The sequence below is a fragment of the Pseudomonas sp. TNT3 genome (genome assembly GCF_010095445.2).
GTDB lineage: Bacteria > Pseudomonadota > Gammaproteobacteria > Pseudomonadales > Pseudomonadaceae > Aquipseudomonas.
The window spans coordinates 1-57,366 of the sequence record NZ_WFGV02000026.1 but is presented as its reverse complement, the minus strand read 5'-3'; the positions used below and the strand labels follow the sequence as shown (position 1 = coordinate 57,366).

At 58.3% G+C, this 57,366-nt stretch carries 49 protein-coding genes, 1 tRNA gene and 3 pseudogenes (1 of these 53 only partly in view); 27 read left to right on the top strand and 26 right to left on the bottom strand.

The features are described 5' to 3' along the window. On the bottom strand, positions 1-1,196 hold the 5' portion of the coding sequence (locus GBC55_RS16575) for a glutamine synthetase family protein (protein ID WP_162438477.1). Its footprint begins 181 nt before the window's first position; only the first 1,196 of its 1,377 coding nucleotides appear in the window; the start codon lies at positions 1,194-1,196; its stop codon lies beyond the left edge, outside the window. Positions 1,197-1,476: 280 nt separating this feature from the next. On the opposite strand from GBC55_RS16575, the gene GBC55_RS16570 reads away from it, so the two are divergent. From GBC55_RS16570 to GBC55_RS16550, 5 genes are all read left to right on the top strand, one after another. After that, positions 1,477-2,238, top strand: coding sequence for a gamma-glutamyl-gamma-aminobutyrate hydrolase family protein (locus GBC55_RS16570; RefSeq protein ID WP_162438476.1), 762 nt, complete (start codon positions 1,477-1,479; stop codon positions 2,236-2,238). Positions 2,239-2,635: 397 nt separating this feature from the next. Beyond that, entirely contained in the window at positions 2,636-3,778 is a 1,143-nt protein-coding gene (potA, locus tag GBC55_RS16565) for a polyamine ABC transporter ATP-binding protein (RefSeq protein WP_162438475.1), read from the top strand. Continuing rightward, positions 3,775-4,689, top strand: a complete 915-nt coding sequence (locus GBC55_RS16560; protein ID WP_162438474.1) for an ABC transporter permease subunit — start codon at positions 3,775-3,777, stop codon at positions 4,687-4,689. The genes potA and GBC55_RS16560 overlap by 4 nt, the downstream gene beginning before the upstream one ends. Continuing rightward, on the top strand, positions 4,686-5,567 hold the full coding sequence (locus GBC55_RS16555) for an ABC transporter permease subunit (RefSeq protein WP_162438473.1): 882 nt from the start codon (positions 4,686-4,688) through the stop codon (positions 5,565-5,567). The genes GBC55_RS16560 and GBC55_RS16555 overlap by 4 nt, the downstream gene beginning before the upstream one ends. A gap of 242 nt (positions 5,568-5,809) precedes the next feature. After that, the gene (locus GBC55_RS16550; RefSeq protein WP_162438472.1) at positions 5,810-6,907 is read left to right on the top strand and encodes a polyamine ABC transporter substrate-binding protein; all 1,098 of its coding nucleotides are present in this window, start codon (positions 5,810-5,812) and stop codon (positions 6,905-6,907) included. A gap of 277 nt (positions 6,908-7,184) precedes the next feature. Here GBC55_RS16550 and thpR read toward each other — a convergent pair whose 3' ends face one another. After that, the gene (thpR, locus tag GBC55_RS16545; RefSeq protein ID WP_162438471.1) at positions 7,185-7,721 is read right to left on the bottom strand and encodes an RNA 2',3'-cyclic phosphodiesterase; all 537 of its coding nucleotides are present in this window, start codon (positions 7,719-7,721) and stop codon (positions 7,185-7,187) included. Positions 7,722-7,781: 60 nt separating this feature from the next. On the opposite strand from thpR, the gene GBC55_RS16540 reads away from it, so the two are divergent. Continuing rightward, positions 7,782-7,976: a hypothetical protein gene (locus tag GBC55_RS16540; protein ID WP_162438470.1), complete on the top strand. Its 195-nt coding sequence runs from the start codon at positions 7,782-7,784 to the stop codon at positions 7,974-7,976. 14 nt (positions 7,977-7,990) lie between these two features. On the opposite strand, the gene GBC55_RS16535 is transcribed toward GBC55_RS16540, so the two are convergent. Together GBC55_RS16535 and GBC55_RS16530 are read right to left on the bottom strand one after the other, a co-directional pair. After that, the gene (locus GBC55_RS16535; RefSeq protein WP_162438469.1) at positions 7,991-8,344 is read right to left on the bottom strand and encodes a DUF1428 domain-containing protein; all 354 of its coding nucleotides are present in this window, start codon (positions 8,342-8,344) and stop codon (positions 7,991-7,993) included. A 2-nt stretch (positions 8,345-8,346) separates the two neighbouring features. Continuing rightward, positions 8,347-9,429 carry a hypothetical protein gene (locus GBC55_RS16530; protein ID WP_162438468.1) on the bottom strand — a complete coding sequence of 361 codons (1,083 nt, stop codon included), beginning with the start codon at positions 9,427-9,429 and terminating at the stop codon, positions 8,347-8,349. 621 nt (positions 9,430-10,050) lie between these two features. Here GBC55_RS16530 and GBC55_RS16525 point away from each other — a divergent pair. Beyond that, on the top strand, positions 10,051-10,311 hold the full coding sequence (locus GBC55_RS16525) for a hypothetical protein (protein WP_162438467.1): 261 nt from the start codon (positions 10,051-10,053) through the stop codon (positions 10,309-10,311). Positions 10,312-10,325: 14 nt separating this feature from the next. On the opposite strand, the gene GBC55_RS16520 is transcribed toward GBC55_RS16525, so the two are convergent. After that, a complete protein-coding gene (locus tag GBC55_RS16520) occupies positions 10,326-10,970 on the bottom strand; it encodes a peptidoglycan-binding domain-containing protein (protein WP_162438466.1) in 645 nt (214 codons plus the stop codon). Between the two features lie 175 nt (positions 10,971-11,145). Further along, on the bottom strand, positions 11,146-12,036 hold the full coding sequence (locus GBC55_RS16515; protein WP_162438465.1) for a LysR family transcriptional regulator: 891 nt from the start codon (positions 12,034-12,036) through the stop codon (positions 11,146-11,148). Between the two features lie 137 nt (positions 12,037-12,173). Between GBC55_RS16515 and GBC55_RS16510 the strand changes: the two genes are divergently transcribed. After that, positions 12,174-13,580 carry an MFS transporter gene (locus GBC55_RS16510; protein WP_162438502.1) on the top strand — a complete coding sequence of 469 codons (1,407 nt, stop codon included), beginning with the start codon at positions 12,174-12,176 and terminating at the stop codon, positions 13,578-13,580. Between the two features lie 142 nt (positions 13,581-13,722). On the opposite strand, the gene GBC55_RS16505 is transcribed toward GBC55_RS16510, so the two are convergent. After that, the gene (locus tag GBC55_RS16505; RefSeq protein WP_247266934.1) at positions 13,723-14,760 is read right to left on the bottom strand and encodes a GGDEF domain-containing protein; all 1,038 of its coding nucleotides are present in this window, start codon (positions 14,758-14,760) and stop codon (positions 13,723-13,725) included. A gap of 121 nt (positions 14,761-14,881) precedes the next feature. After that, complete coding sequence (locus GBC55_RS16500) at positions 14,882-15,922, bottom strand: AraC family transcriptional regulator (RefSeq protein WP_162438464.1); 1,041 nt, start codon at positions 15,920-15,922, stop codon at positions 14,882-14,884. A 221-nt stretch (positions 15,923-16,143) separates the two neighbouring features. Between GBC55_RS16500 and GBC55_RS16495 the strand changes: the two genes are divergently transcribed. Beyond that, on the top strand, positions 16,144-17,094 hold the full coding sequence (locus GBC55_RS16495; protein WP_162438463.1) for a transporter: 951 nt from the start codon (positions 16,144-16,146) through the stop codon (positions 17,092-17,094). A gap of 58 nt (positions 17,095-17,152) precedes the next feature. On the opposite strand, the gene GBC55_RS16490 is transcribed toward GBC55_RS16495, so the two are convergent. From GBC55_RS16490 to GBC55_RS16480, 3 genes are all read right to left on the bottom strand, one after another. After that, positions 17,153-18,361 (bottom strand): DSD1 family PLP-dependent enzyme, encoded by a 1,209-nt coding sequence (locus GBC55_RS16490; protein ID WP_162438500.1) that lies wholly within the window; start codon positions 18,359-18,361, stop codon positions 17,153-17,155. A gap of 65 nt (positions 18,362-18,426) precedes the next feature. Next, complete coding sequence (locus GBC55_RS16485; RefSeq protein WP_162438499.1) at positions 18,427-19,758, bottom strand: D-arabinono-1,4-lactone oxidase; 1,332 nt, start codon at positions 19,756-19,758, stop codon at positions 18,427-18,429. A gap of 84 nt (positions 19,759-19,842) precedes the next feature. Beyond that, on the bottom strand, positions 19,843-20,232 hold the full coding sequence (locus GBC55_RS16480) for a c-type cytochrome (RefSeq protein WP_162438462.1): 390 nt from the start codon (positions 20,230-20,232) through the stop codon (positions 19,843-19,845). A 255-nt stretch (positions 20,233-20,487) separates the two neighbouring features. On the opposite strand from GBC55_RS16480, the gene GBC55_RS16475 reads away from it, so the two are divergent. Then, complete coding sequence (locus GBC55_RS16475; RefSeq protein ID WP_162438461.1) at positions 20,488-22,113, top strand: NADP-dependent glyceraldehyde-3-phosphate dehydrogenase; 1,626 nt, start codon at positions 20,488-20,490, stop codon at positions 22,111-22,113. Positions 22,114-22,130: 17 nt separating this feature from the next. Further along, positions 22,131-23,201 carry an FUSC family protein gene (locus GBC55_RS16470; RefSeq protein ID WP_247266933.1) on the top strand — a complete coding sequence of 357 codons (1,071 nt, stop codon included), beginning with the start codon at positions 22,131-22,133 and terminating at the stop codon, positions 23,199-23,201. Between the two features lie 41 nt (positions 23,202-23,242). Here the strand turns inward: GBC55_RS16470 and GBC55_RS16465 are convergent, their stop codons facing one another. Beyond that, the gene (locus tag GBC55_RS16465; RefSeq protein ID WP_162438460.1) at positions 23,243-24,133 is read right to left on the bottom strand and encodes a DMT family transporter; all 891 of its coding nucleotides are present in this window, start codon (positions 24,131-24,133) and stop codon (positions 23,243-23,245) included. Between the two features lie 135 nt (positions 24,134-24,268). On the opposite strand from GBC55_RS16465, the gene GBC55_RS16460 reads away from it, so the two are divergent. Next, the gene (locus GBC55_RS16460) at positions 24,269-24,706 is read left to right on the top strand and encodes an Lrp/AsnC family transcriptional regulator (protein ID WP_162438459.1); all 438 of its coding nucleotides are present in this window, start codon (positions 24,269-24,271) and stop codon (positions 24,704-24,706) included. 57 nt (positions 24,707-24,763) lie between these two features. Next, positions 24,764-25,090, top strand: coding sequence for a YceK/YidQ family lipoprotein (locus tag GBC55_RS16455; protein WP_162438458.1), 327 nt, complete (start codon positions 24,764-24,766; stop codon positions 25,088-25,090). A gap of 62 nt (positions 25,091-25,152) precedes the next feature. On the opposite strand, the gene GBC55_RS16450 is transcribed toward GBC55_RS16455, so the two are convergent. Further along, positions 25,153-25,824: a Bax inhibitor-1/YccA family protein gene (locus GBC55_RS16450; protein ID WP_008006561.1), complete on the bottom strand. Its 672-nt coding sequence runs from the start codon at positions 25,822-25,824 to the stop codon at positions 25,153-25,155. 122 nt (positions 25,825-25,946) lie between these two features. Here GBC55_RS16450 and GBC55_RS16445 point away from each other — a divergent pair. Beyond that, positions 25,947-26,034: transfer RNA gene (locus GBC55_RS16445), tRNA-Ser, on the top strand. Between the two features lie 272 nt (positions 26,035-26,306). Here the strand turns inward: GBC55_RS16445 and GBC55_RS16440 are convergent. From GBC55_RS16440 to GBC55_RS16425, 4 genes are all read right to left on the bottom strand, one after another. Next, the gene (locus GBC55_RS16440) at positions 26,307-27,314 is read right to left on the bottom strand and encodes an HAD family hydrolase (protein WP_162438457.1); all 1,008 of its coding nucleotides are present in this window, start codon (positions 27,312-27,314) and stop codon (positions 26,307-26,309) included. A 139-nt stretch (positions 27,315-27,453) separates the two neighbouring features. Further along, positions 27,454-29,112 (bottom strand): arylsulfatase, encoded by a 1,659-nt coding sequence (locus GBC55_RS16435; RefSeq protein WP_162438456.1) that lies wholly within the window; start codon positions 29,110-29,112, stop codon positions 27,454-27,456. A 325-nt stretch (positions 29,113-29,437) separates the two neighbouring features. After that, a complete protein-coding gene (locus GBC55_RS16430; RefSeq protein WP_162438455.1) occupies positions 29,438-29,887 on the bottom strand; it encodes a hypothetical protein in 450 nt (149 codons plus the stop codon). Between the two features lie 214 nt (positions 29,888-30,101). Beyond that, positions 30,102-31,061: a LysR family transcriptional regulator gene (locus GBC55_RS16425; RefSeq protein WP_162438454.1), complete on the bottom strand. Its 960-nt coding sequence runs from the start codon at positions 31,059-31,061 to the stop codon at positions 30,102-30,104. Positions 31,062-31,230: 169 nt separating this feature from the next. Between GBC55_RS16425 and GBC55_RS16420 the strand changes: the two genes are divergently transcribed. Then, positions 31,231-33,267, top strand: coding sequence for an alkyl sulfatase dimerization domain-containing protein (locus GBC55_RS16420; protein ID WP_162438453.1), 2,037 nt, complete (start codon positions 31,231-31,233; stop codon positions 33,265-33,267). Positions 33,268-33,505: 238 nt separating this feature from the next. On the opposite strand, the gene GBC55_RS16415 is transcribed toward GBC55_RS16420, so the two are convergent. Continuing rightward, positions 33,506-35,851, bottom strand: coding sequence for a tetratricopeptide repeat protein (locus GBC55_RS16415; RefSeq protein ID WP_162438452.1), 2,346 nt, complete (start codon positions 35,849-35,851; stop codon positions 33,506-33,508). Between the two features lie 297 nt (positions 35,852-36,148). Next, complete coding sequence (locus tag GBC55_RS16410) at positions 36,149-36,619, bottom strand: NUDIX domain-containing protein (protein WP_162438451.1); 471 nt, start codon at positions 36,617-36,619, stop codon at positions 36,149-36,151. 220 nt (positions 36,620-36,839) lie between these two features. On the opposite strand from GBC55_RS16410, the gene GBC55_RS16405 reads away from it, so the two are divergent. The 9 genes and pseudogenes from GBC55_RS16405 to kdgD all read left to right on the top strand — a co-directional run bounded on the left by GBC55_RS16405 (position 36,840) and on the right by kdgD (position 44,180). Then, positions 36,840-37,283, top strand: a complete 444-nt coding sequence (locus GBC55_RS16405; RefSeq protein WP_162438450.1) for a TspO/MBR family protein — start codon at positions 36,840-36,842, stop codon at positions 37,281-37,283. Continuing rightward, complete coding sequence (locus GBC55_RS16400; protein WP_162438449.1) at positions 37,280-38,263, top strand: alpha/beta hydrolase fold domain-containing protein; 984 nt, start codon at positions 37,280-37,282, stop codon at positions 38,261-38,263. The genes GBC55_RS16405 and GBC55_RS16400 overlap by 4 nt, the downstream gene beginning before the upstream one ends. An 11-nt stretch (positions 38,264-38,274) precedes the next feature. After that, positions 38,275-38,367 (top strand): annotated as a pseudogene (locus GBC55_RS16395) (SDR family NAD(P)-dependent oxidoreductase); the annotation flags it as partial. 268 nt (positions 38,368-38,635) lie between these two features. Further along, positions 38,636-39,838, top strand: coding sequence for a pyridoxal phosphate-dependent aminotransferase (locus tag GBC55_RS16390; protein ID WP_162438448.1), 1,203 nt, complete (start codon positions 38,636-38,638; stop codon positions 39,836-39,838). Between the two features lie 68 nt (positions 39,839-39,906). Then, positions 39,907-40,806: a transporter substrate-binding domain-containing protein gene (locus GBC55_RS16385; protein WP_162438447.1), complete on the top strand. Its 900-nt coding sequence runs from the start codon at positions 39,907-39,909 to the stop codon at positions 40,804-40,806. A gap of 127 nt (positions 40,807-40,933) precedes the next feature. Then, complete coding sequence (locus GBC55_RS16380) at positions 40,934-41,662, top strand: amino acid ABC transporter permease (RefSeq protein ID WP_162438446.1); 729 nt, start codon at positions 40,934-40,936, stop codon at positions 41,660-41,662. Between the two features lie 3 nt (positions 41,663-41,665). Continuing rightward, the gene (locus GBC55_RS16375) at positions 41,666-42,352 is read left to right on the top strand and encodes an ABC transporter permease subunit (protein ID WP_162438445.1); all 687 of its coding nucleotides are present in this window, start codon (positions 41,666-41,668) and stop codon (positions 42,350-42,352) included. After that, positions 42,349-43,077 (top strand): amino acid ABC transporter ATP-binding protein, encoded by a 729-nt coding sequence (locus GBC55_RS16370; protein ID WP_162438444.1) that lies wholly within the window; start codon positions 42,349-42,351, stop codon positions 43,075-43,077. The genes GBC55_RS16375 and GBC55_RS16370 overlap by 4 nt, the downstream gene beginning before the upstream one ends. Before the next feature lie 191 nt (positions 43,078-43,268). Next, a complete protein-coding gene (gene kdgD, locus GBC55_RS16365; RefSeq protein ID WP_162438443.1) occupies positions 43,269-44,180 on the top strand; it encodes a 5-dehydro-4-deoxyglucarate dehydratase in 912 nt (303 codons plus the stop codon). Between the two features lie 126 nt (positions 44,181-44,306). Here the strand turns inward: kdgD and GBC55_RS16360 are convergent, their stop codons facing one another. Then, on the bottom strand, positions 44,307-45,137 hold the full coding sequence (locus GBC55_RS16360; RefSeq protein ID WP_162438442.1) for an alpha/beta hydrolase: 831 nt from the start codon (positions 45,135-45,137) through the stop codon (positions 44,307-44,309). Positions 45,138-45,411: 274 nt separating this feature from the next. On the opposite strand from GBC55_RS16360, the pseudogene GBC55_RS16355 reads away from it, so the two are divergent. Further along, a pseudogene (locus tag GBC55_RS16355) lies at positions 45,412-45,516 on the top strand (hypothetical protein); the annotation flags it as partial. Between the two features lie 65 nt (positions 45,517-45,581). Here the strand turns inward: GBC55_RS16355 and GBC55_RS16350 are convergent. Beyond that, positions 45,582-46,049 (bottom strand): annotated as a pseudogene (locus GBC55_RS16350) (N-acetyltransferase); the annotation flags it as partial. 92 nt (positions 46,050-46,141) lie between these two features. Here GBC55_RS16350 and GBC55_RS16345 point away from each other — a divergent pair. Both GBC55_RS16345 and GBC55_RS16340 read left to right on the top strand, forming a co-directional pair. Next, complete coding sequence (locus GBC55_RS16345) at positions 46,142-47,728, top strand: RimK family protein (protein ID WP_162438441.1); 1,587 nt, start codon at positions 46,142-46,144, stop codon at positions 47,726-47,728. Between the two features lie 66 nt (positions 47,729-47,794). Further along, positions 47,795-48,745: a magnesium transporter CorA family protein gene (locus tag GBC55_RS16340; RefSeq protein ID WP_162438440.1), complete on the top strand. Its 951-nt coding sequence runs from the start codon at positions 47,795-47,797 to the stop codon at positions 48,743-48,745. Between the two features lie 57 nt (positions 48,746-48,802). Here GBC55_RS16340 and GBC55_RS16335 read toward each other — a convergent pair whose 3' ends face one another. The 5 genes from GBC55_RS16335 to GBC55_RS16315 all read right to left on the bottom strand — a co-directional run. After that, entirely contained in the window at positions 48,803-50,923 is a 2,121-nt protein-coding gene (locus GBC55_RS16335; RefSeq protein ID WP_162438439.1) for a TonB-dependent receptor, read from the bottom strand. A 227-nt stretch (positions 50,924-51,150) separates the two neighbouring features. Then, positions 51,151-52,977: an ABC transporter ATP-binding protein gene (locus tag GBC55_RS16330; RefSeq protein ID WP_162438438.1), complete on the bottom strand. Its 1,827-nt coding sequence runs from the start codon at positions 52,975-52,977 to the stop codon at positions 51,151-51,153. Positions 52,978-53,071: 94 nt separating this feature from the next. Further along, a complete protein-coding gene (locus tag GBC55_RS16325; RefSeq protein ID WP_162438497.1) occupies positions 53,072-54,436 on the bottom strand; it encodes an MFS transporter in 1,365 nt (454 codons plus the stop codon). A gap of 150 nt (positions 54,437-54,586) precedes the next feature. Beyond that, a complete protein-coding gene (locus GBC55_RS16320) occupies positions 54,587-55,795 on the bottom strand; it encodes an acyl-CoA dehydrogenase family protein (protein WP_162438437.1) in 1,209 nt (402 codons plus the stop codon). A gap of 26 nt (positions 55,796-55,821) precedes the next feature. Beyond that, positions 55,822-57,366: ABC transporter ATP-binding protein (locus tag GBC55_RS16315; RefSeq protein ID WP_247266932.1), on the bottom strand; the 1,545-nt coding region annotated here is incomplete at its 5' end.

Here is a 57,366-nt window from a genome sequence, read left to right as displayed (position 1 = left end):
TCGTTCTGCTCGTAGCTGTTGCCTTCCACCGGTGGGCCCGGCTCGATTTCGTTGGTCAAGCCGTGGTGAATACCGGCCAGGACCGACGCCATCAGCAAGTACGGGTTGGCGTCGGCACCGGCAACGCGGTGTTCGATGCGCACGGCGTCCGGCGAACCGTTTGGCACGCGCACGGCCACGGTCCGGTTATCGATGCCCCAGCTTGGCGAGTTCGGCACGTAGAACTGCGCGCCAAAGCGGCGGTACGAGTTGACGTTCGGGCACAGGAACGCCATCTGCGCCGGCAGGGTCTCGAGCACACCGCCGATCGCGTGTCGCAGCGCGGCGTTCTGCTCGGGATCCTCGCTGGCGAAGATGTTGTTGCCTTCTTTGTCGAGAATCGAAATGTGCACGTGCAGACCATTGCCCGCCTGGCCCGGATACGGCTTGGCCATGAAGGTGGTGTCCATCTCGTGGTCGTAGGCGATGTTCTTCACCAGACGCTTGAGCAACACCGCGTAGTCGCAGGCCTTTATAGGGTCGGAGACGTGGTGCAGGTTCACTTCGAATTGCGCCGGGGCGCTTTCCTTGACGATGGCGTCCGCAGGAATGCCCTGCTCTTTTGCGCCTTCGAGGATGTCTTGCAGGCAGTCGACGTATTCGTCCAGGTCGTCGATCAGGTACACCTGAGTCGACATCGGACGCTTGCCCGACACCGGCGAACGTGGCGATTGCGGACGACCGTTCACATTGTCCTGGTCGATCAGATAGAACTCGAGTTCAAACGCGGCGCAGATGGTCAGGCCCATGTCATCGAACTTGCTCACGACCTGACGCAGTACTTCGCGAGGGTCGGCGAAGAACGGTTGGCCTTCCAGTTCGTGCATGGTCATTAACAGTTGCGCGGTTGGGCGCTTCTGCCAAGGCTCGATGCTGAGGGTATTGGGGATGGGGTAGCAGATTCGATCGGAGTCGCCGATGTCCAGACCCAGGCCGGTGCTTTCCACCGTTGAACCGTTGATGTCCAGGGCGAAGAGCGACGCCGGAAGGTTGATGCCTTTTTCGTAAACCTTATGAAGACTGGTGCGTTCGATGCGCTTGCCGCGCACCACACCGTTCATATCCGCAATCAGAAGGTCGACGTACAAAACCTCAGGATATTTCTTAAGGAATGCGTTTGCTTCGTTGAGTTGAACGGTACGCAGAGGGACCGACATGATGCACCTATTAGCTGTTAATTATTATGTTCACTGCCTTGTTGCGAGCTCAGTCAATCCGAAAGGCAAAGTGAAGTCAATAGCGAACACTTGGCCTTTCAACCTTTATTTTCGGGCCTCTAATGGGCACGAGAGTGCCACATCAGTCCCGCACACCGCGTAAATCCTAATGATCGGACACACGGCGTTTAGAATTTTTTACATGAGAGTTGTTAATTAAAATCAACAAGGCTAAGCTCCGGAAAAGCTCGTTCAAGTGTGAAACTTCGAGGTGATAAAAATGGCATTCAAGCCATTGATCGGCGTTACTGCATGCGTCAAACAGATTGGCCTGCACCCCTACCACGTCAGCGGCGACAAGTACTTGCGTACTGTCAGCGTCGCGGCTTTGGGGTTGCCCGTGGTCATTCCTTCCTTAGGCGAACTGACTGAAATCGAGGATCTGCTCGCGCAGCTCGACGGTCTGTTGCTGACCGGCTCACCTTCGAATGTGGAACCTTTCCACTATCAAGGCACGGCCAGTGCGCCCGGCACGGATCACGATCCGGCCCGGGATGCCACTACCCTCCCCTTATTACGTGCAGCCATCGCGGCAGGCGTTCCGGTGCTCGGCATCTGCCGTGGCTTTCAGGAAATGAACGTCGCGTTTGGTGGCAGCCTGCATCAGAAGGTGCATGAGCTGCCGGGCATGCTCGATCACCGCGAGGCGGATCACCCGGAACTGGCCGTGCAGTACGCACCGGCCCATGCCGTGACGGTTCAGCCTGGGGGTGTATTTGAAGCGCTGAAGTTGCCTGGCGAGTTCATGGTCAATTCGATTCACAGCCAGGGCATCGACCGACTGGGGCCTGGCCTGCGCTGCGAGGCGATTGCGCCGGACGGTTTGATCGAGGCGATTTCGGTGGAGCGCAGCCCCACCTTTGCCGTCGGTGTGCAATGGCACCCGGAATGGCAGGTGCTTTCGAACCCTCCCTATTTGAGTATTTTCCAGGCGTTCGGCGATGCGTGCCGGCGACGGGCTGCGCTGCGTAACGCGCGCTGACTTAAACAGACAATCAACCCGTTTACTGCCCCCGCGAGTCTGGCGGGTGCGCCTATGCGCATCCGTGACTTGTGAAAACAACACACTGCAATAACAACAAGTACGACCCAGGCAGCCAGGACGGCGGCGCCGCCCCAGCCCAGGCCGGTCGATGCCAGTGCAGCAAACGCAAATCCCCTGTGGGACATAAATGTGGCGAAGGGATTTATCCCCGCTGGACTGCGGAGCAGGCCCAAAATTTTGGGGCGGCTGCGCCACCCAACGGGGATAAATCCCCTCGCCACAGTCGTCCTACAGGGGGGCAGCGCTCTGACTGGCACCGCACGGCTCGCGTTGGCAATTCACTATTAAGTCAGGCCGCGTTGGCCCGACGACTGAAACCTGTTGGGAGTTTCACATGGCAAACGCCTCCAGCATCTACAGGAAGGCTCTTGAAGGTCACCAGGCACCGAAAAAGGTGCTGGTGAAAGTCGATCGCGTCACCAAGAAATTCGACGAAACCGTCGCAGTGGATGATGTCTCGCTTGAGATCCATCAAGACGAAATCTTCGCCCTGCTCGGCGGTTCCGGCTCCGGTAAATCGACGCTGCTGCGCATGCTCGCAGGGTTCGAGCGCCCCACCGAAGGACGTATCCTGCTCGACGGTGTGGACATCACCGACATGCCGCCGTATGAGCGGCCGATCAACATGATGTTCCAGTCGTACGCCCTGTTCCCGCACATGACCGTGGCGCAGAACATTGCCTTCGGCCTGAAGCAGGATCGGCTGTCCGCCAGTGAAATCGACGCCCGTGTGGAAGAGATGCTGCGACTGGTGCACATGACCCAGTACGCCAAGCGCAAACCTCACCAACTGTCCGGCGGTCAGCGTCAGCGTGTGGCGTTGGCTCGCTCGTTGGCCAAGCGTCCGAAGCTGTTGCTGCTCGACGAGCCGATGGGCGCGCTGGACAAGAAACTGCGTTCGCAGATGCAGCTTGAGCTGGTGGAAATCATCGAGCGCGTCGGCGTGACGTGCGTGATGGTGACCCACGATCAGGAAGAGGCCATGACCATGGCCCAGCGCATCGCGATCATGCACCTGGGCTGGATCGCCCAGATCGGCAGCCCGGTCGACATCTACGAAGCTCCGGTCAGCCGCATGGTCTGCGAGTTCATCGGCAACGTGAACGCCTTCGAAGGCACGGTTGTTGAAGACCTTGAAGGTCACGCGATCATTCACAGCCCGGACCTTGAGCAGAAGATCTACGTCGGTCACGGCGTCAGCACGTCGGTGCAGGACAAGTCGATCACCTACGCGATCCGCCCGGAAAAAATGCTGGTCAGCACCATCAAGCCAGACACCCGCTACAACTGGTCCGTGGGCAAGGTGCATGACATCGCCTACCTCGGCGGCCACTCGGTGTTTTATGTGCAACTGCCAGGCGGCAAAGTCGTGCAGTCGTTCATGGCCAACGCCGAACGCCGCGGCGCACGTCCAACCTGGGACGACCAGGTCTACGTGTGGTGGGAAGACGACAGCGGCGTGGTACTGCGCGCATGAGAACCTTCAATCAGCAATTCCTCAGACTGGTCCCCAGCGGGCGAAAACTGGTCATTGGCATTCCGTTCCTGTGGCTGTGCCTGTTCTTCCTGTTGCCGTTTTTCCTGGTGATGAAGATCAGCTTCTCCGAAGCCGCCCTGGCGATTCCGCCGTACTCGGAGATCTACACCTTCGCCGAGCAGAAATTCAACCTGCTGCTCAACATCGGCAACTACGCGCTGCTGGCCGGGGATGAGTTGTACATCGCCGCCTACCTCGGGTCGTTGAAGGTCGCGTTTTTCAGCACCTTGATGTGCCTGGTGATCGGTTTCCCGATGGCTTACGCGATCACCAAGGCGAGCAAGGAATCGCAGAACGTCTTGCTGCTGCTGATCATGATGCCGACCTGGACCGCGATCCTGATCCGTGTGTATGCGTGGATGGGCATCCTCAGCAACAACGGCTTGCTCAACGCGTTCCTGATGTGGACCGGCCTGACGTCGCACCCGATCGAGATCCTCAACACCAACACCGCTGTCTATATCGGCGTGGTGTATGCGTACCTGCCGTTCATGGTGCTGCCGCTGTACGCCAACCTGGTCAAGCACGATGGCAGCCTGCTGGAAGCGGCGCAGGACCTGGGTTCGAGCAACTTCAACAACTTCTGGAAAATCACCGTGCCGCTGGCCAAGAACGGCATCATCGCCGGTTGCATGCTGGTGTTCATTCCGGTGGTCGGTGAGTTCGTGATTCCCGAGCTGCTCGGTGGCCCGGAGACGCTGATGATCGGTCGCGTGTTGTGGCAAGAGTTCTTCAACAATCGCGATTGGCCGGTGGCGTCTGCCCTGGCGGTGGTGATGCTGTTGATCCTGATTGTGCCGATTCTGCTGTTTAACCGCAGCCAGGCCAAAGAGATGGAGGCACGGGGATGAAACGCTTCGGATTTTCAAAGTTCATGCTGATTTTCGGCTTGTCGTTTATCTACCTGCCGATGCTGATTCTGGTGATCTACTCGTTCAACGCCTCCAAACTGGTGACGGTGTGGGGCGGCTGGTCGTTCAAGTGGTACGCCGGGCTGCTCGACAACACCCAACTGATGGGCTCGGTGGTGCGCTCGCTGGAAATCGCCTGCTACACGGCGGTGGCGGCGGTCGCATTGGGGACGTTGGCAGCGTTCGTGCTGACCCGCGTGACACGCTTCAAGGGCCGCACGTTGTTCGGCGGTTTGGTGACCGCGCCGCTGGTGATGCCGGAAGTGATCACCGGTCTGTCGCTGTTGCTGCTGTTCGTGGCCATGGCGCAGTTGATCGGTTGGCCGATGGAGCGTGGCATCGTCACGATCTGGATCGCCCACACCACGTTTTGTGCCGCCTATGTCGCAGTGGTAGTCTCCGCCCGCCTTCGCGAGCTGGACCTGTCCATCGAAGAAGCGGCCATGGACCTCGGTGCGAAGCCCTTCAAGGTGTTTTTCCTGATCACCATTCCGATGATCGCGCCGTCACTGGCGGCGGGCGGCATGATGTCGTTTGCCTTGTCGCTGGATGATCTGGTGCTGGCGAGCTTCGTGTCGGGGCCGGGGTCGACGACCCTGCCGATGGAAGTGTTCTCGGCGGTGCGTCTGGGTGTGAAGCCTGAGATCAACGCGGTTGCCAGCCTGATTTTGTTGGCGGTGTCGATTGTGACGTTCATGGTCTGGTACTTCAGCCGTCGCGCTGAAGCGAGCCGTAAACGTGCGATTCAGGAAGCGATGGATCAGACGGCCAGTGAGTCGTGGCAGCCTGGTAAGCCATTGGCGGGTGCTACCGCCTGATGTCATCGGACGTAAACATGCTCCTGTGGCGAGCGAGCTTGCTCGCGCTGGGTTGCGAAGCGACCCCGAAAACTCCGGCCACCCCGCCAATTTTTTGTGAGTGCTGCGCACTCAAGCGGGAGCAAGCTCCCTCGCCACAGGGTTGATGTGTTGGCTTCAGGGTTTGAGTTCGCTTCAAAGGTTGTGTGTTCACTGCATCTTTGCTGTGTGATTTTGAATAAAAAGAATTGGAGTTGTACTCGATGAAAATGCTTGGCAGGACTTTGCTGACACTGTCCTTATTCGGCGCGATCGCCACAGGCGCCCAGGCCAATGACAAGGTACTGCGCGTTTACAACTGGTCGGATTACATCGCCCCGGACACCGTCAAAAAGTTCGAAGACGAGACCGGCATCCGTGTGACCTACGATGTGTTCGACAGCAATGAAACGCTTGAAGCGCGGCTGCTTGCCGGCAAATCCGGCTATGACATCGTCGTGCCGTCCAACAGTTTTCTGGCCAAGCAGATCAAGGCTGGCGTCTATCAGGAACTGGACAAGTCGAAGCTGTCGAACTGGAAAAACCTGAACCCGGTGTTGCTGAAAAACGCCTCTGCCAGCGACCCCGACAACGGTCACGCCTTCCCGTACATGTGGGGCTCGATTGGTATCGGGTTCAATCCGGACAAGGTCAAGGAAGTGCTCGGCGAAAATGCCCCGACCAACTCCTGGGACCTGTTGTTCAAACCGCAAAACGCGGAAAAACTCAAAGCCTGCGGTATCAGCTTCCTTGATTCGCCAACGGAAATGCTGCCGGCTGCCCTGCACTATCTGGGTTATGCGGTGAATTCCCAGGACAAGGCTCAAATCGCTGAAGCCGAAGCGCTGTTCATGAAGATTCGCCCATCGGTGGCGTATTTCCATTCCTCGAAGTACATCTCCGACCTGGCCAACGGCAACATCTGCGTGGCGGTCGGTTACTCCGGCGACGTGCTGCAGGCCAAGGCCCGCGCCAAGGAAGCCGGCGATAAAGTGAAGATTGATTACAGCATTCCGAAAGAAGGTGCCGGCAGTTTCTACGACATGGTTGCCATCCCCCGCGATGCGGCGAACGTCGAAAACGCTTACCTGTTCATGAACTTCCTGATGCGCCCGGACATCATCGCCGAGATCACCAACAACATTGGCTACAGCAATGCCAACGCGGCGGCGACGCCTTTGGTGGATGAGGCGATTCGTGATGATCCAGGGTCGTATCCGCCGCAAGACGTGATCGCGACGTTGTATGCGATTCCGGATTTGCCGATTGGTATTCAGCGGGTGATGACTCGGGGTTGGACTCGGGTGAAGCTCGGGAAGTGACTCACTTGAGGTAGTGGTTGGGTTTGCGGCCGCCATCGCGGGCAAGCCCGCTCCCACAGGGAATCAAGACGGATCATAGAGGAGTGATCGACACCGATACCTGTGGGAGCAAGGCTTGCCCGCGATGAGGCCCTAACTGACAACGCAGGATTGAAACGATTTCCGTTCCCGCAGCGCCTTACCACCGCTGCCTTTCTCTGATGAAGAACGGCCTCACCTGGCTTCCTCGGTCAAGGTGAATTTGGGCGCCCTCGGGCGCCTTTTTTTGTGGCTGGCGTTATGTAATCAACGGCCACTGCGCGAGTGCCCGATAACGGCCTTTATGGGATTCGAACAGGGCGAAGTGATCGGCGTGCAGGAAAAACTCCGGGGGCGTCGTCGATTCGGGCACCGGTGCCCGGTAGTCGCGCATCAAGGTCAGGTGCGGCCGAAATTCCCTGGACGTCTCCTCGAATCCGAACGGCAGCATCGCCTGCTCCAGCGCATACACCAGACGTAGCAACGCGGGTGGCGCCTGCTCTGATGCCAGCACCAGCGCCCCTGCCCTGCGCCAGGCATCCAGTCGATCCAGCTCGACCCGCAATGGCTCACCGGGCACGCGAACCTTGCCAGCGGCACTGCAGACATCGGCGATCTGCGCCACATCGACCGAGCCGAGAAACAACAACGTCAGGTGGAAATTTTCCGCAGGCACCGGGCGGCCGGTCCTGAGTTGCAGCGCGCTACGCCATTGCGCTATCGCCCGGCGTTGCGCGGGTGCGCAGTCCAGCGCGAAAAACAGCCGTTTCGACGGCTCATGGGATTCGTCGCTCATGCCTGGCAGCTCCTGGTGGGCAAGTTATAGTTCAGACAACCGAATCAACGGGAGGTGACCATGCGAGAGATCATCAGCAAGGAACCGTGGTGGGCAATGCCACCGCGACCTGGTCAGGATGAGTCCGAGCTGGACTGGGGATGGCTGGTTCACTATAGCGAAGGTGAGCCGCGTTTCGAATTTATCCGGGAACGACCTACGGACAGTGAAATCCGCAATCGCAAGAGCTGCAGGATCAACCCTTCATCGGAGTGATCCTGCGACGGGCGTCAGGCTTGCATGATCACGTTGAAACCGCCGAATACCATGCGCTGCCCGTCGAATGGCATCGGGTTGACGTCCGGCTGCATGCGCGGGTCGGACATGAGCTTGTTCATTCCGGCATCGCGGGTGGCCTTGTCGGGCCAGACGATCCAGGAAAACACCACGGTTTCGTCGTCCTTGAGCTTGACCGCCATGGGGAACGAGGTGACCTTGCCGTCGGGCACGTCATCGCCCCAACATTCAACGACGCTCAAGGCACCGTTTTCTTTGAAAATGACGGCGGCCGACTCGGCGTGTTTCTTGAACTTTTCCCGATTGGCGGTGGGGACTGCTGCAATGAAGCCATCAACGTAAGACATGGTCATTCTCCTGCGGGGGGTAGAGGGTCGATCTGCTGGTTAGTCGATTCCGTCGGGCTCCAGTCGACAGACCCGCCCCCCGAACTGACCGACGGTGCTTCGACGGCCCCCGCCAGATTCCCTTCAACTTGCGCCGCCATGTACAACGTCCCGGCCATCACTCCGGTCGTCGGGTTCTGCACCAGCTTCACCCAGGCTTTGTCGAACGTATTGCCCAGGCTGCTGCGAATCAGCGCCTCGCTGTCAGGCCGGTCGCTGGCCTGGATGATCGCGCGAATCCCTGCGACGCCCACGGTAATCAATCCTCCCGCCAGCCTCCCTGCCGCCGCCGCCACCGCACTGGCCGCCCCACGCGGAGCCATTTCGGCTTCCATTCGCTGACTGGCGCGCTTGGCCACGGGCGCCATGGCGGTATCGGTCGAGCCGACGCCCTTGTCGCCGCCCGCGGTGTGGATCTTGTCGATCAGCGCGGAAAACGCCGGGAGCATGTTCAGGTCGGTATGGATGACCTGATAGAGGGAGGCGTCCCGGGCAGAGGGCGGGCCCAGCGCGATGGCGGGGATCTTGTTGACGCGGGCATTGAGCTGGTCCATCGGTACGCCGTAGCGCTGGGAGATGACCTGCAGTTGCTGGCCAATGAGCTGCACATAAAACTCGGTGGCCTGATGAAGAATCGCGTCCGGGTCGATTTCCACCGCCACCGGTGCCAGGACGCGTTCCTGGTATTCCTCCAGCAAATACGCCGCCAGACGCTTGGCCGAGGCGTCCTGCTCACCTTTGGCGCTGATGGTGTACCAGCTGACTTTCATCGACATCCATTCCTGGGCCCAATAACTGCTGAACCACGGAATGAAATTCTCTTCGGTCTGTTCGTAAACGCGTGTGCGCCAATGTTCCATGGACCCGCGCGCAAAGACCTTGGCCTGCTCAGTGGCCGATCGTGATGCCGCCACAATGTCCCGGTCCACTTGCTGCCAAGTGGCCTGGGAAACGATGACCGGTGGCGGGGAAACAGGCGCACGCGTGGGCGTGGCGCAACCCGCCACGACCAACAGCACGGCGACGATCAGCGAACGCAGGTTCAAGGTCGCGGCTTCCCGAAAGTGTTACGCCGACCGTAAGGATCGGCGGTCGAAGGGTACTGGTTTGAGTATAGGTGGAGGACCGGGTCTGTCCTTGGTCCGGTGTCGAATCTGTAGGCCGCTATCGCGAGCAAGCTCGGCTCCCACAGGGATCTTTGTCGGTCATAGCATTGGCATACACCGCCGAAAACTGTAGGAGTGAGCCTGCTCGCGATGGGGCCGTGTCAGTCGATATCGATGTTGGATGTAAGACCGCTATCGCGAGCAGGCTCACTCCTACAGGGATCTTTGTCGGCCACAGCATTGGCGTACACCGCCGAAAATTGTGGGAGTGAGCCTGCTCGCGATGGGGCCGCGTCAGTTGGCATCGATGCCGGATCATCAGGGGCCAGTCAAAACACCCTCCCTCCTGACCATCATTCCCATCGATAACCACCATCGTCCCGAATGCCTTCCGCAAAAAATCCGTCAGCGTAGGATCAACCTCATCCCGACAATAAATCCCGCATCGGAGGGGTTCATCATGCTGATTCATCTCCTGACTTGCCTGGCCCTGACCGCCGTCACCCTCACCCTTTTTTCCTGGATCGTTCTGGACGTCGGTCAGACCGAGGAGCAGCCATCATGATTCAACCCGTCACCCTCTCCGTGAGCTTTCCGGTTTTTGGCAATAACTACTATTCCCAGCAGGTTGTTCCGCGCCAGGCGCTTTCACTGGTGTTCGACAAAAATTTCGAAGCGTTGCTGATGCCGGCCGCCGCCAACCATTTCAGCAATGAAGTGGTGGGGTTGAATGATCAGTTTCGGTTTCTGAACGATGTGTTGGTTGAGCACCTATTGGACAAGGAAGTGGCTCTGGATACCACGCGGCGGTTCACGTTTTAGGAGCTGGCGTGGGTTCAGCATCCATCAGTAGACCAATGAGGTATGTCCTTGTCGCCGCCCATGAACTTGATGACGCCGTAAGTGATTGCCACCGCGTGCAAGTCCGTATTCATTCCTGTCTTGGGCGCTGTCGTGATGTGAATGGTCGAGCCCAAGGCGTCCGTTATGGAAAGCGTTCCCGTCCAGGAAATGGCCATATCAATGGCATTCCCCTCGATGTGTCGTGACCTCAGCGCCGGGGCAACTCTCAGTTTTTTCAGGCCATAGGCATCCACCATTTCGCGGGCGGCGACGATGGATCGCTCGCTACAAAATTCGCCCTTTTCGTCTACGTGGCTCCACTCGATGTTCACGCCCTCGCGAGTCGGGATGGTTTTCGGGTCTGCGTCGGCATTGACGATTTTCCAGGCCCAATGCATCAGGAATGCACGCTGGGCAGGACGCAACGTAGCGGCGATGTTCACGCTCGCACCTGCTGCCTGGAGGGCGCTGATGAAGGAATGGGCAGACGAACCAAAGGCCGGGCTGAGATCGTCAAGACGCGTACTGGTTGGAAACTCCGAAACCCAAGAGCGGCCGCTAAGTTGTTTTAGGGTGTGATCTCCTTCCAAAGCAGCCTGCGCCTGGGAAGGGGTCAATAAATTCAACGGTTTTGCCATGGTGAAGCTCCTCGATTCTGGCTGTTCATCGAGTGTCCAACGGCTTCAACAGGTTCCTGCGAAACACCTTTCCTGGACACTGGTGCACGGGAATTAAGGCGTTCTTGATAAAACTTATCTGTCAGGCATTTCCTCTTTTTCAAAGAGCAAACGGATCAATTTATCGGGCCACGACTCATGGCGCGCACACCTCTTTAAGACACCCGCGCAACCAGCGATGCACCGGGTCGGCATCCATTCGCGGATGCCAGAGCATGGCCACGGTAAACGGCTGCATCTCGAATGGAAGTGCAAAGCTGTGCATCCCGGCACGCAGGCTTTCAGTGTGGCGCTCTGGAACACAGGTGATCAGGTCGGTGTCCCTGGCGAGCGCCAGAGCGGTCGAGAAACCGGCGACCGTCGTCACGATGTCGCGTGTGAGTTGCAGCGCCGCCAGCGCGTCATCAATCGGTCCTTTATCCAACCCCCTCCTGGAAATACTGATGTGCCCGCCCGCCGCAAAGCGAGCAGGCGTGATGTCGCCTTTGCCGAGTGGATGGTCTTCGCGCATGACGCCAATGAAGCGGTCGCGAAACAGCCCCTGCGTACGCAGCTCCGGCCCCGCGCCCTTCCCGACCACGCCTGTTTCCAGATCCACGGTGCCGTCCCGTAGCGCGGTGCTGTCCTTATCGGGTTTGTGCATGAAGCGCAGGCGCACACCGGGGGCTTGCGCGGCGATGCGTGCTATCAGCGGCGCGCCGAAGTTTTCGACAAAGCCTTCGCTGGTGCGCAGGGTAAAAGTGCGGCTCAGATGCTGCAGATCCGGCTGTTCGGCCGGGCGAAGGACAGCTTCGGCGTCCTGTACCAGTTGCCCGACGCGCTCGCGCAATTCGATGGCCCGGGGGGTTGGTACCAAACCGCGCCCTGCCCTGACGAGAAGCGGATCGCCCGTGGTCTCGCGCAAACGGGCCAGCGAACGACTCATCGCCGAGGGGCTGAGCTGCAGGCGTTTGGCGGCGCGGGCGACGCTGCCTTCAGCGAGCAGCACGTCCAGAGTGATCAGCAGATTCAGATCGGGGAAAGGCATGCTTCGGCTCCTGGCAGGTGGGAGATGGCGTTTGACGCATGAAAACAGTGCAAACCGTGCGTCTTCCGCCATGTTAGGCCTGGGCGTAGATTTCTGACAGCCCCGCTTCGGGAGCGGTCAGAAAGAGGACGCAGATGATGACTACGATTGCCGCCGCTCGGTCGGCTGGCGCCACACGGTGGACGCTCACCAGTCTTTCCCTGTCGATGTTGCTGTCTTCGCTGGGGACCAGCATTGCCAACGTGGGATTGCCGACATTGTCTGAAGCGTTCAACGCGCCCTTTCAGTCGGTGCAATGGGTCGTGATTGCCTATCTTCTCGCCATCACCGCATTGATTGTCAGTGTCGGACGGCTTGGTGATATCACGGGGCGTCGACGTTTACTGCTGATCGGCATCGGTCTGTTTACCCTGGCGTCGGCGTTATGTGCAGTGGCGCCGACCCTGAATCTGTTGATCACCGCCCGAGCGCTGCAGGGGCTTGGCGCCGCCATCATGATGGCGCTGACCCTGGCGTTTGTCAGCGATGCCGTGCCCAAACCCAGGATCGGCAGGGCCATGGGGATGCTCGGGACGATGTCGGCCATCGGCACCGCGATGGGGCCTACATTGGGTGGTCTTTTGATTTATGGATTCGGTTGGCGGGCGATCTTTCTGATCACTGTTCCACTGGGGCTGCTGACAGGGTGGCTCGCGTATCGCTGGCTCCCTGCCGACAGCGCGAAATCCGGAGCCAGGCGCAGTGGATTCGATGTGCCGGGCACGTTGATGTTAGTGGTCATGTTGACGGCGTACGGGCTGGCGATGACGATCGGGCGCGGCAGTTTCGGATGGCTCAACAGTGCGCTTCTAGTGTTCGCGGGTGTTGCTCTCTGGATGTTTGTGTCCATCGAGAAGCGTGTCGCCTCCCCCTTGATTCGCCTGGAAATGTTCCGCGATCCAGACTTGAGCGCCTGCCTGGCGATGAGTGCGCTGGTGACCATGGTGATGATGGCGACGCTGGTGGTCGGGCCTTTTTACTTGTCAGAGGCACTTGAACTGGATGCCGTCGGGGTTGGCCTGGTGATGTCGGTCGGGCCATTGGTCGCTGCGCTGACAGGGGTGCCGGCGGGCCGCGTTGTCGACCGGTTCGGCGCTCGGCGTATGACTGTCTCGGGGCTTGCAGCGATGGTCATAGGGTGTTTCGCATTATCCATAACGCCAGCGGAATTCGGCATCGGCGGCTATGTGGTGGCCGTGGCTGTCATCACATCGGGCTACGCGCTGTTCCAGACAGCCAACAACACAGCGGTGATGGCAGATGTTATAGCGGACCAGCGCGGGGTGATTTCGGGTTTTCTCAATTTGTCGCGCAATCTGGGACTGGTCTCCGGCGCCGCTGCGTTGGGCGCAGTGTTTGCGCTGGCATCAAGGTCTGTCGAAAGCAATCTCGCGCATCCCGATGCGATTGCACACGGGATGCAGACCACGTTTGCCGTAGCGTTGATGTTGATGGGCATGGCGTTGGTCATTGCGCTGCGACGGCTTAAAGCTCATGGGCGATGAAAGCGCAGGCTTCCAGGTGGGAGCCGGGCTTGATCCGGGCGGCACTCCGACGATGGGGCCGTGTCAGGCTACATCGATGCTGGATGTGCCGCCGTCATCGCGAGCAAGCTTCGCTCCTGCAGTGTCGGGCAACGGCCAGCGCTTAAATGACCTGATTTCGACCGTTGCGTTTGGCCTGATACAACGCGTCATCCGCACGGGTCAACAGGCTGTCGAGGGTGTCGTCGGGCACTGCCAGCGCCACACCGAAGGAAGCCGTTATGGTGTCCAGCACCTTGCCGTCGCCACGCGCCTTGATTCGCAGCGACTGGATTTTCAGGCGCAGTTGCTCGGCAAAAGCCCGGGCGCTGGCGAGGTCGGGGCATTGCTCCAGCACCACGCAGAATTCTTCTCCGCCGTAACGCGCGGCATTGGCGTGGCTGGGCAGTGAATGGCGCAAGGTTTGCGCGACATGCTGGAGAACCCGGTCGCCCAAGGGATGGCCATACTGGTCATTGAATTGCTTGAAGTGATCGATATCGAGCATCACCAGAGCGACGCCTCGCGATGGTCTGCCCAGCGCCCGTTCCAGCACGCGGGTGAAGGCAGCGCGATTGAGCAGTTCGGTCAGGCCATCGATCGTCGCGGCCAGTTGCGCGCGCTCGAGTTTGCTGCGCAGGGTCTTGATTTCGTCCTGGGCGGAATGCAGCTGGGATAGAAAGTGTTCCTGCTGGCTCTGCATGAGCCGGGTGCTTTGTTGCAGTTCGCTCAAAATGTCCGGCAAGCGCTCGTGGGTAGGCGCTTCGAGCATGTCCAGGCAGTGAACGAGACTGGTCTGGAAGTTGCGATTACCTTCGACACTGCGCGAAACGTCCCGCGCCATGTCGTCGACCAGGTTGATCGCCTGTTGCTGGCCGGCACGCGCATCTTCCAGCTCGTCGCGAATGATGTAGTCGCGAAACAGCTTCGACGCGGACTCGGCAGGAAATCGATCGAAATCCTTGATTACCTTGTCCAGTTGCCGATTGAGCTCGGGCACCTGGCCCTTGCTGTAGGTGTACCAGAGCGCGTAGTGCACGGGGTTGGGCGGGATGTTATGACGAACCATCAATGGGACGGCTTGCTTGAGCAGGGCCGCCGCCTCGCGGGAATCTTCCGGATACATCTCTAGAACAGTCGCACGCGTCTCGGATTGGCTCATAACATCACTGTGGTTAGTAATCATTGGCAAATGGAAACGCGTGGAGCATAACCGTACGTCTGGAAAACGGATAGCTACTTGCCACCAAATACGGCCCTTTTTATTGAGCGCCGAGGCGAATTCATTGCAAGACCGCACCCTCGTTGCGAAATGCCGTGGGACTCAAGCCGGTCCAGCGCTTGAACGCTCGACGAAAACTGCGCACATCGCTGTAGCCGACTTCTTCGGTAATGCGCTCGATGGACATCTCCGGATTGCCCAGCAGGCTCATGGTGCGCGCCTGGCGTACTTGTTCCAGCAAGGTTTCGAACGTCAACGCGTGCTCGGTGAGCCGTCGCCGCAAGGTACGACTGCTCATGTTCAAGTCGCCGGCAATTTTTTCGATGTGGCTGCCCTCAGTCAGGTCGCGGGAAATCGCGCGCTCCACCGCCTGGATCAAGTCCATTTTCTGATGAATCTGCGCGGCCTCCAGCTCAAGCAATTTGACCGCCTGACGCAATGCCAGGGAATGATGATTGGGCAGGCACACATCCAGCCAGTGAGCGGCAATGACCATGCGGTTTTGCAGGCAGCCAAACTGCACATCCGGCCCCAGCCAATGGTGGTACTCGGCACGGTAATCCGGCGCCGCGTGCACAAACTCCACCGCCATCGGCTTGAAATCCGCGCCCACCAGCGCTCGGCCGTACACCAGCAAACTGGCGAAAAACTCCTCGACCGCGAACACCTGCACGTCGGCGAACGGCAACCGGCACTCGACGTCGACGAACACCCGGTCCGCCGCTTCTTCGACACTCGATACGGCGATGCCGCCGGAGGTGTGCTGATGACGGATACCCAGCTCGAACGCATCCCGCAGGTTTTTGCACAGGGACAGCACGTGGCCGAGAAGCCCGAGGGTGCCAAGCACGTTCTGCGCACCGACCCACAGGCCCAAACCGCGGTTAGGCAATGCCTTCAACGCACGCTGAATCATCGCCACGGCCTGGCGGTAGGAAATGCGGTGCGCCGGATCCTGCAGGTCTTCGAGGGCAAAGCCCAGTCCTCGGCAAAGGGTCTCGGGATTGACCCCTTTTTGCTGCGCGACTTCTGCCAGGGTTTGCAGCAGAAACGGCGACACCAGCGCCAGTTCAAAGGTGGGATCGATTACTTTCATCTGCATGGGCGCTATACGTTCCGGATCGTGTCTGGATTCTTATTTTTTGTTACCGGTTATGTCGACGAAAGTTAGCACAGGCATTGAAGGCTGTCCGCAGAAGCCCCCTATCTGGCCGCCAATACCCTGCCCGCGCTCGCCTTAACAGCTTATTTCTATGCCCTGGGGCTCTGGTCACCGGCGTCATGCCACCGGCGCGACCACTAACAATAAGAATGAGTACACACATGAACCTGATCCGGATGAACGTTTCCTTGCGACTGGCCGTCGGCCTGGCGGGTGTCTGCGCCATTCAATTACCGGCGTTGGCCACCGAGGCCGGCGTGGACAACATTGGCCCAGGCACCGACGGCTTTTTCATGTTGCCACTGGACGTGAACAGCCTCCCGGCCAACATGCTGGCCTTCAACCTCTACTACAACCACTACAAAGCCACCAAGCTGAACATCAGCTCGCTGGGCGGCAAAGTGCCCAATGTCGAGATTGAATCCACGGCAGTCATTCCGCGTATCGATTACCTCAGCCCGGTACGGGTGTTCGGGGGCCGTCTGGCCGGTTACATCGCGCAGCCGTGGCTGAAACAGGAAGTCTCGATGTTCGGTTTGCAGGACACTCGCGAAGGCATGGGCGACACCACCATCGCGCCGATCATTCTCTGGGACATGGGCAAGAACCTGACCCTCGGTGCTGCCGTGGAAATCACCGTGCCGACAGGTGAATACAGCGTCGACCGGCTGGCCAACACCAGCAACAACTTCTACACGTACAAACCGCTGTTTTCCTTCACCTGGCTGCCGACGCCGAGAACCGAGTTGTCGATGAAGACGACTTACAGCTTCAACGAGAAGAACAAGGACACCGACTACAAATCGGGGCAGATTTTCCACGTCGATTATTCCGCCAGCTACAAGCTCACCGACAACCTGATGCTCGGCTTGAATGGCTACTATTTGAAGCAGACCACCGACGACAAGCAGTTCGGCAGAACCGTGCAATTCAATGGCGAAGATGTGAATGACGGCGTGCGCGGGCAGGTGTTCGCCATTGGCCCTGCGTTGCACCTGACCTTCCTGAAATACGCCAGTGCGGAGATTCGCTGGGCCAAGGAATTTGACGTGGAAAACCGGCCCGAGGGGGAAATGTTGTGGGCGAAAGTGAGTATTCCGTATGCGTTTTGAGTGATGCGCAGGTTCCGTGGGCTCCTTCGGGACCCACGGAATTAGAGGGCTACCGAGCTCAGGAATACACGGGCCAGGTGTCGACAATTTTGCCTCCGCGCACCGCGAGCAGATCCCCAAACTGCAACAGCACCGACTCGGTCTGGGTCGGTCTCAAAAACACTTGATCCTCCAACGCCAACCCCACCGCCGCCGAACCATTGACCATCTCCTGGTTGGAACTTCGGCCATACACGCCGTTGCTCTGCAGCCCCTTGGGCGATTCGAACTCGGCCATCCAGTTGCCGCCGTAGATAAAAAAGGTCTCGCGCTGATTGATGTCCCACCACGAAAACAGCTTCGACTTGCCATCCAGCGCCGGGATATTTACCGCTCCGGTGCTCTTGAGCACAGGCGTCGCGATGTAAGCCGCCGGAACATGTTCCACCAGCGACGGCAGATCGTAATGCGTGGGCTTGAGCATGGCGGTTCCCACCGACACTTCGGTGCTGAGTTTCTCCTGCTCGTGCAGGCGATAGCTGGGGCTGCCAGCGGTGTTGAGCGTCAGGCCTGAATGCCACAGACCGGGGTACTCGCGACGGGTAAAGTCGACGTAACGGTTGTAGATCACCATCACCTTGGCGAACAACTCTTCAGACGAACCCAGAATACCTGGCACGCCCATGCCCACGAACGGGTCATAGCCCATGAAACCCGCGAACTCCAGATGCTGCGGGTTAGCGCTGATCAGTGTCAGCATCTGCCCCAGCGCCGTTACATCACCTATGCCGCCGCGATGCAGGCCGACATCCAGCTCGATGTTCACCCGCAATCGCGTGGCCAATCCCTGAGCCAGTGCCAGGTATTCCTGCAAGCGATGCGGCGTATCGATCAGCCACTGCAATTGCTTCGACGGGTCGAACGGACCGGTGTGCGTTTGATAAAACAACTGCACCGAGCGCACCGGCAACGGCTTGCCCAGCAGGATGTCAGCCTCAGGAAATGTCACGGCGTCATGGTTGAGAAACGGTTGATGAAACGACATCAACCGCTGTGTGCCAGCGCGCTTGGCGATGTATGCCAGCAAACCCGGCGCCGGTATCGACTTTTCCACCAGGCGCAGATGTTTGCCCCCACGCTTGACCGACTGCATCACCACATCAATGTTGTGATCGAGCCGATCCAGGTCAACCAGCATCACCGGCCGCATCGGCCCGTGCACCTTGAGTTCGCGATTGAGCGCACGGAAATAATCGCTGTAGGGCCCACCTCGGTCCCCCGGTCGCAGCCACACGGCGACACCCGCCAGCAAGACTCCGACACCCACCGTTCCCATCACGAAATGACGCCGATTCATGGGTTCACCCCCAGGATGGATGCCAGGTGCGCATTGAGGAATTTGCCGCTGGGGTCGAGGGCCTGGCGGACCTCAATGAACTCCTGCCAGCGCGGATACAGCGGTTGCAGGTTCTTAGCGTTAAGCGTGTGCAATTTGCCCCAGTGCGGGCGGCCGTTGTACTTCCAGAAGATCGGTTCGATGGCGGCGAAAAAGTTGTGATGGTCCATCTGATAATGCTGGTGAACCGAGATCGAGCAACTGTCCCGGCCTTCGAACATGCTCAATGGAATGTCGTCGGCCTTGACGTAGCGGTACTCGATGGGAAACCAGGTGCGCAGGTCCTTGTCCTGAATCAACTTGAGGATTTCCCGCAGACAAGCCGGGCCGTGTTCTGCCGGGACCGAGTATTCCATTTCGTTGAAGCGCACCGTGCGTACGTTGGCGTAGATATCGAAGGAGTCGCCCACCCGATCGTCGAAACTGGCCAGGTGGCGCAAGTTGTTGAGCATGGTTCGGCGCAGGTCGGGAAAATCGCTGCCGTACTTGTCGATCTTTTCGATCAAGTTCACGAACTCGTTACCGCCCTCCTCGTCTGCCGGGATCGGCGGCGTGGCCGGGTCGGTGGTCTCGTTCAGGGCGATTGACAGGGCATAGTCGGAATGGGTCACCACGAGCATTTCCCAGTGCTGATTTTCACGGGTGTTCTTGTCCAGGTCTTCCAGCAGCTCTTCGGTTTTGGCGATCCATTGACGCTCCCTCAGGCGATAAGCCGGACGGTTTTGCAGGCGGATTCTGGTAGCGACGCCCAATGCACCGAGGGACACCCGGGCGGCGCTGAATACCTCGGGATGGCGCGTGCTGTCGCAGTCGAGAACGTCGCCGCTGGCGGTCACCAGTTGCAGGCCGCAGACATGTGCCGAATAGGATTGAAACTGCTTGCCGGTGCCGTGGGTCGAGGTGGATATGGCGCCGGCGAGGGTTTGATAGTCGATGTCGGCCATGTTCTGCAGCGCCTGCCCGATGTCCTTGAGCGGTGTACCCATGCGCGACATCGGCGTGCCGGCGGCGAACTCGGCCTGAAGCGTCTGTGCGTCGTGATCGAGCAAGCCGGTGAAGTAGCTCAGCGACAACAGCGTGCCATCGGTGGGCACCAGCGCGCTGAAGGAGTGTGCCGAACCGACCGGACGAATCTTGCCAGGCGCCTGACGGATAACCTGGGTCAATTCATCGAGATGCTTGGGTGCCAGCCGCGCCGCCGGCAGGCAACTCTGGGCGCCGGACCAATTACGCCAAGGGATCAGCCGCGGTGCGCGCAGCAATTCAGCGAGCGCCGGGCTGCTGCCCAGGGCCGTGAAAGCGCCAATGACGCTTGCCCGCTGCAACAATTGCCGCCGTGTTAAATCCATCGTCATCAAGTGCACCCCGGGTTGTTATTGTTGGAGGGTTTGCCCGGCCATGAAGTTGATCAGCGCGAGGAATTGTTCCTCTGAACACTCCACGCACTGGCCCATGGGTGGCATGCCGTTGTAGCCGTTGATGGCGTGATCCAGCAGCGTGTCCGCGCCCTGGAGCAGCCGTGGCTCCCAGGCTTTTTTGTCGCCGGTCAACGGCGCTCCGGCCGCCGGATTGGCGTGGCAGAGCTTGCAACTGTTGTCGTAGATCTGCGCCAGCGCGGGATCGCCCGGTTTGGCGATGGCCGCTTGATTGCGGGTCGCCGGGCTTTTTTTCTCTTCACCACAACCGCTGAGCAGCGCGACGAAGGCGCACCCCACCAACGCCAAACAAAGGCTAGGCTTTCCCGTGAATTGACGTGCCCGCATGACCGCCCTCTCTTTGGTGCTCCGGTCAGCCGGGTACACCTTTTTATTGTGTTCAAGGAAAGCTCAACACTAAGGCACCCGTGCCGCAGGGTTCAGGGCATTGGGGGCCAACAAGGGGGGCTTCTGAGGCCATGACCGCAAGCGCCAAGGAACCGGCCTGTTCGCCACTGAGACGAAAATGAGTCATGACAAGCGAAGCGCAGGTCTGCTAAAACGATTCATCAGCGAATCAGATCATCAAGATGGGGTAGCGACATGACCACAGCACATATCCTTGGCAACCTGTTTCCTGACGCGGCCAGCGTCCCGGAAAAATACCGCCTCGACGGCCCGACCGAACAGCGCGAGTACCTGGTCGATGGCGAGCTGAAAATCTGGTCGGGGCCGCTCGCTCAAGTCCGCAGCCCGGTGTACCTGACCGGTGAGCAAGGTGATGAACAGGTGATCCTCGGCAGCACGCCACTGCTCGACGCCGAGACTGCATTGACTGCCCTCGACGCCGCCGTCCGCGCCTATGACCGAGGCCAGGGCCTGTGGCCGACCATGCGCGTGGCCGAGCGCATTCAGCACGTTGAAACCTTCCTCGGGCACATGCGCGAACAGCGTGAGGCGGTGGTCAAGTTGCTGATGTGGGAGATCGGCAAGAACCTCAAGGATTCGGAAAAAGAGTTCGACCGCACCTGCGATTACATCGTCGACACCATCAACGCCCTCAAGGAACTCGACCGCCGTTCCAGCCGGTTTGAACTGGAACAGGACACACTCGGGCAGATCCGCCGCGTTCCACTCGGCGTGGCGTTGTGCATGGGGCCTTACAACTACCCGCTGAACGAAACCTTCACCACGCTGATTCCGGCACTGATCATGGGTAACACCGTAGTGTTCAAACCGGCCAAGCTCGGTGTCCTGCTGATCCGTCCACTGCTGGAAGCTTTCCGCGACAGCTTTCCGGCCGGGGTGATCAACGTGATCTACGGCAGCGGCCGCGAAACCGTCAGTGCGCTGATGGCCAGTGGCAAGATCGATATCTTTGCGTTTATCGGCACCAACAAGGCCGCCAGCGACCTTAAAAAGCTGCACCCCAAGCCACACCGTTTGCGCGCGGCGCTGGGTCTGGACGCGAAGAATCCCGGCATCGTGTTGCCCGAAGTCGATCTGGATAACGCCGTGAACGAAGCCGTCACCGGCTCGTTGTCCTTCAATGGTCAGCGTTGCACTGCGCTGAAAATCCTCTTTGTTCACGAAGACGTGGTCGACGCGTTTATCGAGAAATTCAACGCCAAGCTCGCCACGCTCAAACCGGGCATGCCATGGGAAAGCGGCGTGGCCCTGACGCCTTTGCCGGAGTCGGGCAAAGTCGATTACCTGCACGCGCTGGTGGCCGATGCCGAGAGCAAAGGTGCGAAGGTGGTCAACCCCAACGGCGGTGAAACCCGCGCCTCGTTCTTCTACCCTGCCGTGCTGTTCCCGGTCACGCCGCAAATGCGTGTCTATCAGGAAGAACAGTTCGGCCCGGTCGTTCCTATCGTGCCGTACCGTCACCTGGATACCGTGATCGATTACGTGCTGGAGTCTGACTTCGGCCAGCAACTGAGCATCTTCGGCACCAATCCGGTGGCAGTCGGCAGGCTGGTCGACACCTTTGCCAACCAGGTCGGCCGGATCAACCTTAACGCCCAGTGTCAGCGCGGCCCGGACACTTACCCGTTCAACGGGCGCAAAAATTCCGCCGAAGGCACGTTGTCGGTACATGATGCGCTGAGGGTTTTTTCGATCCGCACGCTGGTGGCCACCAAGTTCCAGGAAACCAACAAAGAGCTGATCAGCGAGATCATCAGCGGCCGCAGTTCGAGTTTCCTGACCACTGATTACATCTTCTGAGGAGACCCGGTCTGAGCATGATCAGAGCCCATCGACTGCCACCGCTGTTGCGCCGGTTGTTGCGTCCGTTGCTGGATCCGTATCGGCGCTACCAACACGCCAAACTGATCCACGCGGTGCGTGTGTCGCTTGGATTACTGGCTTCGATCATGCTGACCACCGGCATCAACCTGCCCCATGGTGAATGGGCGTCGGTGACGATGCTGGTGGTCATCGGCGGCTTGCAGCATCACGGCAACATTGGCAAAAAAGCCGCCGAGCGGGCCATCGGCACCCTGGTCGGGGCCGGCATCGGGTTGTTGCTGGTGCTGCAACAGACCTGGCTCGGGATGCCGTCGCTGACCTATTTCGTCATGTCGGTGGTGTGCGGGTTTTTCTCGTATCACGCCATCGGCAAAGGGGGGTACACCGCGCTGCTGGCGGGTATCACCGTGTTTATCGTCGCGGGGCATGGCGACAATCCGCTCAGCGACGGTTTGTGGCGCGGGGTGGACATCCTGATCGGGATTGCCCTGGCGCTCGCGTTTTCGTTCGCCCTTCCGCTGTACGCAGTATTTTCCTGGCGCTACAACCTGGCGGATTCGTTGCGCGATTGCGCGACGATTTACGGGCGAATCATCAATGGCCAATCGGTCACCGATGATGAACACCTCAAACTCATGGGCCGGCTGAATACGGTGATGGTGCAATTGCGTTCATTGATGCCGTCGGTGTCCAAGGAGGTGAAGATCTCCATGACCGAACTCGATGCCCTCCAACGCAACTTGCGGATGTGTGTCAGCACCCTGGAAATACTGGCCAACACCCGGCCGGACGTCAGCGACGCTCAAGCCATGGGTCAACTTCAATCGGTCTTGAAAGCTGAGCATCGGTTGATTCGGGTACAGCTGGTGGGCATGGCCCGGGCGTTGAAAACCGGTTCCTACCAGCGACTCAATCGGCCCGTGGAGCCGGCGCGGGAGGCGAGCCTCGAAGCACCGGTTTACAGCCCTCTGGATGGCTACCGTTTATTGATTTTGCAACTGGTCGCCAACATTGAAGAAATGCGCCAGCGCCTGGCCAAAACTGCGCCGCGCTGGAGTATTTGATCCTGAGTAGAACCACAGCCTGTAGCCGCTGGAGGCAGGCATCAAGCGGCTACTCGGCGAAATTTCAGGCTCCAGCCCTGCTGCATGCCGGCCGCAGCCAGCAGGATTGCCGCGACACCGAACCACTGCAGGAGCTCCAGGCGATGGCCGAAGGCGAACCAGTCCACAAATATCGCGGCGATCGGGTAGATGAATGACAGCGCGCCGGTCAGCGCTGTCGGCAGTTTCTGGATGGCGCCGTACAACAAGACGTACATCACACCGGTATGGACGATGCCCAGAGTGACCAGGCTGGCCCAGGCGCTTGGCGCTTGTGGCAGCGCCGAAAAGTGTGCGAACGGCGCGAGCACCAGTACGCCGGTGCAGACCTGGATCAGTGCAATCAAATGCGGCGCAGTGCCGGTCAGGCGTTTGATGATCAACGCTGCAATGGCGTAGAGAAACGCAGCGCCCAGCGCCAGTGCGATACCCAACAAGTAGTCATTGCCACTCTCGCCCTGCGTGCCGTGCGCACTCACAATGGCCAGCATTCCCAGAAACGAGATGCCCAGCCAGAACAACTTCTGCAGGGTGATTTTCTCGTTGAGGAAAAGCGCGGCCAGCCCCACCAGAATGAACGGCTGGACGTTGTAGACCGCTGTCCCGATGGCTATCGATGCCCGGGAATACGACGCAAACAACAAGACCCAATTGCCGACAATCGCCATACCGCTGAGTACGGCGAGCAGGAACGTGGTTCGGGTCAGGATTCTGCGACGTAAAAAGCCGAATGCCGCACAGATCAGCAGCAAGGTGCCGGCACCGAACACGCAACGCCAGAACACCACGTCCAGCACCGGTTGCCCGGACACCAGCACGAACCAGCCGATGGTCCCGGAAATCAACATGGCGGCGGTCATCTCAAATGAACCGCGACGGATTGACTTGTCCATCTTCAGACTCCTGTATTTGAGCCCAAAGTATGCCTATTCGCCCGCAGGCTTCTCCAGCGCAAAAAGCAGGCTAGAATTCGAATCTGCCTTTTTTATAAAGGCGGATTTGATCAATTGCCTAAGAGAAGTTTCGCCATGACCGACGATATTGATCAAGTGCTGATAACAGCATTGATGGAGGATTCCCGGCGATCACTCAAGGCGCTGGCGAACATCAGTGGGTTGTCTTCGCCTAGTGTCGCCGAACGTTTGCGGCGTCTTGAAGAACGGGGCGTGCTCAAAGGCTATACCGTCGAGATCGACCCCAAATGTTTTGGTTATCAGCTGCAGGCCATCGTGCGCATCCGCCCGCTGCCAGGTCAGCTGCAAGAGGTTGAACGGCAGATTCAGGCGATCCCTCAGTTCACCGAGTGCGACAAGGTCACGGGAGACGACTGCTTTATTGCAAGACTGCACGTGCGCTCCATGGAACAGCTTGATACGTTGCTTGACCGCCTAAACACACATGCGGAAACCAATACTGCGATCGTCAAGAAAACGCCCGTCAAGCGAAGGTTGCCGCCAATGGAATGAGTGAAGTTTTGGTTTAAAGTCCGTAGATTGACTATTTCCCAGCTAAGGATTGGCAACATGAAAATTCAGGTAATGGCATTGGCGGCGCTGATGCTGGCGGGTTGCGGTACGGTTCAAACGGTCATGCGAAGCGATGAAGTGGCCGTCAAAAGCCTCAAGGAACAGCAAAGCTATTGCGGCGCAGTCCCGCGAATCTACAGTGGCGTGACCTACGATTTCTGCTATTTGAACGCACCGCTGGAAAAAGGACGGGATGCGGGGGAACACAGTCCTGCGCCGGCTGTTGTGTTGGTCGACATTGTCCTTTCCGGCGCACTCGATACCTTGATGCTGCCCTACACTATTTATCGACAACAGGCCGACGGCAGCATCATCGTGAACTGACCCCCTGGATTTTCAGGCAATAAAAAACCCGCCTGAGCGGGTTTTTTAGTTATGGCCGACGATTAATCATCGCGGCTCATGATGCCGAACAGCTGCAACAGGCTGACGAACAGGTTGTAGATCGATACATACAGGCTGATGGTCGCCATGATGTAGTTGCGCTCGCCGCCGTGAATGATGGCGCTGGTCTGGAACAGGATGCAGACCGAGGAGAACAGCACGAAACCTGCGCTGATCGCCAACTGCAAACCGCTGATCTGGAAGAAGAAGCTTGCCAGTGTCGCACCCAGCAGCACGAAGAAACCTGCTGTGATGAAACCACCGAGGAAGCTCATGTCCTTACGGGTGATCAGTACGTAGGCCGAAAGGCCACCGAACACCAGTGCGGTCATCGCGAAAGCCGAACTGACGACCTCGGCACCGCCCTGCATGCCCAGGTAACGGTTGAGGATCGGGCCGAGCAGGAAACCCATGAAACCGGTCAAGGCAAAAGCCGACACCAGACCCCACGCCGAATCACGAAGTTTGTTGGTAAGGAAGAAAAGGCCATAGAAACCGATCAGAACCACGAAAATGTTCGGGTAACCGACACGCATCTGTTGAGCGACAAACGCCATCACGCCGCTGAATGCGAGGGTGAGAGCGAGCAAGCCGTAAGTGTTGCGCAGGACGCGGCTAACCTCTAGCTGCTCAGCCTGCACGCTGTTATTAACTGCGTAATCCTGTTCGCGCATGGCGACACTCCTGTTGGTTTGAAACGTTCAGTCGCAAAGATCATAACAGACACTCTGTAACAAGCTACGCAGAGAGTTTGACAGTGTGTTTCATTCAGGTATTATGGCGCCCGCAACGCAACGGAGGTGTGGCCGAGTGGTTTAAGGCAACGGTCTTGAAAACCGTCGACTGTAACAGGTCCATGAGTTCGAATCCCATCGCCTCCGCCATATTTGTAACGACAAAGCCCTGATTATTCAGGGCTTTGTCGTTTCTGAAATTCAAGAAGCACACATCCGTGTGCGCAGTTTTGACCACAGCCCCTAGCCTCCGCAGCTGCTGCCATGTCACGACACCCTCGCCTTTCGCTCATTCGTCTCATTTTCGTGCGCGCTTTCCTGTGCGGCTTCGTCGTGCGCTAAGGATCAGCGAGATTAGGGTCCATCTAAAAACAGACAGCCGCCGCGAAGCAGTCAATCGTGCTGGCCTCTATCATTAGGTTTCATGGCGCCGCGGTATCAAAAGGGTAGATTTTCCCCCACTCTTTAGCCATATCAACTACCGTCCAGTTCTGCGCCAGGGCTTCGTCCAACGCTTTGTCCAGCTTGCCTATCTTCGACTCCCGGTCGTACGCCCACTCACGCTGCGCGTCGGTGTGGTGCACAAGCCCCATGAAGCGTTTGCCGTCGCCTGCGGCAGTCCATTGCAACATTTGCTGATCGCCATCGGAGTTACCAAAAGCGAAGATCGGTCGTCGGCCTATAACCGCGTCAATACTCACGGGTTTACCCGGGCCATCGTCGTTATGAGCGAGCTTGGGCATGCGCATGATTACCGGCTTGCCGGCGTTATATTGATACTCGGCGGTGAAGGTAGTCCCGATCACCTGCTCCGGTGGAACGCCATATACTTCCTCTGCCCAGGCGCGCATGAACTCCACTTCGCCTCCGGAAACGATGTAGGTTCTGAACCCGTTGGCTCGTAGATAGGCGAGTAATTCCAGCATCGGCTGGTAGACCATTTCGGTGTAGGGTTTATGGGTTTTGGGATGCACGGCCTTGGCGAGCCATTTTCGGACATTGGTCAAAAATTCTTGGGTACTGATCTCTGTATGGGTAGCGTCGATGATCTTCATCAAACCCTCCATACCGCTGCCGGCCAACGTTTTCTGGTCGTTTTCCAAGACTGCCTTGAACGGCTGTTGTTGTTGCCATTCAGGATGCTGTGGTGCCAGGCGCTTGACCTCTTCAAGGGCGAACAGCATTTGAAAATACATCGGCTGTTCGCTCCACAGCGTGCCGTCGTTATCGAACACTGCAACGCGTTCAGCAGGTGGCACAAAATCCTTGGAACCATCAGCTGTCACTGCCTGGACGAATTCAACGATGGCATGTTTGGAAGGGCCCTCACGCCAAGAGGGTAAAGGTTCAGCCGCTTGCAAAAGCAGCGGCCACAATAAAAGAAGCCAAAGCCAGCGTATTGCCGGACGAACCAACAAGATGTCTTTCATGGACTACTCCCTTAGAACCGCGCGAGAAGGTGGACCTTTGAAAATCCACCGCCTTATCTTTAAAGCGTGGTGAATACTCGCCAACTTCAATTTGCGAAGTGGCGACCGCTGATGAGGTCGCCAATTTTCGGCTGATTGATCAATTGCCAGCAGGCATCGGCAAGTTGATGCCCTCTTGCTTCAGAGACTCTCGCACGGATTGAAATTTCTGGTACTGCGACAGCGTGACAGGTCCGTCATAACCCATACTTTGCAGTTTGCGCGGTGGGTATTCGACGTAGGTTTTCATCAGTTTCATGATCGCGCCCGTGATCGGTACCATCGTCCAGGTGCGCTCGGTGAAGTTGTTCATGAAGAGGTCATAGCGCTCTTGCGGGTCTTGCCACAAGTCGAAGACTTGCGGAACGGTGGCCACATATTTTTCGGCGCCTTTCCAACCCAGATTGGTGTCCACTGCCAAGCCGCCGGTTTGCGCGCCATCGTCACCGCGCAGGTTGAACACCGCCTTGTAGTTACCGACACGGGCCGCGCCTGGTGACAGTTCATTCTCGGTAAAGTAGAACCACTCTTTGCGCGGTGAAGGGCCACTGCCCTTGAGCACGGGCGTCATGTCGTAACTGTCGAAGATGATGGGCTGACCTTCGCGATCTTTTTCCGGCAACTTCACTCCCGCCACGGACGCGAACGTTGCCATCAGGTCGAGGCCACCGAGCATTTCGTGGTTTTTGGTGTCGGGCTTGATCTTGTCTGGCCAGACGGCAATCGCCGGTACCCGGTTGCCACCCTCACGCACCGTCCCTTTGGTGCCGCGGAACGGAGTGTAACCAGCGTCCGGATAAACATCCTGCCAGGCCCCGTTGTCGGTGGTGTAGACCACCAGGGTGTTCTTATCCAGGCCGAGCGCCTTGAGCTTGTCCATGATCCGGCCAATGTGGGTGTCCAGTTCGACCACGGAGTCGGCGTACTTGGACTTGGACATGGACTTGTGAACGAACTCCGGTGCCGGCATGTTGGGCTGGTGCACTTTCATGAAGTTGACGTTGATGAAAAACGGCTTGTCCGATTTAGCCGCGGTGTCAAGAAACTCCAGGGCGGCTTTTTCGACGTAGTTATCAAAGTATGGAATGCCGACCACGCCGGGTTTTCCGTCTACGACAGGCGTGTCCACGTACTGGCCATTGACCTTGAATTCTTCGACCGGTTTTTCCCCCGCCTTGCCGGACAATGCACCCTTGGTGACCCGTTGGAACATCTCACGGGTTTCCGGATCCATGTCCGGGAACCAGGTCGGGTCTGCGTAGGTATAGGCATTGAGGTGGTACAGACCGACGTATTTCATCACGTCGTAACCCTGCGCATTGGGCAGCGCATAATCGGCTTCGCCCAAGTGCCACTTACCTGTGAAATAGGTGTCATACCCCCCGGTTTTGAGAACCGAGGCCAACGTCCACTCCGCCGCCGGCAATCCACCGCCCTGGCCTTGAAAGGCCACCGTGGTCATGCCGCTACGATTGGGGATACGTCCGGTTTGCATGGCTGCCCGACCAGGCGTGCAGCTTGGCTGAGCATAAAAAGAATAAAAAGTGACCCCCTCTGCCGCCAGCTCATCAATGCTCGGCGTAGGCATTCCTCGACCGACCCCACCACCGTAGGGGCCAAGGTCACCGTAGCCGGTATCGTCGGAGACGATGAACAGGATGTTGGTGTTCTCCGTTTGAGCAGCGAGGGCCAGTCCGTTCAATGACATAAGTGCAGCAAATACAACTGATAGCTTGAAACGATCCAATAGCTGTTCCATACCAGGATTCCTCGTTGATTCATGGTGTTAGCAACCGGTTGATGAGTGCACGTCAACATCGATCCTTAGTGCATTTACCACCGAGTGTTCGCCCAGTTAGTGCGTACAGAATCATCTTTTCTTATAGCTTGAACCTTGCACGGGTTAAGACGCGAAAAGAGTTTAGTGCGGTTTTTTCGATTAAACCTGTCGCTCGAAGTATTTTTGGGAAGTCTTGTAAAGCCAGCCTTACAAACCGTATGTACACCCATTAATAATTCCGACAAACAGGGCTCCATTCATCAGGTAGGGTATTACCTCTATTTCCAAATGAACTAAACAAACATCATCGGGTTACTTGCGCTATATCGCCGCAGAAAATATCGACGTTGCCATCTTCAGGGGAGGTTCTCACGACAACCGAAAACTGGCCGGAGAGCAGATCTGCCATGGCGATCGGCGCGCTTCTGTAGAAGCTCCAACCACCGGCGCCAGCGGCGGATTGAGTATTGACCTTGTCGTTCATTGCATAAGCAACGGGGCCTGGTTGCTTGCAACTGCCTTTGTTGATGAACGTGTACAGGCGCGGCGGCATGATTGTTCCGAGCGGAACGCCTGTGATGGAAAAGTCAAAGTTGGTTTGATTTCCCACCCCGGTCAGCGTGGTATTGGCAATATGACCCGGGTTTTTGTGGGTCGCTGCCAAAGGAAGGTTCATTGATTGGTTTGATGAGCTGGTGCAGCCAACGAGACTTGCGGTGATCAATAGCGTTGCAAGGGGTGCGCAGAATTTCATTGCCAACCTCCAATAATGGAAGAAGTGCGGTGGGGGACTATTGGGTATAGCGCATTAATACGGCGCTGCACGCTTGAGTGACTACTTTTTGTAGTCGTAAAATCCCGGGAACCTCCGATTTATCAACAAAACTATGTAAACCCGAATACGCACTAGCCGGGCACCTGCAAGTAAAGCGGGTGGTGTTGTACGAGGCCACGCTCGCGCAGTGGATTCACTCCCCCCTCATTTGCGCTAGAAGGCTTTCCCGCTGACAGATTTCTTCTTCCACCGCCCTCACTTCCTTCATGTAAAACTCTACCGCAGGCGGCAATGAGCGCTCTTTAAGGTATATGAAGCCGTAACGGGTGCGCAGTGCGAGGTTATGGATCGGTAACGGTACGATTTCTCCCGCCATGATTTCCTGTTCAAAAGTCGATAAATTCCCTAAGGCCAGGGCATTACTGTTCTCGACGAATCTAACGATTTGCATCGGCACGTCTATTTCGATCGCCGGCACAAAATCACCCGTCACCGCATCATAAGCGCCCGCACAGCCCAACGTTGCCGGGAGCAAATGGGTCGCCAGCCGCAGCGGAATGCGCGAGGCCACCCACGGGTAATCGAGTGTTTGCGCCAACGTCAGTGAACGATGTCGCGACAGCAGCGGATGGCCCGGACGGCAAAACAGACGACCCTCATGCTCACCCAACAGCTCGCAGGTGAACTCTTCCCTGCCCTGCAACGTGCTGATTTCGGCTATCCCCAGATCCACTGCCCCTGTAGCGACCTGATGAGCAACTTCACGCCAACCGGCGACATGTGCAGTGACCTTGATTTGAGGATGCCGGGCATGCAATCGCGCGAGACTGACATAACCGCTGGCGATGCTTGGGTAGGGACCCAACGCTACCCTCAGTGCTCCAATATCGCCTACCGCCAGCAAAGCGATGTCTCGACGCAGGTCCTCCTCGGCCATCAACAGGCGCTGACTCTTTTCACGAAGTAATTGGCCAAAGGCAGTCAATACGACGCCTTCGGTGCGTCGATCGAACAGCGTGACGCCTAATTCACTTTCCAGTAACTGAATGCTTTTACTCAGTGCCGGCTGTGAAACCCCCAATGCTTTCGCCGCTCGACCGAAGTGCGCATGTTCAATCAACGCCAAAAATTGACGTAAGCGACGTGGCGTCATCTCATAACCTTTATGTTATCGAAAAGCATCAAAACGGAATTTTTCGTAATGAAATGAATATGCTATTCATGGCCGTAATGGTCAAGCTGACGACGCACCTGAACAAGCGTTATAGGCACTCAACGGCATTGACGCTCATTGGCAAACCTTATGGCGCAGGAACTCTTTTATGTCCCACAAGACCCTTCATCTGGCACTGGCAATTACCCTTGGCGGTAGCGTCAGCCCGGCCATTTTTGCTACCGATGCAAACGTCGTCAGTTCTGATCTCGTCTCCGCACAAAACGCGCATTTCGACATCAAAGGCAAAGCGCCTTCGCCTTATACGATCGAGCTGCAAAAGGGTGTGCGCCAGGCGCTTCCGTTTGCCGATACACGCGACGTTGAAGAAGCGAAAAGAGGCTTCATCGCTGCACCGACCTATCACAAGATTATGGCCGATGCCGGGAATGTCGCCTGGAACATGGGCAGCTATAACTTCCTGCTGGAAGGTAAGGACTACGACAGTATCAATCCGTCCCTGCAACGCCAGGCGGTACTCAACATGGCCTTCGGTCTGTATGAGGTTGTTCCGGAGAAGATTTACCAAGTGCGCGGGTTCGACCTGGCCAACATCACTTTCATCAAGGGCGACACCGGCTGGATTGTGTTCGATACCCTGATGTCGAAGGAAACCGCCAAGGCCGCGCTGGACTTCATTAATGAAAAACTCGGCAAGCGCCCGGTCGTGGCGGTAGTGATCTCTCACTCTCATGCCGACCATTTCGGTGGTATCCGCGGAGTGGTCGATGAAGCCGATGTGCGCAGCGGCAAGGTCCCGCTGATAGCACCGACAGGTTTCATGGAGCATGCCGTGGCTGAAAACGTCTACGCCGGTACTGCCATGACCCGCCGCGCCTTCTTGCAGTACGGTGTGATGTTGCCGCACAGCCCATACGGCCATGTCGACATGGCCATCGGGAAAAATGCCTCGATTGGCACCATGGGGCTGATTGAGCCCAATCGCTATATCGAGAAAGATTTCGAGACCCTGACCGTTGACGGGGTGGTGATGGAGTTCCAGAACACCCCGGGCACCGAAGCGCCATCGGAAATGAACACCTGGTTCCCGCAGTTAAAAGCGTTCTGGGCCGCCGAGAACATCACCGGCACGATCCATAACATCTATACCCTGCGCGGTGCCCTGGTTCGAGATCCGCTGGTCTGGTCGAAGAACATCAACAACGCTCTTTATCGTTACGGGCAGCAGGCCGATGTCATGTTTGCATCGCACAGCTGGCCACGGTGGGGCAATGAGCGAATTCAGGACGTCATGCGCGCGCAACGCGACGCCTACGCCAACTTGAACAATGCCGTGCTGCACGCCGCTAACCAGGGCGTCACCGTCAACGAGATTCACAATGTCTACAAGCTGCCCGAAAGCCTGAAAAACAATTGGGCGACGCACAGCTACCACGGCTCGGAAGAGCACAACAGCCGTGCCGTGATCAACCGCTACCTGGGCTATTGGGATGCCAACCCTGCAACGCTGATGCCGCTTTCACCGAAAGATTCGGCACCGCTGTATGTCGAAATGATGGGGGGGGCGGACAAGATCATGGCCAAGGGCAAATCCCTGTTCGGCCAGGGCAAATACCGCGAAGCCTACGAGATCCTCAATAAACTGGTGTATGCAGAGCCGCAAAACAGCCAGGCCAAGGACCTGCTGGCGGATGTCTATGAGCAGGTCGGCTATCAGAAGGAAAGTGCCGGCGTGCGCAACAGTTTCCTTGCCGCAGCGTACGAACTGCGCCACGGCGTGCCCAAAGGCGTACCGCCAAAAACCGGCGGACCTGACATGATTCGCGCCATGAGCACAGAATTGTGGCTGGAGTACCTCGGCATCAGCCTGGACGGCAGCAAAGTCGCGGGTGAACACTTCATCCTGAATCTCCAGACGCCGGACAATGGTGAGCAATTCGTGGTCGAGTTGAGCAACTCGACACTGACCAGCATCAAGGGGCAGCAGGCCAAAAACGCCGACCTGACCATCACCCTCGATCGCTCTGCGCTTGAAGAGGTGATGGCGAGGAAGACCAGCTTCGATCAGCTCGTCAAGGACGGCAAGGCCCGCTTCGAAGGTAATCACACACCGTTCAAACGGCTAATGGCGGCCATGACGCCGTTTACCACGGACTTTGAAATGCTGCCGGGCACCCGGCAGTAACGGGACGGCGCACTTGATTCCGCCTAAGAGTCAGCAACCTGGGCGCGTCCGTTATCTGGATGCGCCCATTCAACACCTGCGAAGGACTGTCATGAACATTTTTTGCAGTGGACTTTTTCCTGGTCGCTCAATCAGCTTCATGATTGATGGATTACCCTCGATGCTGCTTCAACTTTATGCAGGAATAAAGTTGGCGGTCATACCGGTCGCCTATTGGTTGTTGCGACTTCGCGACGGATCATTTCAACCCCGGATCATCCATGTTGATTTTCTTCCAGTCCTGCAAGAGCATCTGCGCCTTCGATTCCTGCCCACCTTTGAGGTAGTAATGGATCAACGCCTGCCGCGCATTGCGGTTGGCGGGCTGCACCTTCAACAGCCTTTCCAATTCCTCACACGCCGCCTCAACCTTGCCGCTGTCATGCAGCGCCACGGCGAGGACGTAGCCGTATTGGGCGTTCTCGGGTTCCAGTTGCGCAGCTTTGCTCAGCGCCAGCATGGCTTGATCCGTTTTACCCGCACGCACCAGCGACAAACCCTTGGCATGGTGTAGCAGGGCCGCCGCCGGGTGTTCTTTCAGGCTTTGCGCGAGCAGCGCCTGAGCTTCTTGGTTGCGTCCGCCCGCTTCCAGCCATTGCACCAGCGTCACCAGTGCCGGGTAGAAATCCGGGTCACGTTCAAGTGCCGTGCGCAGCAGAGCTTCGACTTCGCCGCTACGACCGCTGGCCTGGTAGAGCATGGCCAGGTTGAGATTGGCTTCGGCGCGTTCGGCCAGGTTCTTTTGTACCGCTTCGTATTCGGCAATGGCCGCATTCCACTTGTTCTGTGCACTCTCTAAACCAGTGCGACCCACGCTCAACAAATCTCGGGCTGCGGCGATGCGTACGGCCTTTACAGGATCACCCAGCAACGGCGTCAACAGTGGCGCGCGGTCCGGGGGTGGCAGGAACGCGCTGATCGCCCGAACGGCGCTTTCGCGTACTTGCGGTGCCGAGTTGCTCAAGTCCTTGGTGGCCAGTTTGATCGCTTGTCTGCTGGGATACAGCGCCAGTTCCGCCAGCAAGGTTGCCCGTTGAATTGACGGCAGGTTGCTGCGTTGCAGTTGCTCGTACAAGGCTTGTGCCGCGCCGGGCTGGCCGTTGCGGATCAACCACAGGCTTTCATCGTAGCGCGGCGCTTGCGGGCTGTTTGAGACGTTCCACAGCTTGAACTGTGCGGTGACCTTGTTGCCGGCCTTGCCCTGATGACAGGTCAGGCAGGCGTCCGGCGTGCCGAGTTTCGCTGCGTGTTCCGGGTTAGGGATGCTGAAGCTGTGGTCATGCCGGAAGTCGTTGCCCATGTAGAACTTGCCGGGCATGTGGCAATCCACGCACTGCGAGCCTGGTTGGCCCATGGTGTGGCGGGTGTGTTCGATGGAATCGTAATTCTTCGCTTGCAGGCCCTTGCCATCAACACCTTCCACCGAGGTCCTGCCGGCAGTGTTGTGGCATTGCAGGCATACGCCGTTACCCGGCGCCTTGAGTTCGTTGCTATGGGGGTTGTGGCAATTGCTGCAACGCACACCCTTGTCGGACATTTTGCTCTGGGCGAAGGAGCCATGTTCGAATACTTCATCCTTGATCTTGCCATCCAGGGCATACAGTTCACGGGTCAGAAGACTCGGTAGGTAGTCATCCATCAGGCGATTGCCGACGGTGAAACCATCGCCCAGCGGCGCGCGCCGGGAGTGGCAGCGTGCGCAGGTTTCGATTTCGACGCTGGCATTCTTGTCCTTGAGGTCGACGGCAAACCCGGCGTGGATCAAGTCACCTTTTTTCGCCGTCCATTCCAGGTGATTGGAGGCTGGGCCATGGCACGCCTGGCAGCCGACACCGAGGCTGTTCCAGTGACTGTCGAAGGTATTTTTTGCCGCATCGAAATTGCGCTTGTAACCCGTGGTGTGGCATTCGACGCACATGAAATTGGCGTTTTGGCTCGGTTTGCTCCAGTGGATCGGGTTCTTGAAGCTCACGCCCTGGCCTGGATAGAGGTGAAACCAACGGTTTTTTTCGGTATCCCAAGCCACGCCCAGAGCTTGCAAGCGACCGTCGCCAACCTCGATCAGGTATTGCTGTAGCGGCGAGATTCCAAAGGTGTAAGCGACCTGGAAGTCCGCGTTCTTGCCATCGATGCCGGGGGTGTTGACCCAGAATTCATCACCTTTGCGAGAGAAATGGGTGGTTTCTTTTTCCGCATGGAAGGTGACGTTGTTGAAGTCGCCCAGCATGGTTTCAGCATTGGCTACCTGCATCGCCAGTTGGTGATGGGAGCCTTGCCAGTCTTTGACTTGGGCGTTGTGGCAACCCTGACATTGCTGCTCATCGACCATTTTTGCCTGCGCTTTTTCCTGCACTACGGCAACAGGTTGTGGCGTGGCCGGTTGGACGACCGGCGCATAAGTCACAGGAGCAGGTTTGCTGCCGAACAGGAACCACCCGATGCCCACAACGGCCATGAGCAGAACGCCGATAGTGACGGGAAACAGATAGTTGTTAATCGTCATCGGTTGCGAATCGATAACCGTTTTATTTTTATTTTTCGGCATTACGACTTCCATAGCCCGGATGCGTTTGTTATCAAGCGGGCGTTCAAGTTCAGTACAGCCTTGCCGGATGGCCGGAGACTGTGAAAAATCCATGTGATAGTCGGATCAATCCTATTGATCGCGATGCCGTACTCAGTTTCAACTCCTTCCCGCGATTAATCCTGAGACTTTGGATCGATCCACAAAATTTCTCTAGCTCTGTCTCGCCATGGCCCTGCCCGGCCCAAGCGTAGTCCCTATGAATGTCCGATTCCACCGGCAGCGGACTCGGTCCAGCGTCCGCTATTGGCTGTGGATTCAACCTGTCGACGTACTCTGCTGAGTGGCACCCGCTGACTCACCAAACGGCAAATACCCACGCGCTTCCAAAACCTCGCACAAAAAGACCAGCGCACGACGAAAAACCGGGTGGCATTTCTCATAAGGTAAATCGTCGAGCGAAGCCCAGAAAAACGCGAAGGTGTGACCAAAATCATCGAGCGTCTGATGTGACCAATGTTCAGGCAGGGCGCCAACCGCCCGGCACAGTTGAAACGACCAGATCTGGTCCTGATGACCGGAATTCCAACACCCCAGATCATCTTCGATTGTGGCGGCGCTAATCCCCGACTCTTCCGCCAGTTCACGCAGGGCTGCTCGATCTGGCGTCTCTCCCCTTTCAATACTGCCCTTCACCAGTTGCACCCCTGCCTGAGGATGATGGAACAAAAGGATCCTGGGGCGCTGTTCGGAAGACAGAACGACTGCGCAAGCCTTGTCGGGAAGCATGGCGATTTCCTTATCGGTAGTGAAAGCCCGCCATCATACGCGTTGGGCCGTTGGCGAAACGGGGGGCGGGAGCGGCAGTCATGGAGCGACCGCATCCCTTCGCGAAAGAAAAAAATCTCATCACCCGATCCAAACTTTTCGTGTCACCGGGCGTCCTTTCTTTAACGACGCCAACATGGCTTTGCACCCACAGACGGCTGGCTTCAGCCAAGGATAGCTAATGACCTTTTTTATTTTTCTCCTGGCCTGCGGTGCCGCAGCGAGCACCGGCCTTCTTTTCAAGCCGGGCCAGTGGTACGAATCGCTCGTCAAACCTGGCTTCACACCCCCCAATTGGCTGTTTCCGGTGGCCTGGTCGATTATCTATCTGCTGCTCGCCTGGGCTGGGTATCGCTTGTCCCTGATACCCGGAAGCCAAGTGGTGTTGGCTTTGTGGGCGGCGCAGATCGCACTGAATACGCTGTGGACACCGGTGTTCTTCGGCGCGCACCGCATTTTCGCCGCGATGATCATCCTGGCGCTGCTTTGGCTTGTGGTCGCGGCAATGGTGGTGATGGCGTTGCGGCTCGACCTGATCACGGGGCTTATCCTGTTCCCTTACCTTGTGTGGCTGTGCGTCGCCGCCGCGTTGAATTTTTCCATCCTGCGCAATAACCGCGGATGATCAATTACAACGCGGAGACGAAAACACCTTGGCCTGCCAGCGAACGGGACTTGGCGCACGCTCGGGATTTCAACAGGAAACTCGCCTGGTTGCCGCGCTTTCGAATCCGTAATCGCTTCACGCCTCGGGTGATTCAGGCGCTGCTACGTGCCGGCCAACTAGGCGGCGCCGCTCAATTGCTCAAGCATGGGCTCAAGGCTGAACGGAAGACGATAGGTGTCGGCGACATTTCAGTGCCCGTGCGGATCATCAGGCCCAAAGGAAAGGCAAAAGGCGTCGTGCTTGATTTCCACGGAGGTGGATGGGTTATCGGCAATGCGCAGATGAATGACGCCTTCAATGTGGCCATGGTCAATACCTGCGACGTCACAGTCGTCTCGGTCGACTACCGGCTTGCCATCTCGACGCCGATTGAAGGACTGATGGAGGACTGCCTGTGTGCTGCCCGCTGGCTGCTAAGTGAAGACTGTGATGAGTTTGCTGACCTGCCCATTATCGTCGTGGGCGAATCAGCCGGGGCGCACCTTGCTGCGGCGACGTTACTGGCGCTGAAACAATGGCCCCACTTGCTTCAACGGGTGAGCGGCGCGCTGCTGTATTACGGCGTTTACGATTTGACGGGAACCGCGAGTGTCCGGGCAGCATCCGCTGAAACGCTCGTACTGGATGGTCCTGGCATGGTTGAAGCGTTTCGCATGCTCACGCCCGGTCTGAATGACCAGCAACGTCGGCAGCCTCCTTTGTCACCGCTGTATGGCGACTTTACGGACTTCCCCCCTGCGCTATTGTTTGCCGGCGAACTGGATCCCCTGAGGGACGACACGCTCGAACTCGCTGATCGATGGATGAAGTCGGCCCCCGTGGAAGTGCACGTATTGCCCTCTTCTCCCCACGGTTTCATTCACTTTCCGACGGCCATAGCAGACAGCGTGCTTGCTTACAGCCGGCAGTGGATCACGGCTCGAATTGCTCAGCAGTAATCAAAGAACATCCCGTGCACGACGTCGTGCAGGTCTTGAGTCTGTCCTCAGCCAACTTCGTCAAGGAACTCACCTTGCCGGCACTATTCGACGAACGCTTTTGATGAAAGGCCAATCGCTGCAGTAGAAAAAGTCGGGGGAGCAGCCAAGTCGCCATCACGGCACCTGCTCCAATGACCCTGGTGTTTTATCGTGCACCACCCTCGCCCATCCCCCCTCTGTAATCCAGCCTGCAATCATTCACAGCTACCCGAAATTTAGGGTTTGTCCGCCGTTGCAAAAACTTTTTTTATCATGTCATACTACGTCGTACAACATCATCAGGACGCCAGGCCACCCCCCGGCGTACCTCCAAGGAAGGCGGGCATTTTCATGAGTTTTGAAAGTCAACGCGTCAAACAGATCTCTTCCTCCCCCAGCATGGTCATCTCCATGCGCGCCAAAGAACTTGCCTGCCAAGGCCGCGACATTGTCGACATGAGCCTCGGCGAACCCGACTTCGATACCCCCGCACACATCGTCGAAGCGGCCTACCAGGCCATGCGTGATGGCCACACCCGCTACACCGCGCCGCAAGGCACGCTGGCCCTGCGCCAGGCGATTGTCAGCAAGTTCCAGCGGGAAAACGGTCTGACTTATAGCGTCGATGAAATCACCGTCGGAAATGGCGCCAAGCAAGTCATCTTCAACACGTTCATGGCGACCCTGGAAGCCGGCGACGAGGTCATCATCCCTGCGCCGTACTGGGTTTCCTACTCCGATATCGTCACGCTCAACGGTGGCAGCCCGCAGGTCATTCCCTGTGGCATCGACGTCGGTTTCAAGCTGACCGCCGAGGCACTGCAAGGTGCACTGACCGGCAAAACCCGCTGGCTGATCCTCAACTCGCCCTCCAATCCCAGTGGCGCCATCTACTCCGAAGCCGAACTGCAAGCGCTGGGCAAAGTGCTGGAAGACTTCCCCAACGTCCTGGTGATGTCGGACGAGATCTACGAGCACGTGTTACTCGCTGATCAGCCCTTCGTCTCGTTTGGCAATGCCTGCCCGCAGCTGCGTGAACGAACCTTGCTGATCAATGGCGTGGCCAAGGCCTATGCCATGACCGGCTGGCGCATCGGTTACGCCGCCGGACCCAAAGCCCTGATTGCTGCGATCAGCAAGATTCAATCGCAGAGCACTTCAGGTGCCAGCGCTATTTCCCAGGAAGCGTCCCGGGCGGCCCTTCAAGGTCCACAAGATTTTGTCAGCCAGAGTGCCGCCGAATACGCCGAGCGCGGGCGCCTGCTCGTGGATGGTCTGAGTCAGTGCGAAGGCTTGCGCCTGAGCGCACCGGCCGGTGCCTTCTATGCCTTCCCCGAGTGCAGCCAGTTGCTGGGCCGCAGCACCCCGCAAGGTCGGGTGATCAATGATGACGTCGAACTGTCCGCCTATCTGCTCGATCAAGCAGGCGTGGCCGTAGTGCCGGGTCTTGCGTTCGGCTTGCCGGGGTACTTCCGGTTGTCGTTTGCCACTTCTCGCGAACAAATAAAAAAAGCCGTCGTTTCAATCAGTGAAGCGCTTGCAGCCTTGCGCTAAAGCCTTGCGCTAAAGCCTTCGCCTTTCGCTGTGCCATAGCTGCCATAACAATAAATCGGAGATTCCCCATGTTCGATCAGAAGAAAAAGCTGCTTGCCCTCATCGTCGCTGCGTGCCTGAGCACCAGCGCTGCACAGGCTGACGACCTCACCGGAACACTGAAAAAAATCAAGGAGCTGGGCACCGTCACCCTGGGTTATCGCGACGCGTCGTTACCCTTCTCCTACCTCAATGATGCCCAGCAGCCCATCGGCTACAGCATTGAACTGTGCAAAAAAATCGTCGATCAAATCAAAGTCAAAGTCGGTGAACCCAACCTCAAGACCGAGTACGTCTCGGTGGTCGCAGCCACTCGTACGCCTCTGTTGATCAACGGCACCATCGATCTGGAATGCGGCGTCACCACCAACACCGTGGAGCGCCAGAAACAAATCGGTTTCCTGCTCACCAGCTACGTGGCCAGCGCCAAATACGCAGTGAAAAAAACCGCCGGCATCAACAGCGTTGCCGATCTCAAAGGCAAATCCGTGGTGGTCATCACCGGGGGTAGCGGCGAATGGATCACCAAGAACCTCGACCGCGAAAAAGCCTTGGGCCTGAAGATCCTCAATGCCAAGGATGGCGGCGAAGCCTTCCTCATGCTGGAGACGGGGCGCGCCGTTGCCTACATCAATGACGACGTGCAGTTGATGGCAACCATCGCGCAAAGTCGCAACCCGGACGCCTACACCTTGCTGCCCGAGCCGATGTCCGCTGAACCTTATGCCATCGGCATTCGCAAAAACGATGGGCAGTTCAAGGCGTTCGCCGATGACGTTCTGCGCAACCTCTACAGCAGCGGCGAGATCAACACCCAGTATCCGAAATGGTTCCAGCAGCCGATCCCTCCAAAGAACGCGGTGATCAATCTGCCCATGAGCGAAGCGCTCAAAGAAGCCATCGCGAACCCGAACGATACCGGCGTCTGATCCCGACCCGTCACTGTGCCGGGTGGACACGCCTCGATACCTGCCAATCAAGCCGTTCAAGCGCGCCTGATTGGCCGGTACTGCGGGCTGTTCCAGGCTGCGCACCCTCACCAAGGTTGGTGTTTTCATGGATTACAACTGGAATTGGGGCGTCTTCTGGGGCTCCGCGCCCGGAGAGACGTCTTCGTATCTGTATTGGCTGATCACTGGCACGAGCTGGACGCTGGCGACTACCCTCGCCGCGTTTATCCTGGCGTTCCTGATCGGTGGCTTGATCGGCACCCTGCGCACCACGACACTGCGACCCGTCGTGTGGTTGTGCAACTTGTACACCGAAGTATTCCGCAACATCCCCCTGCTGGTGCAGATGTTCATCTGCTTCTTCGTCGTGCCCGAGCTGCTGCCGATATCGCTCGGTGACTACCTCAAGCAGGATTTGCCTTACCCCTCCTTCTTCAGCGCCGTTGTCGCCCTGACGCTGTTCACCTCGGCCAAGCTGTCGGAGCTGTTCAAGGCCGGCATCGAATCGGTTGCTGAGGGCCAGCGTGGCGCGGCATTGGCGCTGGGCTTGCGGCCGACGCAGATGTACCTGCAGGTGCTGCTGCCCCAGGCCATCCGGGTGGTGTTCCCGCCACTGACTTCCGAAGCGCTGAACACCCTGAAGAACTCATCCGTGGCGCTGACCATTGGCCTGATGGAGCTGACCGCACAAGCACGCAACGTCAGCGAATACTCGTTCAATACCTTCGAAGCCTTCACTGCCGCGACCGTGATCTATGTGGTCATTTCGCTGCTGGTGACTTTCGTCATGGGTCATATCGAACGTTCACTGACCATTCGCGGCGCGACGAGGTAAGTCATGTTTGATCTAGATCCAAGTGTCATTGTCAGGGCCATGCCGGCGCTGTGGAGCGGCCTGAAATTTACCTTGCTGCTGACCCTGGTGGCGATGTCGGTGGGGATCGTCGCCGGCACCTTGCTGGCACTCATGCGCCTGTCGCACAACCGCGTCTTGCGTGGCTTTGCCCTGGGCTACGTCACCGTGATGCGCAGCATTCCGCTGGTCCTGGTGATTTTCTGGTTCTACTTCCTGATGCCCTTGCTGCTGCAAATGGCTTTCGGCACAGAACGGCCAGTGCAGATCGGCCCGGTGGTGACTGCATTCGTGACCTTCTGCATGTTCGAAGCGGCGTACTACAGCGAAATCATTCGTGGCGGTATCCAGAGCATCAGCGGCGGTCAGAAACAGGCTGCAGCGGCCCTTGGCCTGCGGCCGTCGCAATCGATGATCTACGTGATCCTGCCCCAGGCGTTGCGCCGCATGGCGCCGCTATTGCTGACCCAAACCATCATCCTGTTCCAGGACACCTCGCTGGTGTACGTGCTGTCCATCGCCGATTTCACCGGAGCGGCCAGCAAGTTCGCCCAACGTGACGGGCGTCTGGTCGAGCTGTATTTGTTCGTCGCCCTCGTCTACCTGGTGATCTGCTATTTGCTGTCCAGCCTGACTAAACGCATGAAAAGAAACATAGGGAAAACAGCATGATCCAGATGAAAAACCTGAGTAAATGGTATGGCAACTTTCAGGTCCTGAAAAATTGCACCACACAACTCTCTCGCGGTGAAGTGATGGTGGTATGCGGGCCATCCGGTTCGGGCAAGAGCACCCTGATCAAGTGCGTGAACGGGCTGGAACCGGTTCAGGAAGGCGAGATATTCATCGAAGGCCAACCCGTCACCGGCAAGGGCGTGGACTTGCCCAAACTGCGTGCGCGTGTGGGGATGGTGTTCCAGCATTTCGAACTCTTTGGGCACCTGACCATCATCGAAAACCTCAACCTTGCACAAATGAAGGTATTGCGCCGGGACCACATCACCGCGACGAAAAAAAGCATGATGTTGCTGGAGCGCGTAGGGCTCAAGAGCCATGCGCAAAAGTATCCGATCCAGTTGTCCGGTGGTCAGCAGCAACGAGTCGCGATCGCTCGCGCCCTTGCCATGGACCCGATCGCGATGCTGTTCGATGAGCCTACTTCGGCACTCGACCCCGAGATGGTCAATGAAGTGCTGGACGTGATGGTCGAATTGGCCCACGAGGGCATGACCATGATGTGTGTCACCCACGAAATGGGCTTCGCGCGCAAGGTGGCTGACCGCATCGTGTTCATGGATGGCGGCGAGATTATCGAAGATGTGAAGTCAGAAGAGTTCTTCGGTGCGCCTCGCACAGACCGCGCACGCAGCTTCCTGTCGAAGATCTTGCAGCATTGATCACGGGGCTTCGCTGATCGTGCAACCTCTCTGGAGGACGGTCAGCCTCCCCCGGGGGCAGTAACCAATCCACCCCTGAAATTTAATCTGCCTGATCGTCTTGAGCATCGTCATTTTAGGTTGTACGATGACGTACAACAACAAACAACACCGCTACATATCTCCGTACGCTAATAAGGACATTTCGAACAATGAACCCACAAGAACTGAAATCGATCCTCTCCTCCGGCCTGCTGTCTTTCCCGGTGACCGACTTCAATGCCCAGGGCGATTTCCACCGCGCTGGTTACGTTAAACGCCTTGAGTGGCTGGCCCCGTACGGCGCCAGCGCCCTGTTCGCTGCAGGCGGCACTGGCGAATTCTTCTCTCTGGCAGCCAGCGAATACTCGGAAATCATCAAAACCGCCGTCGACACCTGCGCAACCAGCGTGCCGATTTTGGCCGGGGTTGGCGGCTCGACCCGTCAAGCCATCGAATACGCACAGGAAGCCGAACGTCTGGGCGCCAAAGGCTTGCTGCTGCTGCCGCACTACCTGACCGAAGCCAGTCAGGAAGGCGTCGCCGCCCACGTTGAAGCCGTGTGCAAATCGGTGAAGATCGGCGTGGTCGTGTACAACCGCAACGTCTGCCGCCTGACCGCACCATTGCTGGAACGTCTGGCCGAGCGCTGCCCGAACCTGATCGGCTACAAGGACGGCCTGGGTGATATCGAGCTGATGGTCTCGATCCGCCGTCGTCTTGGCGATCGTCTGACCTATCTGGGTGGTCTGCCAACCGCCGAAGTCTATGCAGCGGCGTATCGGGCGCTGGGCGTGCCGGTCTACTCTTCGGCGGTGTTCAACTTCATCCCGAAAACCGCGATGGACTTCTATCACGCCATCGTTCGGGAAGATCACGAAGCGGTCGGCAAGTTGATCGACGACTTCTTCCTGCCGTACCTGGACATTCGTAACCGCTGCCCGGGTTATGGCGTGAGCATCGTCAAGGCCGGCGCAAAAATCGTCGGTTACGATGCCGGACCGGTGCGCGCCCCGCTCACCGACCTGACCTCGCAAGAATACGAAATGCTTGCAGCGCTGATCGACAAGCTTGGTCCGCAATAAAAAACCGATGATTCAAAGGTGCTGAGAAGCGCCGCTTATCGAGAGGTTTAATTCACCCTGCGAAGGTCAAGCTTTCGCAGGGTGTTTTTTTCGCCAGAGAAACCGCCGACGCCGCTCGCTAAAACCTCAGCCGCGAATAAACGCCAACACATCAGCATTGATCTGATCCGCGTTGGTCGTCGGCATTCCGTGAGGAAAGCCCGGGTACGTTTTGAGCGTGGCATGCCTCAAGAGTTTGGCCGAAAGCGGCGCCGAGTCTGCAAACGGCACGATTTGATCGTCCTCGCCATGCATGACCAGCGTCGGCACCTCAATCGCTTTCAAATCTTCGGTGAAATCGGTCTCGGAAAACGCCTTGATGCAGTCGTAATGAGCCTTTGCACCGCCCATCATGCCCTGGCGCCACCAGTTGTCGATGACGCCTTGCGAAACCTCGGCCCCGGGTCGATTGAAACCGTAGAACGGCCCCGCCGGCACGTCCACGTAGAACTGCGCACGACTGGCAACCAATGCCGAACGGAACCCGTCGAACACCTCCAGGGGTAAACCTCCAGGATTCTTTTCCGACTTGACCATGATGGGCGGAACCGCGCTGATCAACACGGCCTTGGCAACGCGTCCTGGTTCGGCTCGCGCGGCGTAGCGTGCTACTTCTCCGCCGCCGGTCGAGTGGCCGACATGGATCGCGCCCTTGAGGTCGAGCGCATCGGTCAACTCGATGACATCGGCGGTGTAGGTGTCCATTTCGTTGCCCTCCCACGTCTGGGTCGAGCGCCCGTGTCCGCGACGGTCATGCGCGATCACCCGGTAGCCTTTGAGCAAGAAGAACATCATCTGATTGTCCCAGTCATCCGCACTCAACGGCCAACCGTGGTGAAACACGATAGGCGTCGCGTCTTTCGGGCCCCAATCCTTGTAGAAAATCCGGGTGCCGTCTTTGGTCGTAATTGCGTTCATGGCGTGTGTCCCCTCGCGATCAGGTGGGTGTGAGGTTGCAGGTTGCTTATCAGTGCCTGCGTGAACCCGCAAAGGCTCGAAAGCGTTACCAGCAAACGTGCAAAAGGCAGTGAGCCCGACGTCGTGAGGAGCGGGTCACGAGAGGGCTTGGTCAGTGTAGAAGACGCACGGAAAGCAACACCTTCAAACGATAAATGGAGATTGCCGATGAAAAAACCCGAGCGGCGTTGAGACATCGGTGTATTCCTGTCCGGATTCCCGACCGCGCGACTGACTGACCCATCGTCAGGCCTACAAGGACATTTTCGGCATGACGATCTTCAAGATACTCGCGGCGTTTTTCGTGATCGGCGTCTATTACCTGACCGGAATCGTCTGACCGGATTCGATCAGGCAACGGACAACGGCAGCCTCGGGCTGCCGTTTTTTTTCAAGCACCTGTCATTCACGGCTTTCCCGTAAGTGCAGGATGCGCTTCTCCAGCCGCAGCGCATGCACATGGTCTTCGTAGTAGTCGGGTACGACAGCAACGCGCCTGTAGCCATTACGCTCATAAAGAGAGAGGGCGACTGGATTGTCGGGTCGGACTTCCAGCCGCAGGCAGGCGCACTCATGCGCGCGAGCACTCTCTTCCGCCTGATCCAAAAGCTGTTTTCCCAGGCCGAGGCCACGACTGTGGCTGGCGATAGCGATCGAATACAGACGCGCCAGGGAAGTGCCGCGACGAAACAAAACCAGGCAGTAACCCATCAATTGACCCCCGGCCTGAGCGACGATCAGGCTGGCGTGGGCTCGACTGATCATCCACCGAAAACTGCGCGCCGTCAGTCGATCATAAGTAAAACACTGTTCTTCCAGCACCAGCAGGGACTTCAGATCATGGGGTGTAGCCTTGCGAAATAACAGATTCATATGACCGCCGTAAAAGTTGCGTAACGAAACGAGACTTCCTGAAAATTTCATGCTTAATAGATAAGGACTTGTTCTCCAACGGACCTTCTCTTATGTCAGCGGCACAGGGTTACTTGCGCAAAGTATCAGAACAAAATCGGATAACAGCAATATCAAAACCAACTTATTTATCGGGCGAACCTAGAAGAACAAGCCAAGTCGTTATTATTGTCGAACGAAAAGAAGACTGGGCTTCCTACTTCCCTTCAGAAGACGTGATGAGTGCCCAGGAGTACCTTGAGCAACCCCCTGAAAGCGAGGTTGGCAAGCGTGTCCAGGTGATTAACCTGTGCCGCAGCTACAAGTATCTCGGGCATGGTTACTACTGTTCACTGTTGGCGGAAGCCCGTGGCCACAAAGTTATTCCATCGGTACGAACAATCAGTGAGCTGACCCGAAAGTCATTGTACGGCCTGGCTCTGGATGACCTGGACAAAGCGCTGGACAAAGCACTCAATAACCACCTTTATAGCAATACCGAAGGATTCACTCTGACACTCTACTTCGGTAAAACCAACCTGGAACCCTTGCAAGAACTGGCGCGACAACTGTTCGAAACATTCCCGTGCCCGATCCTCTTGATTGAATTCCGTAAAAGCACCAGCTGGCGCATCGAGGGAATAAGATCCGGTGTATTGCACAAATTACGCGAAGACCAGGAAGATCATTTCGCCAACTCGCTGGACAGTTTCAGTCGCAAGATCTGGCGAATGCCACGTTCACCCCGCGTGGCCCGCTATGACCTGGCCATCTTGCATGACCCGCAAGAAGCGCTGCCGCCTTCCAATGCCAAGGCACTCGAGAGTTTTATCCGAGTCGGCAAAACCCTGGGTATCGATGTCGATCTGATCGAAAAGAAGGACTATTCACGCATCGCCGAATACGACGCCCTGCTGATTCGAGAAACCACTAGCGTGGGTAACCATACCTACCGCTTCGCCAAGAAAGCCGAAAGTGAAGGGTTGGTGGTGATGGACGATCCCGCTTCAATCCTGCGCTGTACCAACAAGGTGTACCTGACCGACCTGCTAAAAAGCCACCAACTGGGCATGCCAGCCACCGAGATTCTCTACAAGGAACGACCGGAAGAATTCGAGCGGGTCGGTGAACGCCTGGGGTTTCCCCTGGTGCTGAAGATTCCCGATGGGTGTTTTTCCCGTGGCGTAATCAAGGTCGAAAGCCAGCAAGCTTTGCTGGAAGCCACCTGCGAGCTATTCGAACATTCGGTGCTGTTGCTGGCTCAGGAGTTCTTTTACACCGAATACGATTGGCGCATCGGCGTGCTCAACCGCAAGCCGATTTTCGCCTGCCAGTACTTCATGTCCAAAGGTCACTGGCAGATCTACAACCACAAAGCCAAAGGCCAGGACATCAACGGTGAATGCCGGACCCTCGCGGTCCACGAGGCACCGCGAGCGGTGGTCGAACTGGCGGTGAAGACCGCCAACCTCATTGGTGATGGTTTGTACGGCGTCGACCTCAAGCAGTCCGGCGAAAAGGTGGTGGTGATCGAGGTCAACGACAACCCGAACATGGACGCCGGCACCGAGGACGCTTACTTGCAGGACGATTTGTATTCATTGGTGCTGGAAGAATTCGTCCGGCGCCTGGAACTCAAGCGCCGCGGCCAGGCCTGGTGAGCGCTTGAATCGAAACCCGTCCTGCAACACGCAGACTTTCCCGGCCAACAACACCAGAGGCCAGATGTGATCAAGCCTTTTCAGCTCGCCAATGGGGCGTTGGTACCGGTTGGACACCTCAATGCCGAGGTCATGTTGTTCAGCAATCCCGACGCTGCAGAACGGGATCTGCTGCGCAGCGATTTCAAACTGGACGATCACGCGCTGGCTTCGGCACTGGACCCGGACGAGGTCTCACGCATCGAGTTCCACCCGGACAATCTGTTCCTGATCTGGAAGCGTCCGGAAAGTTACTCGGGTGCGCAAAGCCTGACGTTTGAGGTGTCGTCGTTCGGCCTGCTGTTCTCCAAAACACGCCTGCTGGTCATTGCGACCGACGATTCCCAGTTAAGCGGATTGGGCGTGCGGCATCCGTTGTACACCCCGCTGGACGTGTTGCTGGACATGCTGTTCAACAACCTCCACCACTACCTGGGTCACCTCAAGGTGATCAAGTTGGTGGCTCGAGAACTGCAGCAGAAGTTCAACACATCAATGGAGAATCGGCATCTGATCCAGATGTTCAACCTCAGCGAAAGCCTGATCTATTACATCAACGCGATTCACAGCAATGGCGCTGTCCTGACCCGGTTGCGCAACCACGCAGAAAAAGAGCACTTCAGCGCCGAGGCGATCGCGCTGATCGACGATCTGATCATCGAGAACACCCAGTGCAACAAACAGGCGGAAATCTACTCCAGGGTGTTTGCCGGCCTGATCGATGCGCGGGGCAATTTGATGAACAACACCATGAACAACCTGCTGCGCAAACTGACGCTGATCAATGTGGTCTTCCTGCCGCTCAACCTGATCGCCAGCATCGGCGGCATGTCCGAGTTCAGCATGATGACCTCGGCCGTTCCGTGGTGGGTGGCGTATCCGCTTTTTCTCACGGGAATGGGAGTCACCGGGGGTCTGATGGTCATCGCGCTCAAGCGTCTGACCCGTGGTTCATCCAGCATCAACGGCCCCCATTGATCGCATGCGCTGCCTCAGCTTGCCATAGGCGTTCCTGAGCCATATCGCGAGCAGGCGCTAGAACCGAAAAGCCACCCCGGTCGTCACGTTAAACGCATCACCCGGGTAGAAGTTCGCCGAGTCCTGCCCCCTGGCGTCGTAGGCCGTATTCGCCGCCGTGGCATAGCGCTCGTTGGTCAGGTTACGGGCGTCCAGAAACACTTCCCACTTTTTACTCGGGGCTTCATAGCCCACTTTCGCGCCCCAGATCGTGTAGGACGGCGCGCTGAGGGTGTTGGCAAAATCGACGTAATAGCTGGAAGCAGCGCGCGCATTGAGCTGCGCGTAGAAGCCAGCGGTTTGCCGATATTGAAGCTCGGCCTGATAGACCTCGCGCGGCAAGCTTGGCAGCTCGTTGCCGCCGAACGTGTCGTCGTCGCGATAGTGGAAATCGTTGAAGGTATACGCCTGGCGCAACGTCACCGTGTCGCCATTCTGACCTTCCCAAAGCTGCGCATTCAGCCCCGCTTCGATCCCTTGGTGAATGGTCCCGCTGCCGTTCGAAGTGGCCACCAGTTGATCCTGCGTGGCCGTCGCCTGACGCACCACGATCGACAGCAGCTCCTTCTGAATCCACGAGCGGTAAACCGTCAGGCTGCCATCGAAAATACCGTGCCCGCCGCGAATACCAAACTCGACCGTGTTGCCTTTCTGCGGCCGCACATCACGGATATAAGGCGTCCCGGTGCTTCCCAATTGCCAGGTCACCGGCGGATCGATTGAGCGACTGGCGTTGCCGAACACTTCAAATTCCGGGGTCAGCTGGTAACGCAGGCCGATACGCGGCGCGATGTCGTGCTCGTTGTACTCGACCCCGTTGGGAAACGCCGTGGTGTTGGTGCCCGTGGTGTATTCGATCTGCGCCTTGCGCTTGATATCGATAAACGACAGGCCGGTGGACAGCCAGGTACGTTCGCCGAATTGCAGCTCGTTGCCCAAAGAGAACACGGTATCGCGCGAACCCGTGTAGTTGGTTTCCTGCAGCTTGGTGTCGGTGCCCTTGGCGTGAGATTTCACATCCGCCAGGTACGCGCGGGTATTGCTGAAGGTCACGCTGCTGTCGCTGGGCAAACCGAGGAATGTATCGCCGGTACGCAGGTAGCGCAGGGTCAGGTTGATGTCCTTGGATCGCCAATCCTGGGGCGTCGCGGAGTACCGCCAGCCGTTGTACAAGGGGTAGTCGTTATAACCCAGGCCGACTTCCAGCTTCGCATTGTCGTCGAAGGTATAGGTGGTCTTGCTGCCCAGCAGGGTCGATCCGTCCTTCTGTCGACCGGTCGGGACGTTGTTGCTCTTGGGGTCATGCTTGATCTGGTACTTGGTCAGCGTATTGCCCTGGGTGAGCGTTTCTTCGCGGTAGCGCACGAAGAATCGCGTCTCCAGCTTGGGGTTGAACACATGCCCGAAGTTGGCCACGATGCCCTGCCCTTCGTTGGGCGTGTTGTCCTGATAACCGTCCCGCTCGTTGTGCAAAATACTGACGTAGTAATCGCTGTTATCGACCACCCCGCCCGTACTCAATTGCTGCTTGCGATAGCCGAAACTGCCGACTTCGAAGCGCGCGTAATTGCCCGGATCGGTGCGACCGGTCTTGCTGACAAAGTTGATGGCACCGCCCAGCGACAACGCTGAATAGTTAAAGGCGTTGGCCCCGTACAGCACTTCGGTGTGGTCCACCGACGCCATGTCGAGCATGTCCTCCTGCGTACCGCCCGGCCCTGTCAGCGGCAACCCGTCAAACAGGAATTTGATCCCCAGCACGTAGCCTTGATAGAACGTATTGAGCCCCGAGCCACGGATCGAAATCTTGTTGGCGCCGGACCCGCTGGTGGCCTGGGCAAACACCCCCGGCTGCAAGGCCAGCACGTCCTCGGCATTGGCAGCCCGACCGCGTTCGATTTCCCGGTTGTCCACCACAGCGGTCTGCCCCGCCACTTTCTCCAGCTGCCGTTGCGCTTTCTGAACCTCGGTAGCCTGAGCTCCGGTGACCACCACCGTGGCCAATGTCGGGTCCTGACCTGTCGGCTGCGCTTGAGCCGCCGCGCAAGTGCCATGAACCAGCATCATCAGAATGCCCAGGCTGGACGCCGTCTTGAACGGGTCCAGCCCCAGAGCGCGTGCTTCAAACTTCTGCCACATCGTTTCGATACTCCTGGCCTGATTAATGGTTGGAGCATCTATGTGTATAGTCGCGCTCTCACCTCGGCTTTTGCAGGGTTCGTGCCAGCAGAAAACGCAGTAAAAACAGATAAATACGAGCCTCTATCGTGGTGCAGAGGTACACATTGCTGAAGGGCTGTTTCGCTTACAACACTTCACGTCGTTACGGCGTCCGTTTACGCCACCAAAGCCGCCGCCCCATCAAATCACACCACCGCCTCATCGAACGCCGCACTGAACTGACGACTCCACAGGCGTGAATATTGCCCCCCCTGGCGCAGCAGTTCCTCATGGCTTCCATCCTCGATCACCCGGCCGTTATCGAACACCAGAATGCGGTCCAGATGGGCGACGGTCGACAGCCGATGTGCGACCACGACCACCGTCTTGTCTTCCATGATTTCGTCCAGTTTGTCTTGAATGAAGCGCTCTGTGATCGAGTCCAGGCTTGAGGTGGCCTCGTCCATGACCAGGATCGGCGCGTTCTTCAGGAGCACCCGTGCGATAGCAATCCGCTGCCGCTGCCCACCCGACAACTTCACACCGCGCTCCCCCACCAGCGACTCATAGCCGTCTTCCATGCTGTCGATGAATTCGCTGGCACCCGCACGATGGATCGCTTCGGCCACCTCATCCATCGAGGCATCCAGGCGCCCGTAATGAATGTTCTCGCGAATGCTGCGGTGGAACAGGCCAGGCTCTTGCGGGATCAGGCCGATCTGCTGGTGCAGGGAATGCTGCGTCGCATCGCGCACATCCACGCCGTCAATCAGCACCGCCCCCTGCTGCACGTCATACAAGCGCAGCAGCAGATTGAGCAGGGTCGATTTGCCCGACCCCGAGGAGCCCACCAGCCCGACTTTCTGTCCCGCCGGAATCACGAGATTCAGCCGGCTGAAAATCGGCTGGTCAGAACCGTAGCTGAAGCCAACGTCGCGAAACTCGATATCGCCACGCTTGACCTGCAAGGCTGACGCCCCGGGCCGGTCTATCACTTCGTGCGGACGAATCAGCGTGCGCACGCCGTTGGCAATGTTCCCGGTCGCCTCGAAGAATTCCAGAAAACGCCGGGACAGGTTCCCCACGTCGCTGATGATCAACAGCGAAAGGCTGGTCGACATGACAAACGCAGCGATGTCGATGCGCTGCGTGCGCCACAGGTACAGCGCCACCAGCAACAGCCCCAGTTTGAGGACCACGCCACAACCGGTCTGAAACCAGCGGATCTTCTCCATGTACCCCAGCGAGCGATACGCCGCGGCCACTTCCCTGTCCAGGAACGTGCCCAGATAGCTGTGCTCGAACGCATGACGGGCAAACAAGCGGATGTTGGCGAGGTTGGACACGGCATCGACGACTTTGCCCGAGCTGGTGCTGCGCGCTGCCGAGTATTGCTGGGCCAGAGGATGGCTGCGGCGCGCCAGCAAATAACACACGGCAATGAACAGCAGCGACCAACCCGCCATGAACATCGCCAGAAACGGCGAGGCCGTCCACAGCAACACCGTGGCCAGGCTCAGTGTGACCAGCAGCGGGATGAGATCGAACAGCAGGATGCTCAGTGTCTGATTGACCCCGAGCGCAATCTCGGACACCCGGTGCGCCAGGGCACCGGCAAATTCGTTGCTGATGAACCGATGCGAGTGCTGCTGCAGATAGGCGAAGACCACATGGGTGACTGTACGCCGCTGCAACGGCAAGACGTGAATGTGGCAACCCGCAGCAGCTCGGGTGAATAACACTTCCAGCACCAGCAACGCGCCGAACAGGGTCAATGGCCACTGCAGCACCTCGAACGCGCGCTCGGCATCCAGCCCGTTGCTGACCGTGCGGGTGATCTGGCCCAGCCCCCACGGAATGAGGATGGTGCACACCACTGCAGCGATCTGCAGCAGCAGGATCGCCACGTACCAGCCCTTGAAGTTGCCGATAAAAAAACGCACGAACGCACCCGGCGTGGCCGGCAGATGCTGGACTTTCCAGTTGTGCAACCGGCTGTCACGGGGCGTGAAAGGTGAAAAAGACGAGGTCATGACGGATGGCATTCCTGAATGACGCCTGTGGCCGCGCAGCTTTCAGGCAAAAGAGACACGCGAGGTGCCCGGTTCAATAGCTAAAAACAACGGGTCAGCCGGAACGCCCGGCGTACACGGCCGAACCCGCCGACGACGAAAGCCGGCGAAACACCAGCCCCGACAAGGCACACATCACCCCACCGAACACCATGACCAGCGCCACATCGCTTTGCTCGAGACTGGCATGCCCGCGCAGGGACATGATCAGGCTCAGCAACGCAGCGGCGATGCCCACAGACAAACTCATCGTCAGCTGGATGGTCATCGCCGACAGGCTGCTGGCCCGGCTGGACTGTTCCGGCGGCACATCGGCATAGGTCAAGGCGCCCAGGGTGCTGAACTGCAGCGAACGGATGATGCCGCTGCCGAACAACACCAGCACGACGATCCAGTATGGGGTGGACACTTCGAACATCCCGCAGGCAATGATCGTCAGTCCCGTCAGCACTGCGTTGCCGATCAACGTGCGCCTGAAGCCGAAGCGGCTGACGATTCGCACTGCCAGCAGCTTCATCAGGAACGCGCCGGCCCCGCCCGCAAAACTCAACAGGCCGGCTTCCAGCGGATTCAGGCCAAAGCACAGCTGGAACAGCAGCACCAACAGAAAAGGCTGTGACGCGCTACCGATACGCATCAGGTTGCCGCCCCAGAAACTCACCCCGAAGGTAGGGATCCGCAGCAAGGAGAAATCAATCAGCGGGTGCGCCGAACGCCGGGCATGCCTGACGTACAACCACGCACTCAATACCCCCAACGCAATCAGCAGCAGCGCCCACTGGCGCGCCAGCAAGCCGTGACCGAATGCCTCGAAACCAAACACCAGACCGCCGAGGCCGACCGCGCTGAGCAAAAGGCCGGGGACGTCCAGTGGCCGCCCACGCGAACCGGGGTAATCGGGGATGTAGCGCACCACCAGCGCGATGCCCAACAGGCCGATCGGCACATTGATCAGGAAGATCCAGTGCCACGACAACAGGGTCACCAGCAAACCGCCCAACGGCGGCCCTAAAACAGGCCCGATCAGCGCCGGAATCGTCAGGTAGGACATCGCGCGCAGCAGGTTCTCCCGCGCCGACCAGCGCAACAGAATCACCTGCCCCACCGGCACCATCATGGCCCCGGCCGCCCCTTGCGCCATGCGCGCCAGTGACAGTTGCAACAGCGAGCCCGAACAGGCGCAGGCCACCGATGCTAGGGTGAACAGCACGATCGCACTGACGAACACCCGTCGAGGCCCGAAGCGATCCGCCGCCCAACCACTGACCGGGACAAACAGCGCCACCGCCAGCAAATACAGCGACACCACCAGGTTCATGCGCACGCTGGGCTCACCGAAATCCCGGGCCATCTGCGGCAACGCCGTGAGCACCGCCGTGGCGTCGATCAGTTCCATGAACAGCGCACAGCCGATGATCATCGGCACCCGGCGCAGGCTCGTGCCGGCCGCCGGGTCGACAGGTCGAAGGGCGACCCGGTCAAGCGTATCGATGCGTTCAGTCGCGCCCATGACGCCCTCGGGTCATCCGCCTGATAAAGGCGCCTGTTCGACGCGCACTCCGGCCCATGCTTAAAACAATCCCGATGTCGGTGGCGGCGTTCCTTTGAGTTGCCAGGCACCCACGGCGGCCGCTTTCCAGTGCCGAGGGTTGTGATTGGCCACGGTGCGCGCGTTGCGCCAGTGACGGTCCAGGTTATGTGCGCGACCCGTTGTAGAGGCGCCGCCCACGTCAAATACCAGCTCTGCCGCCTTGAGCGCAGACTCGGCCGCGATGTATTGCGCCTGCGCGACATCGACCGCCGCCTGATCCACCGCCTGCGGATCGAGGTCGGCTGCCCAGGCCCGGTCGATGGCTTCTGCAGCCCTTAACACCACCGCTTCCGCCGTGAACGCACGGGCCGAAATATCGCCGACACTGAGTTCTACATAAGGGTCGTCAACCGACCGCGTCGCCGTACTGTGCTTGATCGGGCGCGCATGATCATTGGCAAACGCGACCGCATCGTTCAACGCATTGCGTGCGATACCCGCCTGGACGGCCGCGAGGAATACCTGAAGAAACGGCGTGACGATGGTGCGTTTGCCCTCCTCCACGGTGCGCGTGCGAATCTCGTCGGCCTTCACCACCACGTCATGCAAATGGGTGGTCCCGCTGGCGGTCAGGCGCTGGCCCATCGCGTCGAAATCGTCGAGCAATTCCAGCCCCTTGCGATCACGGGGAAGAATGAACGACACCGGTTGCTCGTTCTCGTCCAGGGCGACGGCGCTGACCCAGTCTGCGTACAACGATCCGGTGCTGTAGTACTTGCTGCCGGTGGCGCGGTAGTGATCGCCGTCACGCACGATCCGCGCGCTGATCGAACCGTTTGCACCGCCCACTTCCCACCCGGCATTCCCGACCACAGCGCCCTGCAGATAACGCTCGAACCACCGCTCGCGTTCGCCCTCCGCCCCGTCGGCCCGGGACGCCAGCAGCCCTTCGATAAAACCGAAACCGGGGCGCAGCGCCTGGGCCACATTGGAGTCGACCGAGGCGATCCGAATCAACAACGCAATCGCATCCTTGACCGAACCCCCGGCTCCCCCGAAGCGGGTCGGGATCCGCACGGTGAACAATCCCGCCTGGGCGATCTGCGTCACAGCCTCATACGGCAATTGCCGATCACGCTCACGTTGCGCCGCGCCTGCGGCGATCTGCGGCAACAAACGGTCGGCACGGGCATTGAGTTCTTCCACCGAAGCAACCGGTGTCTTGGGTACAGCAGTCAACGTAGTCATGGCAGTTCCTTGTTCAAGGTTCGAACTTAAATGGCGATTTTCCAAAGCCGGGATTCATCAAACAGCCACGCCGCGTCTTCCGGTTCCAGCGGCGGCACGACCAAAGTTGTCTCGGCGCTCGGCAAACGCGGCACCGCCCCCAGCAGTCGACGGGTGTACTCGTGCTGCGGGTTTTCAAAGAGCGTCTCGACCGTGGCGCTTTCAACGACCTTGCCGTGACGCATCACCAGCACGTCGTCGCTGACATGGCGGATAACTCCCAGGTCGTGCGAGATGAACAGATACGCCAGCCCCAGGGTCGCTTGCAGATCGGCCAGCAGGTCCAGCACCTGGGCCTGAACCGACACGTCCAGCGCCGAGACCGGCTCGTCACAGATAATGACTTTCGGATTACTCGCGATGGCCCGGGCGATGGCGACGCGCTGACGCTGGCCACCCGACAGCTGCAATGGCCGTCGAACCGCCAGCTCTTTGGGCAGACGCACTTGATCCAACAGTTGCGCGATGCGTGCGGGCTGTTGGTCTGGCGTGATGCCGGCGACGTCCAGCGCATCGGCGAGAATCTGCCCGACGCTCCAGCGCGGGTCGAACGAACTGAGAGGGTCCTGATAGATCACGCTGATGTCCCGTCGGTACAGCCGCCGGTGCTTTTCCTGCACGCGTTCGTCACCGGCGCCAGACCAGGGTTTATCGAGAAACCGCACCCGTCCGGCGTCCGGTTCCAGCAGGCCAAGGACGATGCGCGCCACCGTGGTTTTGCCCGATCCCGATTCGCCGACGATCCCCAGCGTGCGCCCCGCCCGCAGCTCAAAACTGACGTCATCCACCACCTGACGCGATTGCTGATCGGGGCCGACGTAACGTTTGCCCAGCTGCATTGCCTTCAGTACCACTGGCGAATCCGCACCCGGCCGAGGTGGCGCGGCAACGGTGTTGCGCTCCGGCGACAAGCGCGTGCCCCGGGCATGCTCGGCGGGCACGGCATCAAGCAACGCTCGGGTGTAAGGATGGCGCGGATGACGCAATACCTGGTCCATCGGTCCTTGCTCGACCACTTCGCCGTGACGCAGCACCAGCACCTCATCGGCCAGTTGTGCGACCACGGCCAGGTCATGGCTGATGATCAGCAACGAGTCACCCCGTGCCTTGATTTCTTGCAGCACCTGCAGAATTTGCGCCTGCACCGTGGCATCCAGGGCGGTGGTCGGCTCGTCCGCGATCACCAGGCCGGGGCTCAGTGCCAGCGCACTGGCGATCAGCGCGCGTTGGCGCAGGCCTCCGGACAATTGGTCGGGACGTTGGCGCGCCCTTAACCGAGGCTCCGGCACGCCGACTTTTTCCAGCAGTTCGATGACCCGTTCCGGCCGGCTGCGACGGTCACCCCAGTCGTGGGTCTGGAGCACTTCGAGGATTTCCTTGCCCACCGGGCGCAACGGGTCGAGCGACACCAGGGCATCCTGCAACACAAAACCGATGCCCTTGCCGCGCAAGCCGCGCCAACCGCGCTCGGACAAGCTAAGCAAATCCTGTCCGCCGTAACTGAGGGTGCGCGCGGTCACTCGCGCGCCGGC

What these genes read in the sequence shown, in the direction of transcription:
- GBC55_RS16570 (WP_162438476.1), top strand. Translation starts at nt 1,477, where the DNA reads ATGGCATTCAAGCCATTGATCGGCGTTACTGCATGCGTCAAACAGATT.
- potA (WP_162438475.1), top strand. Translation starts at nt 2,636, where the DNA reads ATGGCAAACGCCTCCAGCATCTACAGGAAGGCTCTTGAAGGTCACCAG.
- GBC55_RS16560 (WP_162438474.1), top strand. Translation starts at nt 3,775, where the DNA reads ATGAGAACCTTCAATCAGCAATTCCTCAGACTGGTCCCCAGCGGGCGA.
- GBC55_RS16555 (WP_162438473.1), top strand. Translation starts at nt 4,686, where the DNA reads ATGAAACGCTTCGGATTTTCAAAGTTCATGCTGATTTTCGGCTTGTCG.
- GBC55_RS16550 (WP_162438472.1), top strand. Translation starts at nt 5,810, where the DNA reads ATGAAAATGCTTGGCAGGACTTTGCTGACACTGTCCTTATTCGGCGCG.
- thpR (WP_162438471.1), bottom strand. Translation starts at nt 7,721, where the DNA reads ATGAGCGACGAATCCCATGAGCCGTCGAAACGGCTGTTTTTCGCGCTG.
- GBC55_RS16540 (WP_162438470.1), top strand. Translation starts at nt 7,782, where the DNA reads ATGCGAGAGATCATCAGCAAGGAACCGTGGTGGGCAATGCCACCGCGA.
- GBC55_RS16535 (WP_162438469.1), bottom strand. Translation starts at nt 8,344, where the DNA reads ATGTCTTACGTTGATGGCTTCATTGCAGCAGTCCCCACCGCCAATCGG.
- GBC55_RS16525 (WP_162438467.1), top strand. Translation starts at nt 10,051, where the DNA reads ATGATTCAACCCGTCACCCTCTCCGTGAGCTTTCCGGTTTTTGGCAAT.
- GBC55_RS16520 (WP_162438466.1), bottom strand. Translation starts at nt 10,970, where the DNA reads ATGGCAAAACCGTTGAATTTATTGACCCCTTCCCAGGCGCAGGCTGCT.
- GBC55_RS16515 (WP_162438465.1), bottom strand. Translation starts at nt 12,036, where the DNA reads ATGCCTTTCCCCGATCTGAATCTGCTGATCACTCTGGACGTGCTGCTC.
- GBC55_RS16510 (WP_162438502.1), top strand. Translation starts at nt 12,174, where the DNA reads ATGACTACGATTGCCGCCGCTCGGTCGGCTGGCGCCACACGGTGGACG.
- GBC55_RS16505 (WP_247266934.1), bottom strand. Translation starts at nt 14,760, where the DNA reads ATGAGCCAATCCGAGACGCGTGCGACTGTTCTAGAGATGTATCCGGAA.
- GBC55_RS16500 (WP_162438464.1), bottom strand. Translation starts at nt 15,922, where the DNA reads ATGCAGATGAAAGTAATCGATCCCACCTTTGAACTGGCGCTGGTGTCG.
- GBC55_RS16495 (WP_162438463.1), top strand. Translation starts at nt 16,144, where the DNA reads ATGAACCTGATCCGGATGAACGTTTCCTTGCGACTGGCCGTCGGCCTG.
- GBC55_RS16480 (WP_162438462.1), bottom strand. Translation starts at nt 20,232, where the DNA reads ATGCGGGCACGTCAATTCACGGGAAAGCCTAGCCTTTGTTTGGCGTTG.
- GBC55_RS16475 (WP_162438461.1), top strand. Translation starts at nt 20,488, where the DNA reads ATGACCACAGCACATATCCTTGGCAACCTGTTTCCTGACGCGGCCAGC.
- GBC55_RS16470 (WP_247266933.1), top strand. Translation starts at nt 22,131, where the DNA reads ATGATCAGAGCCCATCGACTGCCACCGCTGTTGCGCCGGTTGTTGCGT.
- GBC55_RS16465 (WP_162438460.1), bottom strand. Translation starts at nt 24,133, where the DNA reads ATGGACAAGTCAATCCGTCGCGGTTCATTTGAGATGACCGCCGCCATG.
- GBC55_RS16460 (WP_162438459.1), top strand. Translation starts at nt 24,269, where the DNA reads ATGACCGACGATATTGATCAAGTGCTGATAACAGCATTGATGGAGGAT.
- GBC55_RS16455 (WP_162438458.1), top strand. Translation starts at nt 24,764, where the DNA reads ATGAAAATTCAGGTAATGGCATTGGCGGCGCTGATGCTGGCGGGTTGC.
- GBC55_RS16450 (WP_008006561.1), bottom strand. Translation starts at nt 25,824, where the DNA reads ATGCGCGAACAGGATTACGCAGTTAATAACAGCGTGCAGGCTGAGCAG.
- GBC55_RS16440 (WP_162438457.1), bottom strand. Translation starts at nt 27,314, where the DNA reads ATGAAAGACATCTTGTTGGTTCGTCCGGCAATACGCTGGCTTTGGCTT.
- GBC55_RS16435 (WP_162438456.1), bottom strand. Translation starts at nt 29,112, where the DNA reads ATGGAACAGCTATTGGATCGTTTCAAGCTATCAGTTGTATTTGCTGCA.
- GBC55_RS16430 (WP_162438455.1), bottom strand. Translation starts at nt 29,887, where the DNA reads ATGAAATTCTGCGCACCCCTTGCAACGCTATTGATCACCGCAAGTCTC.
- GBC55_RS16425 (WP_162438454.1), bottom strand. Translation starts at nt 31,061, where the DNA reads ATGACGCCACGTCGCTTACGTCAATTTTTGGCGTTGATTGAACATGCG.
- GBC55_RS16420 (WP_162438453.1), top strand. Translation starts at nt 31,231, where the DNA reads ATGTCCCACAAGACCCTTCATCTGGCACTGGCAATTACCCTTGGCGGT.
- GBC55_RS16415 (WP_162438452.1), bottom strand. Translation starts at nt 35,851, where the DNA reads ATGCCGAAAAATAAAAATAAAACGGTTATCGATTCGCAACCGATGACG.
- GBC55_RS16410 (WP_162438451.1), bottom strand. Translation starts at nt 36,619, where the DNA reads ATGCTTCCCGACAAGGCTTGCGCAGTCGTTCTGTCTTCCGAACAGCGC.
- GBC55_RS16405 (WP_162438450.1), top strand. Translation starts at nt 36,840, where the DNA reads ATGACCTTTTTTATTTTTCTCCTGGCCTGCGGTGCCGCAGCGAGCACC.
- GBC55_RS16400 (WP_162438449.1), top strand. Translation starts at nt 37,280, where the DNA reads ATGATCAATTACAACGCGGAGACGAAAACACCTTGGCCTGCCAGCGAA.
- GBC55_RS16390 (WP_162438448.1), top strand. Translation starts at nt 38,636, where the DNA reads ATGAGTTTTGAAAGTCAACGCGTCAAACAGATCTCTTCCTCCCCCAGC.
- GBC55_RS16385 (WP_162438447.1), top strand. Translation starts at nt 39,907, where the DNA reads ATGTTCGATCAGAAGAAAAAGCTGCTTGCCCTCATCGTCGCTGCGTGC.
- GBC55_RS16380 (WP_162438446.1), top strand. Translation starts at nt 40,934, where the DNA reads ATGGATTACAACTGGAATTGGGGCGTCTTCTGGGGCTCCGCGCCCGGA.
- GBC55_RS16375 (WP_162438445.1), top strand. Translation starts at nt 41,666, where the DNA reads ATGTTTGATCTAGATCCAAGTGTCATTGTCAGGGCCATGCCGGCGCTG.
- GBC55_RS16370 (WP_162438444.1), top strand. Translation starts at nt 42,349, where the DNA reads ATGATCCAGATGAAAAACCTGAGTAAATGGTATGGCAACTTTCAGGTC.
- kdgD (WP_162438443.1), top strand. Translation starts at nt 43,269, where the DNA reads ATGAACCCACAAGAACTGAAATCGATCCTCTCCTCCGGCCTGCTGTCT.
- GBC55_RS16360 (WP_162438442.1), bottom strand. Translation starts at nt 45,137, where the DNA reads ATGAACGCAATTACGACCAAAGACGGCACCCGGATTTTCTACAAGGAT.
- GBC55_RS16345 (WP_162438441.1), top strand. Translation starts at nt 46,142, where the DNA reads ATGTCAGCGGCACAGGGTTACTTGCGCAAAGTATCAGAACAAAATCGG.
- GBC55_RS16335 (WP_162438439.1), bottom strand. Translation starts at nt 50,923, where the DNA reads ATGTGGCAGAAGTTTGAAGCACGCGCTCTGGGGCTGGACCCGTTCAAG.
- GBC55_RS16330 (WP_162438438.1), bottom strand. Translation starts at nt 52,977, where the DNA reads ATGACCTCGTCTTTTTCACCTTTCACGCCCCGTGACAGCCGGTTGCAC.
- GBC55_RS16325 (WP_162438497.1), bottom strand. Translation starts at nt 54,436, where the DNA reads ATGATCATCGGCTGTGCGCTGTTCATGGAACTGATCGACGCCACGGCG.
- GBC55_RS16320 (WP_162438437.1), bottom strand. Translation starts at nt 55,795, where the DNA reads ATGACTACGTTGACTGCTGTACCCAAGACACCGGTTGCTTCGGTGGAA.